The sequence below is a fragment of the Pseudomonas sp. NPDC089996 genome, assembly GCF_044748405.1.
Classification (GTDB): Bacteria; Pseudomonadota; Gammaproteobacteria; order Pseudomonadales; family Pseudomonadaceae; genus Aquipseudomonas.
Genome location: NZ_JBIVGA010000009.1, coordinates 115,344 through 170,410 on the forward strand (window position 1 = coordinate 115,344; position 55,067 = coordinate 170,410).

54 protein-coding genes and 1 pseudogene (2 of these 55 cut by a window edge) are annotated in these 55,067 nt (G+C 64.1%); 25 read left to right on the forward strand and 30 right to left on the reverse strand.

All coding sequences use genetic code 11. The annotated features are described in order from the left end of the window. Positions 1 to 267, reverse strand: partial view of a 2-hydroxyacid dehydrogenase gene (locus ACIPW4_RS17250; RefSeq protein ID WP_400659895.1) — the beginning only. Its footprint begins 684 nt before the window's first position; 267 of the gene's 951 nt are visible here — the first part of the coding sequence; the start codon lies at positions 265 to 267; its stop codon lies beyond the left edge, outside the window. Positions 268 to 366: 99 nt separating this feature from the next. On the opposite strand from ACIPW4_RS17250, the gene ACIPW4_RS17255 reads away from it, so the two are divergent. Then, positions 367 to 1,254, forward strand: coding sequence for a LysR substrate-binding domain-containing protein (locus ACIPW4_RS17255; RefSeq protein ID WP_400659897.1), 888 nt, complete (start codon positions 367 to 369; stop codon positions 1,252 to 1,254). A 159-nt stretch (positions 1,255 to 1,413) separates the two neighbouring features. Here the strand turns inward: ACIPW4_RS17255 and gudD are convergent, their stop codons facing one another. Both gudD and ACIPW4_RS17265 read right to left on the reverse strand, forming a co-directional pair. Next, the gene (gudD, locus tag ACIPW4_RS17260; protein ID WP_400659899.1) at positions 1,414 to 2,769 is read right to left on the reverse strand and encodes a glucarate dehydratase; all 1,356 of its coding nucleotides are present in this window, start codon (positions 2,767 to 2,769) and stop codon (positions 1,414 to 1,416) included. Between the two features lie 19 nt (positions 2,770 to 2,788). Further along, a complete protein-coding gene (locus ACIPW4_RS17265; protein WP_400659900.1) occupies positions 2,789 to 4,141 on the reverse strand; it encodes an MFS transporter in 1,353 nt (450 codons plus the stop codon). 260 nt (positions 4,142 to 4,401) lie between these two features. Between ACIPW4_RS17265 and ACIPW4_RS17270 the strand changes: the two genes are divergently transcribed. Then, complete coding sequence (locus ACIPW4_RS17270; protein ID WP_079226441.1) at positions 4,402 to 5,100, forward strand: FadR/GntR family transcriptional regulator; 699 nt, start codon at positions 4,402 to 4,404, stop codon at positions 5,098 to 5,100. Between the two features lie 48 nt (positions 5,101 to 5,148). Here ACIPW4_RS17270 and ACIPW4_RS17275 read toward each other — a convergent pair whose 3' ends face one another. From ACIPW4_RS17275 to ACIPW4_RS17290, 4 genes are all read right to left on the reverse strand, one after another. Beyond that, on the reverse strand, positions 5,149 to 6,159 hold the full coding sequence (locus tag ACIPW4_RS17275) for an NAD(P)-dependent alcohol dehydrogenase (protein WP_400659902.1): 1,011 nt from the start codon (positions 6,157 to 6,159) through the stop codon (positions 5,149 to 5,151). A 137-nt stretch (positions 6,160 to 6,296) separates the two neighbouring features. Further along, positions 6,297 to 6,887, reverse strand: coding sequence for an HAD family hydrolase (locus ACIPW4_RS17280; protein ID WP_400659903.1), 591 nt, complete (start codon positions 6,885 to 6,887; stop codon positions 6,297 to 6,299). Continuing rightward, complete coding sequence (gene tesB, locus ACIPW4_RS17285; RefSeq protein WP_400659904.1) at positions 6,884 to 7,753, reverse strand: acyl-CoA thioesterase II; 870 nt, start codon at positions 7,751 to 7,753, stop codon at positions 6,884 to 6,886. The genes ACIPW4_RS17280 and tesB overlap by 4 nt, the downstream gene beginning before the upstream one ends. 147 nt (positions 7,754 to 7,900) lie before the next feature. Then, positions 7,901 to 8,473 (reverse strand): GNAT family N-acetyltransferase, encoded by a 573-nt coding sequence (locus ACIPW4_RS17290; protein WP_400659907.1) that lies wholly within the window; start codon positions 8,471 to 8,473, stop codon positions 7,901 to 7,903. A 115-nt stretch (positions 8,474 to 8,588) separates the two neighbouring features. Between ACIPW4_RS17290 and ACIPW4_RS17295 the strand changes: the two genes are divergently transcribed. Further along, the gene (locus tag ACIPW4_RS17295) at positions 8,589 to 9,503 is read left to right on the forward strand and encodes a histone deacetylase (RefSeq protein WP_400659910.1); all 915 of its coding nucleotides are present in this window, start codon (positions 8,589 to 8,591) and stop codon (positions 9,501 to 9,503) included. A gap of 148 nt (positions 9,504 to 9,651) precedes the next feature. Continuing rightward, complete coding sequence (locus ACIPW4_RS17300; RefSeq protein WP_400659911.1) at positions 9,652 to 10,893, forward strand: TIGR03862 family flavoprotein; 1,242 nt, start codon at positions 9,652 to 9,654, stop codon at positions 10,891 to 10,893. Positions 10,894 to 11,040: 147 nt separating this feature from the next. On the opposite strand, the gene ACIPW4_RS17305 is transcribed toward ACIPW4_RS17300, so the two are convergent. The 5 genes from ACIPW4_RS17305 to ACIPW4_RS17325 all read right to left on the reverse strand — a co-directional run bounded on the left by ACIPW4_RS17305 (position 11,041) and on the right by ACIPW4_RS17325 (position 15,409). After that, the gene (locus ACIPW4_RS17305; protein WP_400659913.1) at positions 11,041 to 12,363 is read right to left on the reverse strand and encodes a DEAD/DEAH box helicase; all 1,323 of its coding nucleotides are present in this window, start codon (positions 12,361 to 12,363) and stop codon (positions 11,041 to 11,043) included. Positions 12,364 to 12,418: 55 nt separating this feature from the next. After that, entirely contained in the window at positions 12,419 to 13,333 is a 915-nt protein-coding gene (gene yedA / locus ACIPW4_RS17310) for a drug/metabolite exporter YedA (RefSeq protein WP_400659915.1), read from the reverse strand. Positions 13,334 to 13,442: 109 nt separating this feature from the next. After that, entirely contained in the window at positions 13,443 to 14,048 is a 606-nt protein-coding gene (locus ACIPW4_RS17315) for a PolC-type DNA polymerase III (protein WP_400659916.1), read from the reverse strand. Between the two features lie 9 nt (positions 14,049 to 14,057). Further along, positions 14,058 to 14,537, reverse strand: coding sequence for an NYN domain-containing protein (locus tag ACIPW4_RS17320; RefSeq protein WP_027917740.1), 480 nt, complete (start codon positions 14,535 to 14,537; stop codon positions 14,058 to 14,060). A 170-nt stretch (positions 14,538 to 14,707) separates the two neighbouring features. Continuing rightward, on the reverse strand, positions 14,708 to 15,409 hold the full coding sequence (locus ACIPW4_RS17325; protein WP_400659917.1) for a DUF2076 domain-containing protein: 702 nt from the start codon (positions 15,407 to 15,409) through the stop codon (positions 14,708 to 14,710). A gap of 155 nt (positions 15,410 to 15,564) precedes the next feature. On the opposite strand from ACIPW4_RS17325, the gene ACIPW4_RS17330 reads away from it, so the two are divergent. The 4 genes and pseudogenes from ACIPW4_RS17330 to ACIPW4_RS17345 all read left to right on the forward strand — a co-directional run bounded on the left by ACIPW4_RS17330 (position 15,565) and on the right by ACIPW4_RS17345 (position 17,653). Further along, positions 15,565 to 16,221: a YciC family protein gene (locus tag ACIPW4_RS17330; protein WP_400659919.1), complete on the forward strand. Its 657-nt coding sequence runs from the start codon at positions 15,565 to 15,567 to the stop codon at positions 16,219 to 16,221. Between the two features lie 72 nt (positions 16,222 to 16,293). Further along, positions 16,294 to 16,785 carry a hypothetical protein gene (locus ACIPW4_RS17335; protein WP_400659921.1) on the forward strand — a complete coding sequence of 164 codons (492 nt, stop codon included), beginning with the start codon at positions 16,294 to 16,296 and terminating at the stop codon, positions 16,783 to 16,785. A 95-nt stretch (positions 16,786 to 16,880) separates the two neighbouring features. Then, a pseudogene (locus ACIPW4_RS17340) lies at positions 16,881 to 17,066 on the forward strand (hypothetical protein); the annotation flags it as partial. 98 nt (positions 17,067 to 17,164) lie between these two features. Next, entirely contained in the window at positions 17,165 to 17,653 is a 489-nt protein-coding gene (locus tag ACIPW4_RS17345) for a hypothetical protein (RefSeq protein WP_400659923.1), read from the forward strand. Positions 17,654 to 17,664: 11 nt separating this feature from the next. Here ACIPW4_RS17345 and hrpB read toward each other — a convergent pair whose 3' ends face one another. Further along, positions 17,665 to 20,193 (reverse strand): ATP-dependent helicase HrpB, encoded by a 2,529-nt coding sequence (hrpB, locus tag ACIPW4_RS17350; RefSeq protein ID WP_400659926.1) that lies wholly within the window; start codon positions 20,191 to 20,193, stop codon positions 17,665 to 17,667. 116 nt (positions 20,194 to 20,309) lie between these two features. Between hrpB and ACIPW4_RS17355 the strand changes: the two genes are divergently transcribed. Continuing rightward, positions 20,310 to 20,729 (forward strand): polyribonucleotide nucleotidyltransferase, encoded by a 420-nt coding sequence (locus tag ACIPW4_RS17355; RefSeq protein WP_400659929.1) that lies wholly within the window; start codon positions 20,310 to 20,312, stop codon positions 20,727 to 20,729. A gap of 25 nt (positions 20,730 to 20,754) precedes the next feature. Beyond that, complete coding sequence (locus ACIPW4_RS17360; protein ID WP_400659931.1) at positions 20,755 to 21,624, forward strand: cation diffusion facilitator family transporter; 870 nt, start codon at positions 20,755 to 20,757, stop codon at positions 21,622 to 21,624. Positions 21,625 to 21,626: 2 nt separating this feature from the next. Here the strand turns inward: ACIPW4_RS17360 and ACIPW4_RS17365 are convergent, their stop codons facing one another. Beyond that, positions 21,627 to 22,445: a DUF6515 family protein gene (locus tag ACIPW4_RS17365; protein WP_400659934.1), complete on the reverse strand. Its 819-nt coding sequence runs from the start codon at positions 22,443 to 22,445 to the stop codon at positions 21,627 to 21,629. A gap of 391 nt (positions 22,446 to 22,836) precedes the next feature. Between ACIPW4_RS17365 and ACIPW4_RS17370 the strand changes: the two genes are divergently transcribed. Further along, a complete protein-coding gene (locus ACIPW4_RS17370) occupies positions 22,837 to 23,313 on the forward strand; it encodes an Lrp/AsnC family transcriptional regulator (protein WP_003249795.1) in 477 nt (158 codons plus the stop codon). A gap of 52 nt (positions 23,314 to 23,365) precedes the next feature. After that, complete coding sequence (locus tag ACIPW4_RS17375) at positions 23,366 to 23,569, forward strand: DUF2788 domain-containing protein (protein ID WP_027917747.1); 204 nt, start codon at positions 23,366 to 23,368, stop codon at positions 23,567 to 23,569. 124 nt (positions 23,570 to 23,693) lie between these two features. On the opposite strand, the gene ACIPW4_RS17380 is transcribed toward ACIPW4_RS17375, so the two are convergent. The 4 genes from ACIPW4_RS17380 to ACIPW4_RS17395 form a co-directional block, all read right to left on the reverse strand. Beyond that, complete coding sequence (locus tag ACIPW4_RS17380; RefSeq protein WP_400659935.1) at positions 23,694 to 24,329, reverse strand: pseudouridine synthase; 636 nt, start codon at positions 24,327 to 24,329, stop codon at positions 23,694 to 23,696. 6 nt (positions 24,330 to 24,335) lie between these two features. Continuing rightward, positions 24,336 to 25,799 (reverse strand): AMP nucleosidase, encoded by a 1,464-nt coding sequence (amn, locus tag ACIPW4_RS17385; protein ID WP_400659938.1) that lies wholly within the window; start codon positions 25,797 to 25,799, stop codon positions 24,336 to 24,338. Between the two features lie 84 nt (positions 25,800 to 25,883). Then, positions 25,884 to 27,536: an acyl-CoA dehydrogenase family protein gene (locus ACIPW4_RS17390; protein WP_400659940.1), complete on the reverse strand. Its 1,653-nt coding sequence runs from the start codon at positions 27,534 to 27,536 to the stop codon at positions 25,884 to 25,886. Positions 27,537 to 27,779: 243 nt separating this feature from the next. Next, on the reverse strand, positions 27,780 to 29,771 hold the full coding sequence (locus ACIPW4_RS17395; protein WP_400659943.1) for a 7TM diverse intracellular signaling domain-containing protein: 1,992 nt from the start codon (positions 29,769 to 29,771) through the stop codon (positions 27,780 to 27,782). A 265-nt stretch (positions 29,772 to 30,036) separates the two neighbouring features. On the opposite strand from ACIPW4_RS17395, the gene ACIPW4_RS17400 reads away from it, so the two are divergent. From ACIPW4_RS17400 to ACIPW4_RS17415, 4 genes are all read left to right on the forward strand, one after another. After that, entirely contained in the window at positions 30,037 to 30,834 is a 798-nt protein-coding gene (locus ACIPW4_RS17400; RefSeq protein ID WP_400660170.1) for a hydroxymethylpyrimidine/phosphomethylpyrimidine kinase, read from the forward strand. Positions 30,835 to 30,847: 13 nt separating this feature from the next. Next, positions 30,848 to 31,471, forward strand: coding sequence for a thiamine phosphate synthase (gene thiE / locus ACIPW4_RS17405; RefSeq protein WP_400659944.1), 624 nt, complete (start codon positions 30,848 to 30,850; stop codon positions 31,469 to 31,471). 17 nt (positions 31,472 to 31,488) lie between these two features. After that, positions 31,489 to 32,772 carry a glutamate-1-semialdehyde 2,1-aminomutase gene (gene hemL, locus ACIPW4_RS17410; RefSeq protein ID WP_400659946.1) on the forward strand — a complete coding sequence of 428 codons (1,284 nt, stop codon included), beginning with the start codon at positions 31,489 to 31,491 and terminating at the stop codon, positions 32,770 to 32,772. 199 nt (positions 32,773 to 32,971) lie between these two features. Continuing rightward, complete coding sequence (locus ACIPW4_RS17415) at positions 32,972 to 33,517, forward strand: tetratricopeptide repeat protein (protein WP_400659949.1); 546 nt, start codon at positions 32,972 to 32,974, stop codon at positions 33,515 to 33,517. Positions 33,518 to 33,520: 3 nt separating this feature from the next. Here ACIPW4_RS17415 and ACIPW4_RS17420 read toward each other — a convergent pair whose 3' ends face one another. Further along, entirely contained in the window at positions 33,521 to 33,847 is a 327-nt protein-coding gene (locus ACIPW4_RS17420) for a DUF1820 family protein (RefSeq protein ID WP_400659951.1), read from the reverse strand. Positions 33,848 to 34,021: 174 nt separating this feature from the next. Here ACIPW4_RS17420 and ACIPW4_RS17425 point away from each other — a divergent pair, with 174 nt between their 5' ends. From ACIPW4_RS17425 to lnt, 4 genes are read left to right on the forward strand one after another with little or no spacing between them, the layout of a single operon-like run. Next, positions 34,022 to 35,020 carry a PhoH family protein gene (locus tag ACIPW4_RS17425; RefSeq protein WP_400659953.1) on the forward strand — a complete coding sequence of 333 codons (999 nt, stop codon included), beginning with the start codon at positions 34,022 to 34,024 and terminating at the stop codon, positions 35,018 to 35,020. Next, the gene (gene ybeY / locus ACIPW4_RS17430; RefSeq protein ID WP_400659955.1) at positions 35,013 to 35,486 is read left to right on the forward strand and encodes an rRNA maturation RNase YbeY; all 474 of its coding nucleotides are present in this window, start codon (positions 35,013 to 35,015) and stop codon (positions 35,484 to 35,486) included. Before ACIPW4_RS17425 ends, ybeY begins: the two co-directional genes overlap by 8 nt. Before the next feature lie 25 nt (positions 35,487 to 35,511). Then, positions 35,512 to 36,351 carry an HlyC/CorC family transporter gene (locus ACIPW4_RS17435; RefSeq protein ID WP_400659958.1) on the forward strand — a complete coding sequence of 280 codons (840 nt, stop codon included), beginning with the start codon at positions 35,512 to 35,514 and terminating at the stop codon, positions 36,349 to 36,351. Positions 36,352 to 36,359: 8 nt separating this feature from the next. Next, positions 36,360 to 37,877 carry an apolipoprotein N-acyltransferase gene (gene lnt / locus ACIPW4_RS17440; protein ID WP_400659961.1) on the forward strand — a complete coding sequence of 506 codons (1,518 nt, stop codon included), beginning with the start codon at positions 36,360 to 36,362 and terminating at the stop codon, positions 37,875 to 37,877. Positions 37,878 to 38,023: 146 nt separating this feature from the next. Here the strand turns inward: lnt and ACIPW4_RS17445 are convergent, their stop codons facing one another. Further along, positions 38,024 to 38,785: a YdcF family protein gene (locus ACIPW4_RS17445; protein WP_400659964.1), complete on the reverse strand. Its 762-nt coding sequence runs from the start codon at positions 38,783 to 38,785 to the stop codon at positions 38,024 to 38,026. A 131-nt stretch (positions 38,786 to 38,916) separates the two neighbouring features. Then, positions 38,917 to 39,231: a hypothetical protein gene (locus ACIPW4_RS17450; RefSeq protein WP_400659966.1), complete on the reverse strand. Its 315-nt coding sequence runs from the start codon at positions 39,229 to 39,231 to the stop codon at positions 38,917 to 38,919. Positions 39,232 to 39,459: 228 nt separating this feature from the next. On the opposite strand from ACIPW4_RS17450, the gene leuS reads away from it, so the two are divergent. From leuS to ACIPW4_RS17475, 5 genes are all read left to right on the forward strand, one after another. Next, entirely contained in the window at positions 39,460 to 42,066 is a 2,607-nt protein-coding gene (gene leuS, locus ACIPW4_RS17455; RefSeq protein ID WP_400659969.1) for a leucine--tRNA ligase, read from the forward strand. A gap of 60 nt (positions 42,067 to 42,126) precedes the next feature. Continuing rightward, positions 42,127 to 42,732, forward strand: coding sequence for an LPS assembly lipoprotein LptE (gene lptE / locus ACIPW4_RS17460; protein ID WP_400659971.1), 606 nt, complete (start codon positions 42,127 to 42,129; stop codon positions 42,730 to 42,732). Between the two features lie 36 nt (positions 42,733 to 42,768). Further along, positions 42,769 to 43,806 (forward strand): DNA polymerase III subunit delta, encoded by a 1,038-nt coding sequence (holA, locus tag ACIPW4_RS17465; protein ID WP_400659973.1) that lies wholly within the window; start codon positions 42,769 to 42,771, stop codon positions 43,804 to 43,806. A 196-nt stretch (positions 43,807 to 44,002) separates the two neighbouring features. Next, entirely contained in the window at positions 44,003 to 44,167 is a 165-nt protein-coding gene (arfA, locus tag ACIPW4_RS17470; RefSeq protein ID WP_400659975.1) for an alternative ribosome rescue factor ArfA, read from the forward strand. Between the two features lie 60 nt (positions 44,168 to 44,227). Next, positions 44,228 to 45,544: a lytic murein transglycosylase gene (locus tag ACIPW4_RS17475; protein ID WP_400659978.1), complete on the forward strand. Its 1,317-nt coding sequence runs from the start codon at positions 44,228 to 44,230 to the stop codon at positions 45,542 to 45,544. 114 nt (positions 45,545 to 45,658) lie between these two features. On the opposite strand, the gene ACIPW4_RS17480 is transcribed toward ACIPW4_RS17475, so the two are convergent. From ACIPW4_RS17480 to mrdA, 9 genes are all read right to left on the reverse strand, one after another. Then, positions 45,659 to 46,597 carry an LD-carboxypeptidase gene (locus ACIPW4_RS17480; RefSeq protein ID WP_400659980.1) on the reverse strand — a complete coding sequence of 313 codons (939 nt, stop codon included), beginning with the start codon at positions 46,595 to 46,597 and terminating at the stop codon, positions 45,659 to 45,661. Positions 46,598 to 46,679: 82 nt separating this feature from the next. Next, on the reverse strand, positions 46,680 to 47,696 hold the full coding sequence (gene lipA, locus ACIPW4_RS17485; protein WP_400659982.1) for a lipoyl synthase: 1,017 nt from the start codon (positions 47,694 to 47,696) through the stop codon (positions 46,680 to 46,682). A 2-nt stretch (positions 47,697 to 47,698) separates the two neighbouring features. Further along, on the reverse strand, positions 47,699 to 48,346 hold the full coding sequence (gene lipB / locus ACIPW4_RS17490) for a lipoyl(octanoyl) transferase LipB (protein ID WP_400659985.1): 648 nt from the start codon (positions 48,344 to 48,346) through the stop codon (positions 47,699 to 47,701). Further along, positions 48,346 to 48,621: a DUF493 domain-containing protein gene (locus ACIPW4_RS17495; RefSeq protein WP_103448833.1), complete on the reverse strand. Its 276-nt coding sequence runs from the start codon at positions 48,619 to 48,621 to the stop codon at positions 48,346 to 48,348. Before ACIPW4_RS17495 ends, lipB begins: the two co-directional genes overlap by 1 nt. A gap of 73 nt (positions 48,622 to 48,694) precedes the next feature. Next, positions 48,695 to 49,855, reverse strand: a complete 1,161-nt coding sequence (locus tag ACIPW4_RS17500) for a D-alanyl-D-alanine carboxypeptidase family protein (protein ID WP_400659989.1) — start codon at positions 49,853 to 49,855, stop codon at positions 48,695 to 48,697. 208 nt (positions 49,856 to 50,063) lie between these two features. Beyond that, a complete protein-coding gene (locus tag ACIPW4_RS17505; protein WP_400659990.1) occupies positions 50,064 to 51,065 on the reverse strand; it encodes a septal ring lytic transglycosylase RlpA family protein in 1,002 nt (333 codons plus the stop codon). Then, positions 51,065 to 52,075, reverse strand: a complete 1,011-nt coding sequence (gene mltB, locus ACIPW4_RS17510; protein WP_400659992.1) for a lytic murein transglycosylase B — start codon at positions 52,073 to 52,075, stop codon at positions 51,065 to 51,067. Before mltB ends, ACIPW4_RS17505 begins: the two co-directional genes overlap by 1 nt. 17 nt (positions 52,076 to 52,092) lie before the next feature. Beyond that, positions 52,093 to 53,196: a rod shape-determining protein RodA gene (gene rodA, locus ACIPW4_RS17515; protein WP_400660173.1), complete on the reverse strand. Its 1,104-nt coding sequence runs from the start codon at positions 53,194 to 53,196 to the stop codon at positions 52,093 to 52,095. 38 nt (positions 53,197 to 53,234) lie between these two features. Next, a protein-coding gene (gene mrdA / locus ACIPW4_RS17520; RefSeq protein WP_400659993.1) for a penicillin-binding protein 2 crosses the window boundary here: on the reverse strand, positions 53,235 to 55,067 show its 3' portion. The gene runs 57 nt beyond the window's last position; the window shows 1,833 of its 1,890 coding nt (coding positions 58-1,890); the start codon falls outside the window, past its right edge — the gene reads right to left on this strand; its stop codon occupies positions 53,235 to 53,237.

A 55,067-nucleotide genomic window follows, 5' to 3' on the forward strand; every position in this document is an offset into this window, starting at 1 on the left:
GGCGGCGTGGCGCAGGTCCACGGCGTCGGTACCGATGCCGCTGATGGCGATGATCTCGAGGCTCGGCAACTGATCCATCAGCGCGTTGGACAAACCCTTGGCGCCGCCAGTGACCACTGCGCGAATGCGTGGGCCAACTTCGGCGAGCAGCTGTTGCGGGTGGTCATGTTGATACAGGCGATGCACGTGATAGGCGCTGACCAGCTGGGCATCGATGGCCTCTGGCACAGGCTGGGTCAACAGCACGTCGATGGAGTCGTTGTTCATCGTGGGCATCCGGCAGTTCGAAGACATGACTCGATGCTAGGCCCGCATTTGATACAGGTCTAATATAGATGCTGGATCGAATAAGTCAGGAATTGAATCATGGAGCTGCACCAGTTGCGCTGTTTCGTCGCCGTCGCCGAGGAGCTGCATTTTGGCCGCGCGGCCATCCGCCTGCACATGACCCAACCGCCGCTGAGCCGGCAGATCCAGCTGCTGGAGCATTCCCTCGGTGTGCTGTTGCTGGAGCGCAACAACCGCCAGGCACGACTGACCCTGGCCGGGCAAAGCTTCCTCGAAGATGCCCGGCGCATCCTGCAAGTGGCGGAGTCGGCCAGCCAGTCGGCGCGACGTATCGCCCACGGCGAAGCCGGCCGCCTGACCCTGGGTTTCACTGCCGTCGGCGCCTACAGCATGATCCCGCGCTTGCTGGTGCACGCCGGGCAGACCTTGCCGGACATCGAGCTGGTGCTCAGCGAACGGGTCTCGTCCACCCAGGTGCATGACCTGGAAGCCGGCCTGATCGATGTCGGCCTGGTGCGCCAGGTGTTGCCCAGCGCGCGCGTGGAGTACCTGCCGATCCACCGCGAACCCTTCGTCGCCGCCTTGCCCGCCGGGCATGCGCTGGCGGCACGCGAACGGCTCAGGCCGAGCGACTTCGACGGGCAACCGTTCGTGATGTACAGCGCCAGCGAAGGGCGCTATTTCCATGACCGCATCGCCAACCTGTTTGCCCGGCATGAGGTGCAGCCACGGTACCTGCACCAGCTGGGGCAGACGCACTCGATACTGGGGCTGGTCAATGTCGGGCTGGGCTGCGCGGTGGTGCCGGCTTCGGCGCAGGCGTTGCGCCTGGAGCAGGTGGTGTTCAAGCCGATGGTGGGGATGGAGCAGCAGGCGGAGATTTTTCTGGCGTTTTGCCGGGATAACCCGAACCCGGTGCTGGGGAGCTTTGTGACGATGGCGCGGGCATTCTTCGAAGCTGAATGACTTGTGCCGCACTGCTTTTGTGTGGGAGCGGCCTTGTGTCGCGAAAGGGCTGCGCAGCAGCCCCTGCAATTCGTGCACTTGCGCTGAAATACTGGGGCTGCTGCGCAGCCCTTTCGCGACACAAGGCCGCTCCCACAAAATGCTGGCAGGCCCTGTGCCTTAACGCACCAGGCAAGGCTTCTTGTTGTCGAAGCTCCAGCCCGGAATCAGGAACTGCATCGCCACGCTGTCATCGCGCGCGCCCAGCCCCATGTTGCGGTAGCACTCATGGGCCTTGGCCAGTTGGTCTTCATCCAGTTCCACCCCCAGCCCCGGCCGCGCTGGCACCCGCACGTGGCCGTCGACGATGCGCAGCGGGTCACGGGTCAGGCGCTGGCCGTCCTGCCAGATCCAGTGGGTATCGATGGCCGTGATTTCACCCGGCGCCGCCGCTGCCACCTGGGTGAACATCGCCAGCGAAATGTCGAAGTGGTTGTTCGAGTGCGAGCCCCAGGTCAGGCCCCAGTCGTTGCACATCTGCGCCACCCGCACCGAGCCCTGCAGGGTCCAGAAATGCGGGTCGGCCAAGGGGATGTCCACCGACTGCAGCTGGATCGCATGGCCCATCTGCCGCCAGTCGGTGGCGATCATGTTGGTGGCCGTCGGCAGACCGGTGGCGCGGCGGAACTCGGCCATCACTTCACGGCCCGAGTAACCGTTCTCGGCGCCGCACGGGTCTTCGGCGTAGGCCAGCACATCATGCTTGTCGCGGCACAGGGCGATGGCTTCCTTCAGCGACCAGGCGCCGTTCGGGTCGAGGGTGATGCGCGCGTCGGGGAAGCGCTCGGCCAGGGCCGTCACCGCCTCCATTTCTTCTTCGCCACGCAGCACGCCGCCCTTGAGCTTGAAGTCGCTGAAGCCATAGCGCTGCCTGGCGGCTTCGGCCAGGCGTACCACGGCTTCGGCGGTCATGGCCTTCTCATGACGCAGGCGGAACCAGTCGTCATCGGCATCGGCTTCGTTGCGGTAGGCCAGGGTGGTCTGTTGGCGGTCGCCAATGTAGAACAGGTAGCCGAGCATCTTCACCGCTTCGCGCTGCTGGCCTTCGCCGAGCAGGGCCGCCATCGGCACCTGGAGGTGCTGGCCGAGCAGGTCGAGCAACGCCGACTCGATGGCGGTCACCGCGTGCACGGTGATGCGCAGGTCGAACGTCTGCAGGCCGCGGCCGGCGGAATCGCGGTTGGCGAAGGTCTGGCGCATGGCATTGAGCACGCGCTGGTAATGGCCGATCGGCTGGCCGACCACCAGGCTGCGGGCGTCTTCCAGGGTCTGGCGGATGTTCTCGCCACCGGGCACTTCGCCAAGGCCGGTGTTGCCGGCGCTGTCGCGCAGCACCACGACGTTGCGGGTAAAGTACGGGCCATGGGCGCCACTGAGGTTGAGCAGCATGCTGTCGTGGCCGGCGACGGGGATCACGCGCAGCTCGGTGACGACCGGGGTGCTGGTGTGAACGGCTGGATTGGTCTGCATGTTCATGGTTATTGTCTCGCAGTCATCAGTGGGTCTGGCGCAAGGCCGAAGGTGCCTTGACGTCGTCAGAAGGAGCGCCCTTCGGGCGAATGCGTACGAAGAAGATGGCGATGGCCGCCAGCACCGAGGTCACGGCCAGGCCATACAGCCCGCCCTGGATCGACCCGGTCTGCTGCTCGAGCAGGCCGAAGGTGGTGGGGGCGACGAAGCCGCCGAGGTTGCCGACCGAGTTGATCAGGGCAATCACGGCCGCGGCGATACGGGCGTCCAGGTAGCCTTGCGGAATCGGCCAGAACAGCGACGAGGCCGACTTGAAGCCGATGGCGGCGAAGCACACCGCGACGAAGGCGAACACCGGGCCGCCGGTGGTGGACATGAACATGCCAATGGCCGCGACTATCAGGGCACCGGCCACCCAGGCCTGCTGAAACTTCCAGCGCGTGGAGCCGGCAGCGAAGGCATACATGGCGATGATCGAGATCAGCCACGGGATCGAGTTGAAGAAGCCGACCTGCAGGTCGCTGAGGTCGCCCATGCGCTTGATGATGCTCGGCAGCCAGAAGGTGGCGGCGTAGATGGTCAGCTGGATGCAGAAGTAGATCAGGCAGAACAGCACGATCTGGCGGTCCTTGAGCAGGCTCCAGGCCGAAGGCTTCACCGCACCCACAGCTTCACGCTCACGCTGCTCGCGGTCGATGGTCGCCACCAGCGCGTCCTGTTCGGCCTGGCTCAGCCACTTGGCATCCTGCGGTTTGGAGTCGAGCCAGAAGAACACGAAGAAGCACAGGGTCACCGAGGCCATGCCTTCGATGAACAGCATCCACTGCCAGCCGTGCAGCCCCAGGCCCTGGATCTGCATCAGCGCGCCGGCCAGCGGGCCGGAAATCAGCGACGCCAGGGCCGAACCGCTGAGGAAGATGGCAATCGCCTTGCCGCGCTCGGCGGCCGGCAGCCAGCGGGTGAAGTAGTAGATCACCCCGGGGAAGAAGCCCGCCTCGGCCACGCCCAGCAGGAAGCGCAGCACGTAGAACTGTGTTTCGTTCTGCACGAAAGCCATGGCGGTGGCCACCAGGCCCCAGGTGAACATGATGCGGGTCAGCCACAACCGCGCACCGACCTTTTGCAGCAACATGTTCGAAGGCACTTCGAACAGCGCGTAGCCGATGAAGAACAGCCCTGCGCCGAAACCATAAGCGGCGGCACTGATGCCCAGGTCGCTTTCCAGGTGAGGCCGGACGAAGCCGATGTTGACGCGGTCGAGGTAGTTGACGATGAACATGATGACGAACAGCGGCAGGACGTGGCGCTTGACCTTGGCCACGGCACTGGCCAGAGCGTCGCCTTCATTCCGGGCAGACGGAGCGAGGGTGTCGTTCACTTTGTGGATCTCCCACTAATTGTTTTTGTGCGGGGCGGAGTTGTCTGACATGACAGTGGGATGGAGCATATGCGCAGCGAGGTTGTACGACAAGATGCCGAATGTCGCCTAATTGGCAAAATACAAGCTGATAAATAGCGATATAGATCCGATCATGCCGGCAACGTTTTTGACAGTGCTGTACCGTGCAGAGAAAAACCGGGCAGAAAATATTTTTTCTGGTTAACTTGTCGTACAAGCAGACTGATCCGGAACAACCCATGAACACTTCCCCCGCCAAACGCAGCCACAGCCGCGCCCATGACCTGGTGTCGAGCCTGACCCAGCAGATTCTGTTGGGCACCTTCAAGCCGGGGGACAAGCTGCCGTCGGAAAACACCCTGGTGCGCGAGCATGGTGTCAGCCGCACCGTGGTCCGCGAAGCGCTGTCGAAGTTGCAAGCCTCAGGGCTGGTGGAGCCGCGCCACGGCATCGGCACGTTCGTGATGGAGCGCCAGGGCCAGGCGGGTTTGCGCGTGGGGGCGGAAAACGCGGCGAGCGTGCGTGACCTGCTCGAATTGCGCATCGGCCTGGAGGGTCAGGCAGCCGCCCTCGCCGCCGTACGCCGCAGTGACGAGCACCTGGCAAGAATGCGCAAGGCGCTGGATGACTATCAGGATCTGGCGGCGGCCGGGGACAGTTGCATCGAGGCGGACCGGCGCTTTCATTTGTTGATCGCCGAGGCCACCGGCAACCTGTATTTCAGCGAGATGATGGCGCAGCTGGGCAATGGCCTGATTCCGCGTAACCGCATGGCCCTGGCCGAACGCGCCGGGGCCAGGCTGGCGCGGCATGCGTACCTAGCGAACCTGGAGCATGAGGCGATCCTCAATGCCATCCGCCGGCAGGACCCGGATGCGGCGCGGGCGGCGATCTGCCTGCACCTGTCCAACAGCCGGGATCGCCTGCTGCCGGATTGATCACTGTCGGCAATTGCGCGGTCCCTTGTGGGAGCGCATAAGGGCTGGCTACCAGGTCAGGCAGATCTTGCCGAAATGCCGGTTGCTTTCCTGATGGCGGAACGCCTCGACGATCTGCTCCAGTTCGAAATGCTTGTCCACCACCGGCCGCAAGCCATTGGCATCGATCGCCCGCACCATCGCCTGCTGTTGCGCACGGCTGCCCACCAGCACACCTTGCAGGCGGATCTGCCGCACCAGCGCCTGTACCAGCGGCAACTGCCCGGCCACGCCGGTGAGAATGCCGATCAGCGACACATGCCCGCCAATACGCGCGGCGATCATCGACTGCTCCAGGGTCGCCGGCCCGCCTACCTCGATCACATGATCGACGCCGCGATTGCCAGTCAGCGCACGCGCCTTCTCGCCCCAGGCCGGGGTGGTCTTGTAGTTGATCAGGTGGTCGGCACCCAGGGCTTTGAGGCGTTCGAGCTTGGCGTCGCTGGACGAGGTGGCGATGACCGTGGCACCCGCCAGCTTGGCGAACTGCAGGGCGAAGATCGACACGCCACCGGTGCCCTGCACCAGCACCGTGTCGCCAGGCTTGAGGTGGTCATCACTCATCAGCGCGCGCCAGGCGGTAACACCCGCCGTGGTCAGTGTCGCGGCCTCGGCGTGGCTGAACCCCTGGGGCGCCAGGGTAAACGAGGTGGCCGACGCCGTTACCTGCTCGCGGGCATAACCATCGATGCCATCGCCGGGCACCCGGCCAAAGCCTTCGACATTGGCCTGGCCGTCGAGCCAGTCGGGGAAGAAGGTGCTGACGACGTTGTCGCCGACCTTGAACTCGCTTACGCCCGTGCCGACAGCGATCACTTCGCCAGCGCCGTCGGCCATGGGGATAAGCCGCTCGCTCGGGCCCCACATGCCGCTGACCACGGCAAAATCGTGGTAGTTGAGGGAGCTGGCGTGCAACTGCACGGTAATCTCACCGGCCTCGGGCGCCGGGGCCTCGCAGGTACCGACTTCGACCTTGTCGTAGCCGCCGCCGGGTTGCACATAGATGGCCTTGCTGGTCATGACTGAGGCTCCATTCCGGGAAAGACTGCGGTTCAGCATAGCCAGTGCCGGCCCTTTCGCGGGTAAACCCGCTCCCACAGGGAGGTCCAGTGGGAGCGGGTTTACCCGCGAAGAGGCACGCACAGGCAACAGTCAACTCAGCCTAGAAGCACCCGCAATGCCCGGCAATCCGCCGCATGCCAGTCCACCAACTCGGGCCAGGGGTTGTCCGGCAGGTTCACCAGTACCGTGCGCGCGCCGGCGGCCCGCCCACAATCCAGGTCAAAACGGTAATCCCCGACCATCACCAGCTCGCTGGGCGCCACGCCCCAGGCGCTGGCAATCTTCAGCAAACCATCCGGGCTCGGCTTGGGGTCGGCCTCATCGCGCCCGAGGATGTGCGCGACCTGGAAGCAGTCCGCCAGGCCGATCGCCTCCAGCGTCACATGTGCCAGCTCCCGCGCATTGCGGGTCAGAATGCCCAGGCGGCAACCGCGCCCGGCCAGCTCACGCACCAGCTCCACCGCCCCGGTGGCCGCTGTCGAGGCAATCGCCAGGTCGCGCTCATGCTCCAGCAGCCAGGCATGCTTGGCTGCCGCTTCGGCCGTCGGCAGCGCTGCCAGGTGGGTGAGGATGTCGTGCTCGGCCGGGATGTCCAGGGCGACGCGGATCGCGGCGAAGTCGTGCACCGCCACGGTCAGGGTGCCGTCCATGTCGAACACCCAGTTGCGGATTTCGTCCAGCCTCATGCCCAGTCCTTGCGGTGGCGAATCAGGCCTTCCTGGCTCGACGAGGCCACCAGCTGGCCTGCGCGGTTGAAGATGCTGCCGCGGCAGAAGCCACGGGCATTGCCGGCCCACGGGCTGTCGGTGGCGTACAGCAGCCACTCGTCCGCGCGCAGGTTGCCGTGGAACCATAGCGAATGGTCGAGGCTGGCGATCTGCATGTCGCGCTGCCACACCGACTTGCCATGGGGCAGCAGCGACGTGGTCAGCAGGCCGAAGTCGGAGGCGTAGGCCAGCAGGTACTTGTGCAGTGCCGGTACGTCCGGGAGTGTGCCGTCGGCGCGGAACCAGGCGTACTTCACCGGGTCGCCGGGCTGTGGGTTGAACGGGTCGCGCTCGGTGACCGGGCGGATCTCGATCGGCTTGGCGCACAGCACCTTGTCGCGGATGCGCTCGGGCAGCTTGTCGGCGTGGGCACTGGCCAACTCGACTTCGGTCGGCAGGTTCTCCGGGCCGACCACATCGGGCATCTGCACCTGGTGTTCGAAACCTTGCTCGTCATACTGGAACGATGCACTGCAGGTGAAGATCGGCTGGCCCTTCTGGATCGCCGTCACCCGCCGGGTGCTGAAGCTGCCGCCGTCGCGCACGCGGTCCACCGAATAGACGACCGGCAGGCTGGCATCGCCCGGGCGCAGGAAGTAACCGTGCAGCGAATGCACGTGGCGCGCATCCTCGACCGTCTGGCTCGCGGCCGACAGCGACTGGCCCAGCACCTGGCCACCGTACAGCTGGCGGAAGCCCAGGTCCTGGCTGCGGCCACGGAACAGGTTTTCCTCGATCGACTCGAGGCTCAACAGGTCGACCAGGTCGTCCAACACATGACTCATCGGGGGTTCTCCTTGTAGGAGCGAGCTTGCTCGCGATGCGCCGCCTGAGCGGCGCTCGGTAGTACAGGCGCTGAACATCTTTCGGCGAGCACCTTGCAGGGGTAGGCAAATGATACAGACTTTGTCATCGACGCCGTGCATGACCGCTCATTCAGTCCGCAGGGTCTGCTCCCAATGCGCGCGGTCGATGCGGTACAGCACATGGGGGCGCAGCGGGTGGCCGATGGGCAGGCGGGGGTGGTCGAAGCTGCCATTGACGTCCTGGACCATGCCAATGGCCTGCATGACTTTCTGCGACGGCAAGTTGCTCTCGCTAGTGAACGACACCACCTCCTCCACACGCAATTGGGCGAAAGCACAACGCAGGCAGGTCCATGCCGCCTCGCTGGCAAAGCCCTGACCCCAATGGCGCCGGGCCAGGCGCCAGCCGATCTCCACGGCCGGGGCGAACGGCGCGTCGAAATTGACATTGAGCAGCCCCGTCATGCCAATGAACGCCCCGCTGTCCTGGCGCTCCAGGGCCCACAGGCCATAGCCGTACTCGTTGAAATGCCCGCGAATCCTGCCGATCAGCGCCGCCGCTTCCAGCCGCGTCATCGGCGCCGGGAAATAGCGCATCACCTGCGGGTCGGCACACATCGCAGCGAACTCGCCCAGGTCGTCGTCGTGCCATTGGCGCAACACCAGCCGTGCGCTTTCCAGGTGGAGGATGGGGGTCATGTGAGTGATCTCCGGTTTTGCGGTGTGCCACTTTACAGCGTAGGCGCGGCCACGCGTTTCACCCAACCGGCCCAGCCATGGCAAGATCAGCGCTGGCCCCGATTGCGAACTCCCCATGCCGTTGCCGCTGATCTACCACGAAGACTACAGCCCGGAATTCCCTGCCGAGCACCGCTTTCCCATGGACAAGTTCCGCCTGCTGCGCGACCACCTGGTGGACAGCGGGCTGACCACCGACCAGGCCCTGCTGCGCCCGGACATCTGCCCCAACGACATCCTCGCCCTGGCCCATGACCGCAGCTACATCGAGCGCTACATGAACGGCGACCTGTCCCGCGAGGACCAGCGCCGCCTCGGCCTGCCCTGGAGCGAAGCCCTGGCCCGGCGTACCGTGCGCGCGGTGGGCGGCTCGCTGCTGACCGCCGAGATGGCGTTGCAGCATGGCATCGCCTGCCACCTGGCCGGCGGCACTCACCACGCCCACTACGACCACCCGGCCGGCTTCTGCATCTTCAATGACCTGGCAGTGATCAGCCGCTACCTGCTGGAAGCCGGCCGGGTGCACCGGGTGCTGATCTTCGACTGCGATGTGCACCAGGGCGACGGCACTGCGCGCATTCTCCATGACACATCGGACGCCATTACCGTATCTCTGCACTGCGAGCAGAACTTCCCGGCGCGCAAGGCCCACAGTGACTGGGACATTCCCTTGCCACGAGGCATGGGCGACACGGCCTACCTCAGGGTGGTGGACGATGCGCTGAACTACCTGCTGCCGCTGTACCAACCCGACCTGGTGCTGTACGACGCCGGCGTCGATGTGCACAAGGACGATGCCCTGGGTTACCTGCAACTCACCGATCAGGGCCTGGCGGCGCGTGACGAGCGGGTGATGCGCCACTGCCTGGGCCGCGATATTCCGGTGGTCGGCGTGATCGGTGGCGGCTACAGCAAGGACCGCGAAGCCTTGGCCAGGCGCCACGGCATTCTTCACCACAGTGCAGCGCGCGTCATCGGTTGTTCACAATGACTGTGGAACCGCTTGTGGATAACCTGCGGGAAAGACGCTGCAGCCCTTTACCAGCCTGGGCTGCAGAAAGCTGATCATTTTTTGACCAGTACTTCTGTCGCCTTTGCTGGGCTAGAATAGGCGGTCTTTTCCACAGCCCGCCGCCACCATGCCAGAAAAATCTCCTGTATCCCCTCCCCTGGCCGTCGTCATCGGCGGCGGCCCAGCCGGCTTGATGGCTGCAGAAGCCATGGCCCAGGCGGGCCTGGCGGTGGAAGTGTTCGACGCCATGCCCTCGGTGGGCCGCAAGTTCCTGCTGGCCGGCGTCGGTGGCATGAACATCACCCATTCGGAAGCTTATCCACAGTTCGTTTCACGCTACTTCGAACGCGAGGGCCACATCGACGGGTTGTTGCGCGACTTCGATGCCGATGCCCTGCGCCAGTGGATTCACGGGCTTGGGATTGAAACCTTTGTCGGTACCTCGGGTCGGGTTTTCCCCACGGACATGAAAGCCGCCCCGCTGCTGCGCGCCTGGCTGAAGCGCCTGCGCGACAACGGCGTAGTTATCCACACCCGCCATCGCTGGCTGGGCTGGAATGCCGACGGTAGCTTGCGAATCGCTTATCCACAGGGAGAATTGCAGGTCAAGGCCGATGCAGTGGTGCTCGCCCTCGGTGGCGCCAGTTGGGCAAGGCTGGGTTCCGACGGGGCCTGGCAGCCATTGCTGGCCGAGCGCTCTGTGGATATCTCGCCCCTGCGGCCGAGCAACTGCGGTTTCGAGGTGGAAGGCTGGAGTCCGCTGCTTGTGGACAAGTTCGCCGGAGCGCCGCTGAAGAACATTGCCTTGAGCGTGCCGGGCATGGCGGCGCGCAAGGGCGAATTCATTTTGACCGCGCAAGGTGTCGAAGGCAGCCTGGTGTATGCATGGTCGGCGCAGCTGCGCCAGGCCATCGAGCATGAGGGGCACGCCAGGCTGTTGCTCGATCTGCTCCCGGACAAGCCTGTGGACAAGATTGCCCAGGCACTGGCCAAACCGCGCGGGTCGCGGTCGATGGCCAAGCATCTGCACAGCCAGTTGGGCATCGATGGGGTCAAGGCGGGGTTGCTGCGGGAGCTGACGGATCAGGCAACGTTTGCCGATCCTCAGGCGCTGGCGCGGGCGATCAAGGCCTTGCCGATCACGCTGGTGCGCACGCGTCCGCTCGACGAAGCGATCAGCAGTGCCGGTGGCGTGCGGTTCGAAGGGCTGGATGAAGGGCTGATGGTTCGCCGGATGCCGGGGGTGTTCTGTGCTGGCGAGATGCTGGACTGGGAGGCGCCGACCGGAGGGTATTTGCTGACGGCGTGCTTTGCCAGCGGGTTGCGCGCGGGACGTGCAGCGGTGGGTTGGCTGGCGCGTTCTGCCTGAGTGATTGCCGGGGCTGCTCTGCAGCCCTTTCGCGACACAAGGCCGCTCCCACAGAAGATCGCGTTCCCTTCTGGGGCAAATGTCCTTTTTTTTGGAAGCTGGCGCGATCTTGTGTCGCGAAAGGGCCGCAGAGCGGCCCCAGGGTTCTCAAGGCTTACGCTTGCGCGGTCCGCCATTGAAGCTCGGCACCTTGCGCACGGCCTTGACCGGCGGCTCTTCCCCGGCACTGTCCATCCAGCGCCCCAGCCCACGCTTGGCGCTGTTCTCTTTCGGCTTCTTGGGCTTCTTCGGCTTCTTGATCACCTGGCCACTGGCATCGGTCATGGGCACCCGGTGCTCAGGGATAAAATCCGGTTCCTCATGGCGCGGCAAGGTCTGCCGGGTCAGCACTTCGATCGCCGACAGCATCTGCACTTCATCGGCACACACCAGCGAAATCGCCTCGCCCTTGTTACCGGCCCGGCCGGTACGGCCAATGCGGTGCACGTAGTCCTCGGCCACGATCGGCAGGTCGAGGTTGACCACCAGTGGCAGGTCGTCGATATCCAACCCACGGGCCGCGACATCGGTTGCCACCAGCACCTGGATCTCCCGCGCCTTGAAGCTGTCCAGCGCGCGCTGGCGGGTGGCCTGCGGACGGTCGCCGTGAATGCCGTCGGCATTCACCCCTTCGGCCAGCAAGCGCTCGACCAGCTGATCGACGCCATTGCGGGTCTTGGCGAACACCAGCACCTGCTTCCAGCGCTGCTTGCGCAGCAGGTGCATGAACAGGTCGGCCTTGCGCTTTTTGTCCACCGGCACCAGCCACTGCTTGACCGTGGTCGCCGCAGCGTTGCGCGGGCTGACTTCGATGCTCAGCGGGTCGTTCAAGGCCAGGCCCGCGAGCATGCGGATCTGCTCGGAGAAGGTGGCGGAGAACAGCAGCGTCTGGCGCTTGCGCGGCAACGCGGCGTACACCGACTGCAGCTCTTCGGCAAAGCCCAGGTCGAGCATGCGGTCGGCTTCGTCGAGCACCAGGGTCTGCACCTGGTTGAACTTCACCGCGTTCTGACGGAACAGGTCGAGCAAACGACCGGGCGTGGCAACCAGCAGGTCGACGCCACGGCGCAGGCGCATCATCTGCGGGTTGATGCTGACCCCGCCGTACACCGCGTAGGTGCTCAGCGGCAGGTTCTCGGCGTACTCGCGCACGTTGTTGTGCACCTGCTCGGCCAGCTCGCGGGTCGGCACCAGCACCAGCGCGCGGATCGAGTTGCTGGCGACCTTCTCACCTTCCAGGGCCAGGCGCTGCAGCACCGGCAGAGCGAAGCCGGCAGTCTTGCCAGTACCGGTCTGGGCGGCGGCCATCAGGTCGCGGCCGGCCAGCACAGCGGGAATGGCCTTGGCCTGGACCGGGGTCGGGGTGGTGTAGGCCAGCTGCTGCAAGGTACGCAGCAGGGGTTCGATCAGGCCGAGTTGGGCGAAATTCATGGCAATACCGTCAGGGGGTTCAGCGAAGGCGGCAAGTTTACCGCATCGCCCCTGGCTACTTGCAGATTTCGCCCTTCAACGGCTGCTGGGGCGCCTTGCGCCACTGCGGCAGGCCGATCAGCACCACGGCGCCGATGATCACCGCCATGGCCAGGCATTCTTCCGCGCCAATCGTTTCGCCAGCGAAGAGGATGCCCAGCAGCACCGCCACCGCCGGGTTGACGTAGGCATAGCTGGTGGCAGCGGCCGGGCGCACGTTCTTGAGCAGGTACATGTAGGCACTGAAGGCAAGGATCGAACCGAACAGCACCAGGTAGGCCAGTGCGCCCCAGCCAGCAGCGGTCGGCATCTGCGTCATGCGTTCACCCGACAGCACGCTGCCCAGCAGCAATACCGCACCGCCTACCAGCATCTCGGCGGCACTGGCCATCGGCCCTTGGGGCAGCGGCAGGCTCTTGCTCCATACCGACCCGAACGCCCACGAAGCTGCTGCGAACAGGATCAGCGCCGCGCCGATGGGGCTGGCCTGCAGGTTCGAGCCGAGGTTGAGCAAAGCGATACCGAGCAGGCCGAGGGCGATCCCGGCCCATTCCAGGCGCGAGTTGCGGTGGCCGAACAGCAAACCGAACAACAACGTGAACAACGGCACCGTGGCCACCGCCAACGCCGCCACGCCCGATGCCACGCCAGCATGCTCGGCCACGGTCACACCGCCGTTGCCACAGCTGAGCAGCAGAAAGCCGATGGCACCTGCCGCACGCCATTGCGGCCAGGTCGGTGCAGGCACCCCGCGCCAGCGCAGGAAGCCGTACAGCAGGCCGCCGGCGATCAGAAAGCGCACACCCGCCATCAGCATGGGCGGCCATGATTCGACGCCGATGCGGATGAACAGGTAGGTGGAACCCCAGACCAGGTACAAGGCCAGAAAGGCGCCGATGAGCAACAGCGGAAAGCGACGGGAGGCAGGCATGGCAGGCAACTCAGAAATCCGTTTTCGGGTGACCGAGTTTAAGACCCTGCACAAGTAAAGATAAGTTACAAAACCGTGCGAATCGAGCGGCACACTATCGGTGCACGCGTCAGATGAACCTGGCCAGGGTTTCGCGGACTTTCGCCGCAGGCGTTTTCTGCAGGCGGCAGAGCAGTTCGTGGGAGAGTTGCTGGACGCCGTGGGTCTGGCGCAGCACGCCGGCCAGGTGCTGCAGCAGGTTGGCGGCCATCTCGGCATCGGCCATGGCCCGGTGCGCGGTACCGGTATCCGGCAGCCCGGCCCAACGGGTCAGGGTACCCAGCTTGTGGTTGGGCGCCGCCGGCAGCAGGCGCCGCGACAACAGCAGGGAGCAGGCGAAGGACTGGCGGCGGCTGCGGCCGATGCGGCTCAGCTCGTAGTCCCAGAATTTCTGGTCGAAGGCGGCGTTGTGCGCCAGCAGCGGGGTGTCACCGACGAACTCGGCCACCTCGTTCATCACCTGGTCGACCGCTGGCGCGCTGCGCACCATGGCCGTGGTGATGCCGGTCAGCCCGGCGACGAAGGCGGGTACTGGCACGCCGGCATTCATCAGGCTCTGGTAGCGCTCGACAATGCGCCCGCGTTCCAGCATCACCACCGCCACCTCGGTGGCGCGGCAGCCGGCACCGGGAGAGATGCCGGTGGTTTCAAAGTCGATGACAGCGATACGTTCCATGAAAAGACCTTAGTGCTTGAGTAGCAGCGCGCCCTCGATGGGCACATAGCGGGTGGCGGCGCGAATCAGCGACAACGCCGTCAGCCCGGGAACGCCATAGACCACGGCCTCGGTGCCGTGGCGCTGGATGACCCGCTCCAGCAGCAGGTCGAAGTCGCCATCACCGGAGGCCAGCACCACCTGGTCGACCCGGCTGGCTGCATCGATCACATCGAGGGTGATGCCCACGTCCCAGTCGCCCTTGGCCGAACCGTCGCTGCGCTGGATGAAGGGTTTGAGGCGCACGTCGAAACCCAGGTTGCGCAGGATCTGCTGAAACTGCTGCTGCTTGCTGTCGCCGCGGTCGATGGCATAGGCCACGGCCTCGACGATCTCGCCCTCACGGCTGACGTCCTTCCACAGGGCGGTGTAGTTGAAGTGGCAACCATGGGCCTGGCGCACGGTGTAATAGAGGTTCTGCACATCGGCGAACAGCGCGATCTTTTTCACCTGGGAACCTCCCCTGTCTGCTGGGGCTGCTGTGCAGCCCTTTCGCGACACAAGGCCGCTTTCACAAGGACTGCGCCAGTTTCGGACACTGAGCAATCTCTGTGGGAGCGGCCTTGCGTTGCGAAAGGGGCGCACTGCGCCCCCAAAATTCCAGCAGTATGCCAGAGCTGTCAGACGTATGAATCATCGTCCGAGAAGAAGCTGCCATCATCACTGCCGTAGTCGGTGTCGGCAAAACTACCCTGGTCATTCCAGCCACCCGTATCGCTGGCCGATGCCGGTTCTTCCCTGATCACCTCGACCACTTCTTCAGGCTGCGAGTGGTGATTGAACAGGCTGCTGATGCCTTGCGCCAGCAACACGCCACCGGCGACACCCGCAGCGGTCTGCATTGCACCACCAAGGAAGCTGCTGGCACCGCTGCGCGCCGGCGCGGCGCCAAAGCCGGCCTGTTGCGATTGTGCCTGCTGCTGGGAGAAGCCCGGTGCGTTCGGCTCACGCCACCCGCCCCCCGATGCCACCGGCGCACTCGGGCGCTGCGGCTGAACCGGCTCCGGATTGCGCGCACCGGCACCGAAAATGCTGGAGAGGAACCCACCCCCGCCATTGCCGCTGCCGGCACGGGTTGCCTCGAGCTGGGCCCGGGCCTGTTTCAGTTCGGCCTCCAGCTGCTTGTTCTGCTCGTCCAGGCGCTTGATCGCGGCTTCCTGAACCAGGATCGCCTGGGCCATGTAGTAAGGTGCCGCCGGCTGCTGGCGGACATGCTCCTCGATCCGCGCCTGCGCCTGCGCATCGCGCGGCTGGCTCGGGTCCTCGGCTTGCTTGATGCGGCCGAACAGGCCATCGATCAGGGTTTGTTCATCAGTGTTCATTGGGCTACCTCATGGGCTAGCAGGACATCGGACATGGCAAAGATGGGGCGCTGGGGCGGCGGATTCAATCACCGCACGGGTGAAACTTTTTTCAGCAAGTGACAGCTCTGGGCTAAAGTTAGGCCCCCGCTTTTATTGCCTTGCGATGTTGACTGATGAATCCGCTGAGCGTTCTGCGCGACTCCCTGTACTTCTTCCGCTCCCACCTGGCCAGCATCGTCCCGCTGTGCCTGCCGCTGGTGGTGCTCGAAGCCCTCACGACCCAGTTGCTGTACCGCCAGCTGGGCGAGCAGGCCTCTCCCGTCTACGGGATGCTGATCAGCCTGCTGATCTACCCGCTGTACAGCGCTGCACTGATCCTTTACCTGGACACCCGCAGCAATGGCCAGGACATCCCCAGGCGCGACCTGTTCGCCCGTGCCGTGCAGCTGTGGCCGCAACTGGCCCTGCTGATCCTGATCAGCTCGCTGCTGATCATGGCCGGCCTTGCGCTGCTGGTCTTCCCGGGCGTGTGGATCATGATCAACCTGGTGTTCGCCGAGTACTTGCTGGTGCTGCGTGGCCTGCCAGTGGTGCAGGCGATGCGCGAAAGTGCGCGCATGACCACCGGGCACTTCATGCGCATCATGGTCTGCGTGCTGGGTGTACTGGCGCCGATCTGGCTGATCGACGGGCTGCTGTCCATGGCCATTCCGGAGCCCTCACCCGCAGCCGAGCTGGCCATGGACAGCCTCAGTGGCTTCCTGCAACTGTTCAGCACCGTGGTGTTGTACCGCCTGTTCATGCTGCTGGAAGGCGAAGCCGACGCCTGAAGAACTGTTTCAAGCTGACGTAACGCCTGGGCCTCTGCCAGGGTGCCTGCTCCATCATCAAGGAGACGCACCATGAGCCAGCCATCTGATACGGCAGCCTGGGCAGACGGCCATTCCTTTCTCGGCCAGATTTACCTGCGCAAGGACCACGCCTGGGTCCCGGTACACACCCAGGCCATCCACTACGACCTCAGCTTCGGCGTGGACGTGGAGAGCGAAAGCGGCTGGTTGCAGACCGGCGGGTCGGCTCCCGCAGCGGTGTTCCAGTTCCGCTTCCACTCCAGAGCCTCGGAACGCCTGCACTATCGGGTATCCCTGGCCGCCGACAGCACGCGGCGCCTTGGCGCCGTCAAAAACGGTTACCTCGGGCTCTACAGCCCGGATGAGGCAGCCAACTTCTGGAAACTGCAACCTTTGGAATGGGCACCCAACCAGTTACGCTGCCTGTTCCGTGATCACCTCGGGCATCAAGTCAAAACCGAGCCGATAAAAGGCAAGCGTGGCGCCTACCTGACGATTGGCGCTGGCGAGATGCACGAGTACCTGATCAAGCGTGCCCACTGAGGGCACGGGCATTCGCCACTGGGTCATACGCCCCATCGAAGCCATCACTCAGGTACCCCGCGGCTTGGCCCGCGCCGTGGCCTCGGCCACCAGCCCTGATCTGCGTGCTGGGTGTACAGGCGCCGATATGGCTGATCGATGGGCTGTTGCTGATGGCCTTTCCCGAGCCGGCAGCGGGCGTCAAACTGGCCCTGGACAGCCTGAGTGGCTTCCTGCAGCTGTTCAGTACGGCGGTACTTTATCGCCTGTTCATGCTGCTGGAAGGTGAGACGGCTGCCTGACGGCACCATGACACCGAAGCGCTAGAGGAAGGAATTCGGGCTCCAGCGCAGCGTGACCAGTGCATAAGGTGGAATCTCGTCAACCTCGGAGATTCCACATGGACCACGACATTGAAAGCCGCTTCGCCAAATCTTTCACAGGCCAGCTCTACGCAGTCGCCACAGAAAAGTGTGTGCCCTTGCGACTGAGCAGCAAAAAAGACAAATGGGGTTGGGGCTTCACGCCCGAAGACGACTGGCTCATGGCAGGTGGCGACCGAGAATCCATACCGCTGAGCTTCACCTTCGACTCGCAGACGCAGGACCGGCTGCATTATCACATCAACCTCGCGCAGCAGCCCCACAAGAAGCTTGGCCGCAGCATCGGTAGGTACCTTGGTTTCTATGTACGTGCGCAAGTAACCGACTACTGGAAGATCGAACCGCTGGAACTGACAGCGGGTGGCCTTCTGTGCCACATGCGTGATCATGAAGGCAACCTGGTACGGGCCCTCAAGGACACCCCCCATTTCAGCGGTCAAACCATGTACCTGCTCAATGCAAGTGAAGGCGATGTTCTTGTCTTCCTTCTCCAGCAGAGCGGCTGATCGACTGACGTTCAGGTTCCGCGTGGCTTGGCCCGCGCGGTAGCCTCGGCCACCAGGGGGTCATCCGGCCAGTAATGCTTGGGATAGCGCCCCTTCAAGTCTTTCTTCACTTCGGCATAGGTTGTGCGCCAGAAGTTGGCCAAGTCCTGGGTTACCTGTACAGGCCGCCGTGCTGGCGACAACAGATGCAGTTTCACCTGCTGCCGGCCTTGGGCGATGCGCGGGGTGTCCGCAAGGCCGAACAGCTCCTGCAGACGCACAGCCAGAATCGGCGGGTTTTCGCTGTAGTCCAGGCGGATGTTCGAGCCGGATGGCACCATAAGATGCGCTGGCGCCCATTCCTCCAGGCGCTGTGGCAATGGCCAGGGCAGCAGATTGCGCAAGATCGATGGCAGGTCCAGGGCGGCGAAGTGGCTCAGGCGCGACACCTTGCCCAGGTAAGGTTGCAACCATTCTTCCAGACTCGCCAGCAACGCCTCGTCACCCAGGTCGGGCCATTCGCTCTGCCCGTCCTTGTGTAAATCCAGCTGGCGCAACAGTGCGACCCGCGCTTGCCATTGGCGCAGCTCTGGGGTCCAGGTCAGCAGGTTCAGGCCCTTGCGCCGCACCAGACCAATCAATGCCCGGGCGCGGGCTTCGTCGTCTAGGCCGGGTAGCGCCTCGCGGCTGAGCACCAGCTCGCCGACCTTGATCTGGCGCTCGGCACGCAGCACCTGTTCGCGTTCGTCCCAGTCGAGAATGTCGACGCGCTCGACCTGTTCGGCCAGCACGCTATCGAGCAGCGCCGGGTCGAACTCGGCAGCCAGATAGATGCGTTCTTCGCGCTGGCCCTGGCGGCTGCCCAGATCGGCGATTACCAACCACGGGCACTTCATCAACGCGTCGACCTCGGCGAACAGGGCTGCACGGCCGTTGGCCAGGCGATACTCGGCACCGCCCTCACGACGCTGTTGGGCGACCCGATCTGGGTAGGCCAGCGCCAGCAGGGCACCGAGCCAACGTGGATGATCAGGATCGGCCACTGCGGCGCCAGGCTGGCCGCGCAATAGCCCCCGGTATTGCCGAGCCAGCTGGCGGGCGCGCTGCACGCCGCCCTGGCCGCCTCGGGAGATCTTGCTCTCGCCACTGACCAACGCCAACCGGCTGTGCAGGTCGGCACCACCGCCGCGCTGGATATCGCGTTCGCCAAGCAAGGCGGCGACATCGCAGGCCATTGTTGCCAGGCCCAGGTCATGGCCGCGTAGCAGCAGATGGGCGATTCGCGGGTGAGCCGGCAACTCGGCCATGGCCTGGCCGTGGTCGCTGAGGTTGTCGCGGCTACCCGGCTTGAATGCGCCCAGGCGCGCCAGCAGGTCCTTGGCCTGGGCAAACGCTGCGCCGGGCGGCTGGTCAAGCCACTGCAACTGGTCTGGTGCAACCCCCCAGCGGGCCAGCTGCAGAGCCAGGCCGGCGAGGTCGGCCTGGAGAATCTCGGCGCTGCCGTGGGCGGCCAGTTGATCATGCTGGGCCTCGGACCACAGGCGGTAGCACACTCCGGGCTCCAGGCGCCCGGCACGGCCGGCGCGCTGGGTGGCACTGGCGCGGGAAATACGCTGGGTATCCAGGCGGGTCATGCCACTGCCCGGGTCGAAACGCGGCACCCGCGTCAGGCCGGCATCGATAACCACCCGCACACCCTCGATGGTCAGGCTGGTCTCGGCGATGTTGGTGGCCAGCACCACCTTGCGCAGGCCCTTGGCCGGCGGGTCGATGGCCGCGCGCTGCGCATTGAGGTCGAGTTCGCCATGCAACGGGCAGAGCAGAACCTCTGACCGTTCACCCAAGGCGTCCTGCAGGCTTTGATGCACACGGCGGATCTCGGCCTGGCCTGGCAAGAACACCAGTACGCTGCCAGGTTGCTCGGCCAACGCCAGCAGCACGTTATCCACAACCCGTGGCTCGACGAATTCGCCCGGCTGGAACGGCCGGCCCCAGCGAATATCCACCGGGTGCATGCGCCCTTCGCTGCTGACCACCGGCGCGTCGTCGAGCAGCCGCGACAGGCGCTTGCCTTCCAGGGTGGCGGACATCAGCAGGATCTTCAGCGCCGGGTCGTCACGCAACAGTTCGCGGCCATTGAGGCTCAGCGCCAGGGCCAGGTCGGCATCCAGGCTGCGCTCGTGAAACTCGTCGAAGATCAGCAGGCCCACGCCTTCGAGCGCCGGGTCGGATTGCAGCCGGCGGGTGAGGATGCCTTCGGTGACCACCTCGATGCGCGTGCCGGGCCCAACCTTGCTGTCCAGGCGAATGCGGTAGCCCACGGTTTCGCCGACCTTTTCACCCAGCTCGCTGGCCAGGCGCTCGGCCGCCGCCCGCGCCGCCAGACGGCGCGGTTCGAGCATGAGAATGGTCTGCCCGGCCAGCCATGGCTCGTTCAGCAGTGCCAGCGGCACACGGGTGGTCTTGCCCGCACCGGGTGGTGCTTCGAGCACTGCCTGGTCATGGTTTGCCAGGGCTTCGCGCAGGGCGGGCAAGACAGCATCGATCGGTAAAGAAATCATGGTGGTCCTCGAACAGTCTGGCGAGTATAACGGCGAACCTGGCCTGCTCTATCATGGTCTTAGCTTCAGGTGCCGGCGCTTCGCTTGCCCTGCTGAACACCTTTCCGGAGATTTACATGCGCATCCCATCCCGCGTCATTGGTGGCGCCCTGATCGTCACCCTGCTGACCCAGCTGACGGCCTGCGGCACTATTTTCTACCCCGACCGCCGCGGCCAGATCGGCGGCAAGATCGACCCCGTGGTTGCCGCGATGGACGCGATCGGCATCCTGTTCTACGTGATTCCGGGGCTGATCGCCTTCGGCATCGACTTCGCCACCGGCGCCATCTACTACCCGGGCGGGCACACCGCCCAGGTCGACCCGGCAAAATTGCAGGAAGCGGTCAGCCCGGATGGCAAGGTCGACAACCTCAAGCTGCAGGCCATCCTGGAAAGTGAACTGGGCCAGCGGCTGCCGCTGGACGACCCACGGCTGATCCAGCACCGCGGCAGCGTCGAGCAGCTGGCGACCCTGGGCCTGATCCCTGCGGCCTGATACTCACAAGGACATCACCCTGGGCATGATTACCCCGGCCGAACACCAGCGCCTGCTGCGCCTGGCCACCCGCGCCTCACTGGCGGTGGCCAGCATCCTGGTCGTGAGCAAGGCCGTGGCCTGGTGGCTGAGCGGCTCGGTCAGCCTGCTGGCCGGGCTGACCGACTCGGCACTGGATGCCGTTGCCTCGTTCCTCAACCTGCTCGCCGTGCATTACGCCCTGCGCCCGGCCGACGACGACCACCGCTTTGGCCACGGCAAGGCCGAGGCCCTGGCCGGCATGGCCCAGGCGCTGTTCATCGGGGTGAGTGCGGTGCTGATCGGGGTACAGGCTGTCGAGCGCCTGCAAGCGCCGGCGCCGCTGGGTGATACGGCCATCGGCATCGCCGTGATGCTGCTGTCGCTGGCGCTGACCGTCGCCTTGCTGGCGCTGCAGCGCAAGGTCATTCGCCTGACCGGCTCGACCGCGGTGCGTGCCGACTCGCTGCACTACCGCTCCGACCTGCTGCTCAACGGCAGCATCCTGCTCGCCCTGCTGCTGGCACGCTTCGGCTGGCCGCAACTGGATGCGCTGTTCGGCCTGGGCATCGCCTTCTACATCCTCTGGAGTGCACTGCAGATCGCCCGCGAAAGTACGGCGATACTCATGGACAAGGAATTGCCCGGCGACATTGGCGAAGGGATGGTCGAACTGGTGCTGGGCATTTCCGGTGTCAAAGGCGTGCATGACCTGCGCACGCGGGTGTCGGGCAACCAGTGGTTTGTGCAGTTGCACCTGGAGCTTCCGGGGCAGCTGCCGCTGAACGAGGCCCATGACCTGTGCGTGCGGGCCTCGGAGGTCATCCGCCAGCGTTATCCACAGGCGGATGTGATGGTGCATGCCGACCCTGTCTGAAATCAGTTGATGCTGTAGCCCCGACCACTGAAGCAGGCGCCCAGGGCCCGCCGGTAGTTGCTCGCCACTTCCACGGGCGGCGCATAAGGCGCCGTTGCCGGGTCGAAGCCTGACTGGCTCACGGCCCAGCGGTGGCACTGGTAGCGGTCCTGGTCCTGTTGCTCCTGCCCTTGGCCATACATCGGGTAGGCAATCACATCGTAACCATTGCCGGCCGGGGCTGCCGCTGGCAAGGGTGCAGGTGCCGTGGCGGGTGGGTTGACCACGACGTACTCCTGGCTGTCGGCCAGGTACTGGTAGTAGGTATCGGCCACCAGGAAGAACAGCACGCCACCCAGCCAGACTTCCCGCGCGTAGGAAGGCAGGTAGTTGACCCGCACGCCGTAAGGCGGTGTCACCACCACGTAGCTGCCGCCATGCGGGCGATACCAGTAACCACCGGAATAGAAGTAGTCATTGCCGCGGTACGGCACCTTCCAGTAACGGTCCGGGAAATGATCGATGCTATGCCCTGGGCGATACTGTGGCCCAGGCCCCCAGCCATTGCCGTGGCCGTCCGGGCGCCCCTGCCAGTCGCCACCGGGACGTTGGCCCGGGCCACCGGCCTGCCAGTGACGGTTGTCGCCGTTGTGCCGGGGGACATCCTGGTAGTAGCCCTGCCGCGCAGGCTGGGTCTGCTGCACTTCATCACGCGAATTGAGTGAGCGGCCGGGGCCACCTTCGTTGCCATGCCCCTCGCCCGGCCCTTCGGCCAACACCCCGAGGCTGATGCCCAAGCCCAGCAAACCAACACCTGCCAACTGCCAGATGCGCGACTTCATGTTGTTCCTCACGGTAAAGAAAACGGCATGCTGCCAGTCTACCGCGCGGGTGCCATGGGCAGATGAAATCGCGGCCATTAAAAAAGGGAGGCCATTGGCCTCCCTTTGAGAATTGTCGTCCGTGCTCGGCACTTGTGGCGCCGGCTCACCTCACAGCGTCTTCTGGAAGCTGTGTAGCCCGGGGGCCTGCAGATCCTGTTGGATGGCTGGCCGCGACCGCCCGCCTAGGGCGCGTCGCCGTGGACTGATGTCCGGGCAGTGATTCTGTTGATAAAGATACGGGACAAGGCGCGGCAGAGGATTGCGAAGATTGCTTAGATAAATAGCACTTGCGCAATTTTTAACCCTGGATTGATAATTCACCGCAATCCGAACAGAAAAGGCCTTTCCCATGAGCAAACTTGACCGCTACGACTTGAGCATCCTGGCCGAATTGCAGCGCGATGCGCGCATCTCCAACCAGGAGCTGGCCGAACGCATCGGCCTGTCGCCATCGCCATGCTCGCGTCGGGTCAAGCAACTGGAAGACGACGGTTATATCTCGCGCCAGGTTGCCCTGCTCGACCGCAAAAAGCTCGGCCTGAGCCTGACTGCCTATGTGCTGATCGGCATGGACCGGCACACCCCGGAACGCTTCGAGACATTCGAAGCCGCCATTCGCAACCTGCCGCAGGTGCTCGAGTGCAGCCTGGTCACCGGGATGGATGCCGACTACCAACTCAAGGTGGTGGTGCCGGACATGGATCACTACCAGAAACTGCTGCTAGGTAGCCTGACCCGGATCGAAGGCGTCACCAGCGTGCGCTCGAGCTTCGTGCTCAACCAGGTGCTGGCGAGCACCGAGCTGCCCTTGACTCACCTGCGCTGAACACCCGCTCGCCTGCGTACAATCGCAAGCTCAGCCTGCCTGGAGAACACCGATGGATCCCGCCGTATTCGAAGAGTGGATGATGATCGTACTGGTCACCGTACTGATTGGTTTCATGGGCTTCATCGTCTGGGACCTGGCGAAAAAGTCCAAGGCCGGGCGCTTTGGCACGATGATCCTGTTTTTTGTGCTCGGGCTGGGGGTGCTGGCCTTCATCATCAAGAGCGTGGTGGTGGCGTTTCTCGAAGGGGTTTAAGGCTCAGGATCGCCGGGAGCGCTTTGCGCTCCTTTCGCGACACGAGGCCGCTCCCACATTGACCGGCGTACACTGGCCCATGTGTGTGGCCTTGTGTCGCGATAGGGCCGCAAAGCGGCCCCCGCTAGCGCTGCAATTTCGGCGCGACTTCTCGCCAGCAGCCCTGCTCCAGCCCATCCAGCGCCCAGTCGCCGATCCGCACCCGGACCAGGCGCAAAGTCGGCAGGCCCACTGCTGCAGTCATCCGCCGCACCTGGCGATTACGCCCCTCGCGAATCACCAGCTCCAGCCAGCTGGTCGGCACGCTCTTGCGAAAACGTACCGGCGGATTGCGAGGCCACAGCTCAGGCTCATCGAGGCGCCGGGCTTCAGCAGGCAAGGTAGGCCCGTCATTGAGCGCCACGCCATCGCGCAACCGCTGGATCTGTTCGTCGCTCGCCTCGCCCTCCACCTGCACCCAGTAAGTCTTGGGCAACTTGTGCTTCGGGTCGGCAATGCGGGCCTGCAGCCCGCCATCGTTGGTCAGCAGCAATAAGCCTTCACTGTCACGGTCCAGCCGCCCAGCGGGGTAGATACCCGGGATGTCGATGAAATCCTTGAGGGTCGCGCGCCCTTCACCGTCGCTGAACTGGGTCAGCACATCGAATGGCTTGTTGAACAAAATCAAGCGCGGTTCGGCCGGTGGCGCCTTGGCCTGGCGACGGGGGCCGGCAGGCCGCGCCTGGGGGCGGCGCGGCTTGGAACGGGGTGGCAGTGGCATGGATCCTCAGCGGAACGGCGGCTCATCGAAGCTGCGCAGTTTACGCGAGTGCAACGAATTGAGCTCGGTGCGCAGCAGGTCGAGGGCGGCGATGCCGATTTTCAGGTGCTGGCTGACCGCACGGTTGTAGAAGGCGTTGGCCGAACCCGGCAACTTGATTTCGCTGTGCAGCGGCTTGTCGGAAACGCACAGCAACGTGCCATACGGTACCCGCAGGCGATAGCCCTGGGCTGCGATGGTGCCGCTTTCCATGTCCACCGCCACGGCGCGCGACAGGTTGATCAAGGGTCGCTCCTGGGCCCAGCGCAGCTCCCAGTTGCGGTCGTCGTAGGTCAGCACGGTGCCGGTGCGCAGGCGCTTCTTGAGCTCTTCGCCACGCTCGCCGGTGACTTGCGCGGCAGCTTCCTGCAGCGCCAGCTGCACTTCGGCCAGCGCCGGGATCGGGATGTTCGGCGGCACCACGCGATCGAGTATGCCGTCGCGGCGCATGTAGGCGTGGGCCAGCACGTAGTCGCCAATGGTCTGCGACTGGCGCAGGCCGCCGCAGTGGCCGATCATCAGCCAGCAGTGCGGGCGCAGCACCGCCAGGTGGTCGGTGATGTTCTTGGCGTTGGACGGGCCGACGCCGATGTTGACCAGGGTAACGCCATCACCGTCGCCAGCGATCAGGTGGTAGGCCGGCATCTGGTAGCGGTGCCAGACAACGCTGGCCACCAGGGCCTGGGCTTCGCCGTGGTCCATGCCCTTCTCGATCACCACGTTGCCCGGCAGCACCATACGCACGAAGCGCGGGTCTTCACGCAACTGCTCGAGGCCGTGGCTGATGAACTGGTCGACATAACGGTGGTAGTTGGTCAGCAGGATCCACGGCTGCACGTGGCGCCAGTCGCTGCCGGTGTAGTGCACCAGGCGGCGCAGGGAGAAGTCCACGCGGGCGGCATCGAACAGCGCCAGCGGCAGGGTTGCGGCATTGCCCCAGTCGCACAGGCCATCGGCGATGTCGTCAGTGGCCGCCGACAGGTCGGTGCTGGGGAACACCCGCGCCAGCTCCGCGGCGGTGATGCCGCTGCCGGCCAGCTCGTCGCCCTGGTCAACCACGTAGGGGTACGGGATGTTCTGCTCGCTGACGCCGACTTCCACGGTCACCGTGTAGTCATGCATCAACGGTCGCAGCTGCTCCAGCAGATAACCGCGAAATGCTGCGGGCTGGGTGACGGTGACGCTGTAAGTGCCGGCCACCTGGACCTTGGCATAGGCACGAACTGTGGCGGCGACTTCACCATGGCTGTAGTAGGTCAGGCGCAGTGCCGGGTAACGGTACACGGCGCGCTCATCGGCACCCGGCTCGGTACGGTCCTTCAGGTAACGCTTGAGGGCCTGGCTCAAAGCCCCCGTGGCCTGTTCATGCAGGGCCGCCAGACGGTCGACGGCCTGTTCGGGGGTATCAACGACTACAAAAGCTTGGCTCACACTGGGCTTCCTGTCTGGACATGCATGTCAGCCATCTTGCCTGCCTTTGTGGCTAAATACATCCCCAGTGGTCAGCCGCCATGTTCAACCTGGCCAGGCCGGTGTCGCCCGCGCCACCAGCGCCTCGACATCGATACCACGCGGCAACGCGCCATACACCCGCCCGCCACCGGTCAACCGGCTACCGATGAACGCGTCGCTGACCACGGCATTCCCTGCTTCAAGCAGCAGCTTGGCCTGCAGTGCCAGGGCAATGTCCTCGGTCAACTGCCGTGCCCGGTACTGGATATTGCTGGTATCGGCGAACGCCCCCTTGAGGTTGCCGATATGCGCGGCCAGTCGTGGGTCACCATGCCCGTCGCCGAGTTCGGCGAACAGGGCATCGAGCACGCCGGGCTCCTTGGACAACGCACGCAACACGTCCAGGCATTGCACGTTGCCAGAGCCCTCCCAGGTCGAGTTGACCGGCGCTTCGCGATACAGCCGTGGCAGGATGCTGTCTTCGACATAACCGGCCCCACCCAGGCACTCCGCGGCTTCGTTGATCATTGCCGGTGCGCGCTTGCAGATCCAGTACTTGCCCACCGCCGTGACCAGCCGCGCGAAGTGCGCCTGCTGGGGGTCGTCAAGCTGTTCCAGTGCCTGCCCCATGCGCAGGCTGAGGGCCAACGCCGCTTCGCTTTCAAGGGCCAGGTCGGCCAGCACGTTCTGCATCAGTGGCTGTTCGCTCAGCACCCGGCCACCGACCTTGCGGTGGGCGCAGTGGTGCGCTGCCTGGGTCAGCGCCTGGCGCATCAGCGCGCTGGAGCCGACCATGCAGTCGAAGCGGGTCATGGCGACCATCTCGATGATCGTCGGTACCCCGCGCCCCTCCTCGCCCACCATCCATGCCAGGGCGCCGCGAAACTCCACTTCGCTGGAGGCATTGGAGCTGTTGCCCAGCTTGTTCTTCAGGCGCTGGATGTAGAACTGGTTGCGGCTGTCGTCGGGCCGATGGCGTGGCAGCAGGAAGCAGCTCAGGCCTTTGTCGGTCTGGGCCAGGGTCAGGAAGGCGTCGCACATGGGCGCCGAGCAGAACCACTTGTGCCCGACCAGTTCGTAAGGCTGCCCCGGGCCGGGGCTGCCAACCGGGTAAGCGCGGGTGGTGTTGGCCCGTACGTCGGTGCCCCCCTGCTTTTCGGTCATGGCCATGCCGATGGTCACGCCGACCTTGTGGCGGTCACCGACATTGCGCGGGTCGTAGTCGCGGGCGAGGATCTTCGGCAGCCAGTACTCGGCCAGTTCGGGCTGCAGCCTGAGCGCCGGCACGGCAGCGAAGGTCATGGTCAGCGGGCAGCCGGTACCGGCTTCGGCCTGGCTGTGCAGGTAGGTCATCGATGCCCGCGCCACATGGGCGCCTGGGCGAGGTTCGGCCCAGGGTAATGATGGCAGGCCGTGTTCGACGGCGGTGCGCATCAGCTCGTGGTAGGCGGGGTGGAATTCGACCAAGTCGATGCGATGGCCGTAGCGGTCGTGGCTGCTGAATTCCGGTTTGTGCGCATTGGCGAGGAAGCCTGCAGCCATCAGCGGCCCGCCGGCCAGGGCACCGTAGGCGTCGATCCGAGTTTCGGCCCAACCGGCCCCGAAGCGTCGCGACCATTCCTGCAGCGGCAGGTCGAGGCGGTACAGGTTGGCACCGTCGAGGGGCGGCGGTTGGTTGGTGACTTCGTGGGTTTCAGCGTACTGGTGCAGGTTCATCGGGAGCTCCTGGGGCCGGGTATGCGTGAAAGGGCCAGTGAAGCACTCAATGCGAGGGAGTCAAAGTGGCATTAATGACTAAACATGTGGCGGGGGGGATCTCGGGGATTGGGCGAGGGCTGACAGGTGCCCGCCGGCAGGTTTGCAGCGCCCATGAGATCGAGCGCCGCGCGGGCGGCGCTCGATCTCATGGGCGCTGAACAAAGTGTAAGCACCCGGCTGCCCTGATGCGGCAGATAGCGATCAGAACCGCGTAGCCCCCGACACAGCCCGCCCCGGCGGCACCTGCACCTGTGCAATCGCCACATTCAACGTCAACTCGAACCTGCTCCCCAACCCCCGCGTCGACTCATGGGACAACTTGCCGCCCAACAGATCGGCCAACTGCCGGCAGATCGACAAGCCAATCCCCAACCCGCCATAGCGCCGAGTCATCGAGCCGTCGACCTGGAAGAAACGCTGGTAGAGAATCGCCTGGTCCAGATCATCGAAGCCGATACCGCTGTCGCTGACGGTGAAGCTCAACGCCAGGCAATCGGGGCCAAGGCGGCGGCCACGTACCTGCACCATCACCCCGCCCTGGTGGGTGAACTTCAGGCCGTTGTCCACCAGGCAGCCCAGGCAACGGGCCACTTTCTGCGAATCGCCGAGCAACTCGTCCGGCAACTCGGCCGGGATGTCCAGGCTCAGGTACAGCCCCTTGCCCAGGGCCCTTCCGGCATAGCCGGCGCGCAGGTCCTGCAGCGTGCGCCGCAGGCTGAACGGCAGCGCCTGGGGGCGCATGCGGCCAGCCTGCAGTTCGGTCAAGGTGAGAATGTCGTCAACCATGTCCATCATGCCCTGCGCCGAACCGACCGCCGTGCGGTGGTACTGGGCCATTTCGGCACTCATGGGCAAGGTGTGCATCAGTTCGAGCGAGCCGATCACACCATTCATCGGCGTACGCAGTTCGTGGGTGACGGTGGCGAGGAATTCATCCTTCAGGTGGTTGCTCCTGGCCAGTTGCTGGTTTAGCTGCTCCAACGCCTGGCCGGTGTCACGCAAGGTCTGCGCCTGCTGATCGCGCATGCTGTTGATACGGTCGGCCAGGGCCAGCGACAGCAAGGCCACTTCCAGTGCCGACCCCAGCTGGCTGGCATACATGGTGATGAACAGGTTGGGCAGGTAACCCAGCACCATCAGGGTATTGACCAGCCCACCCAGCAGAAACGCCGTCCAGGCGATGATGAACCAGCGCGCCACCCGCAGGCCACGCACCCAGGCACACAGCCCGGCGGCAAAGATACTGACGGTGAACAGCAAGGCCAGCACCGTGGCCATGCGCAAGGCGATGCCGTAGCGCATGCTGACCGACAACACCATCACCAGCACCCCGCCGAGCATCAATAGCTGCAGCAGCCGGTCGAAGCCACGGCTGATCTTGCCCAATTGCAGGAAATGACGCGCGAACTGGCAACCGAACAGGCCCGCGGCGCCGATGAACAACGGCGTCGCGGCATTGGCCCACCACGGGCTGTCCGGCCAGAAATAGGCGACCCCCGCCCCGTTGACCGACACCTGGTACAAGCCGAACGAGGCAATGTAGAGGATGTAGTAGAGGTAGCTGACATCGCGCACGCTGAGGTAGATGAACAGGTTGTACACCGCCATCACCAGCAGCACGCCGTAGATCATGCCCAACACATAGAGGCGGGTCGGCTGATCTTCCATGTAGGCTTCGGCGGACCACAGCGCCAGCGGGGCCTGCAGCGAACCCTGGCTGTGCAGGCGCAGGTAGACGGTGGTCGATTGGCCGGGCTGCAGGGGCAGTTCGAACAGGTAATTGTTCTGGCGTATCTGACGGCTGTCGTAGGGCAAGGCGTCGCCGGTGCGCTGGGCCAGGCGGAACTCGCCATCGCTGCCCTTCAGGTACAGCTCGATATGGTCCATGGGCGGGTAGGCCAGTTCGAGCAACCACTGGCGCGGCAGCGCGCCGGTAGAGGCGACGTAGTGCAGGTCGATCTTGAGCCAGAACACCGAAGTCGAATAACCGGCGTTCAGCACGTCCTGGTGGTGCGTGCGAAAACGGCTGGCAAAAATGGGCGCACTGACCTGGGCAATGCTGGCGCTGCCATCACGGTCTTCGTAGACCTGCATGACTTTGCCCAATGGAAGGTGCCGGGTCGCCTCGTCGAATTCGACGGCTCCGGCCAGCACGGGCAGCAAGCCCAGAAGCACAATCAGCAAATAGCGCATACAGCCCCAGCATGGCCTGTCCGGTAACGTCGCGATGGCCTCCAATCCTTTTGAGACGACGAAATCCGGCAGCGCCCGTTTGTCGAGTTATCCGAGCACTCTAGCATAGCTTTCAACACCAGCAATGGGCCATTCTGATTTTCAAAGAAAAGGCTCTATTTCAATGCTTTCAGAGATAACACCCAATAAATTTTGACCGATCGATCAACAAATCTGGTTTGTAGGACGATCCGCACAAATGGGTTTGGTGGTAAGCTCGCCGACCATGAATACCTACAGCTCCCGCCCCGTTGTCCTCTGTCTCTCCGGCCACGACCCAAGTGGCGGCGCCGGCTTGCAGGCAGATATCGAAGCCCTGCTCGCCCAAGGCTGTCACGCCGCACCTGCCGTGACCGCCCTGACCGTGCAGGATACCGTGAACGTTTCCGACTTCCGCGTGCTCGACCGCGAGTGGGTATTGGCCCAGGCCAACGCCGTGCTGGCCGACTCCACGGTTGCCGCCGTCAAGCTGGGCATGCTCGGCTCTATCGGCATGGTCGATACCGTCGCCGAACTGCTCGCTGCCCACCCGCACCTGCCGCTGGTCTGCGACCCGGTGTTGCGTGCCGGTGGCGGTGGCCGCCTGGGCAAGGACGAAGTCGGCTATGCCCTGCGCGAACGCCTGCTGCCGCTGGCGACCATCGCCACACCGAACCTGCCAGAAGCGCGCATCCTGGCCGAACTGCCCGAAGGCACTGCCGACGAGTGTGCCGAAAAACTGTTGCCGTTTTGTAAACACCTGCTGATTACCGGTGGCCACGGCGACGAGGATGAAATCCATAACCGCCTGTACAGCCGCGATGGCCAGAGCCACACCTGGACCTGCCAGCGCCTGCCGGGCAGCTACCACGGCTCGGGCTGCACCCTGGCCAGCGCCCTGGCTGGCCGCCTGGCCCTTGGCGAGCAACTGGAAAGCGCGGTGAAAAGCGCCCTGGATTACACCTGGCGCACCCTGCGCGATGCCGAACAGCTGGGCAAGGGCCAGTTCGTCCCACGCCGGCTGCCCCTGGATTTCTGCTCCTGATACGAGGCTTTAAATGAAGCTACGCGGTCTGTACGCGATCACCGACAGCCAGCTGCTCGCCGGCCGTTTCCTGCCCCACGTCGAAGCCGCACTGGAAGGCGGCGTGTGCCTGCTGCAGTACCGCGACAAGAGCGACGATGCCGCCCGCCGCCTGCGCGAGGCCGAAGCGTTGATGCTACTTTGCGAGCGCTACGGCACCCAGCTGGTCATCAACGACGACGCCGAACTGGCTGCGCGCCTGGGCGTCGGCGTGCACCTGGGCCAGACCGACGGCCCGCTGACACCGGCTCGCGCCCTGCTCGGCCGCCAGGCGATCATCGGCTCCACCTGCCACGCCAGCCTCGAACTGGCCGCCCAGGCTGCCAGCGAAGGCGCCAGCTACGTGGCCTTCGGCCGCTTCTTCAATTCCGTCACCAAGCCCGGTGCGCCGGCTGCCAACGTCGATCTGCTGGCGCAGGCCCGTGCCCAGGTGAAACTGCCGATCGCCGTGATCGGTGGCATCACCCTCGACAACGCCGCCCCGCTGATCGACCATGGTGCCGATCTGCTGGCGGTGATCCACGGCCTGTTCGGCGCCGACAGCGCGCAGGAAGTCACCCGCCGCGCCCGCGCCTTCAACGCCCTGTTCGCTTCCTGATTTCGAGAGAAGACCCCATGTCCCGTTCCGAAGCCCTGTTTGCCCAAGCCCAGAAGCACATCCCTGGCGGCGTCAACTCGCCGGTCCGCGCTTTCAAGAGCGTCGGCGGCACCCCACTGTTCTTCAAGCATGCCGAAGGCGCCTATGTCGTCGACGAAGATGACAAGCGCTACGTCGACTATGTCGGCTCGTGGGGCCCGATGATCCTGGGCCACGGCCATCCGGACGTGCTCGGCGCGGTACGCCGCCAGCTGGAGCACGGCCTGTCCTACGGCGCGCCGACCGCGATGGAAACCGAGATGGCCGACCTGGTCTGCTCGCTGGTGCCATCGATGGAAATGGTACGCATGGTCAGCTCCGGCACGGAAGCGACCATGAGCGCTATCCGCCTGGCCCGTGGCTACACCGGCCGTGACGCCATCATCAAGTTCGAGGGCTGCTACCACGGCCACTCCGACAGCCTGCTGGTCAAGGCCGGTTCCGGCCTGCTGACTCAAGGCGTGCCGAGCTCGGCCGGCGTGCCGGCGGACTTCGCCAAGCACACCCTGACCCTGCCATTCAACGACATCGCCGCCGTCGAGAAGACCCTGGCCGACGTGGGCCAGACTGTGGCCTGCATCATCGTCGAACCGGTGGCCGGCAACATGAACTGCGTGCCACCGGCACCTGGCTTCCTCGAAGGCCTGCGCGAGCAGTGCGACAAGCATGGCGTAGTGCTGATCTTCGACGAAGTGATGACCGGTTTCCGCGTGTCGCTCGGCGGCGCCCAGGGCCATTACGGGATCAAGCCGGACTTGTCGACCTTCGGCAAGATCGTTGGCGGCGGCATGCCGGTGGGCTGCTTCGGTGGCAAACGCGAAATCATGGGCTGCATCGCCCCGCTGGGCCCGGTCTACCAGGCCGGTACGCTGTCTGGCAACCCGCTGGCCATGGCCGCAGGCCTGACCACCCTGAAGCTGATCAGCCGCCCAGGCTTCCATGACGAACTGACCGTCTTCACCAGCCGCATGCTCGATGGCCTGCAACAACGCGCCGATGCCGCTGGCGTACCGTTCGTCACCACCCAGGCGGGTGCCATGTTCGGCCTGTACTTCAGCGGCGCCGACGACATCGTCACCTTCGACGACGTGATGGCCAGCGATGCCGAACGCTTCAAGCGCTTCTTCCATCTGATGCTCGACGGTGGCGTGTACCTGGCACCAAGCGCGTTCGAAGCGGGCTTCACGTCGATCGCCCATGGTGATAAAGAGCTGCAGATTACCCTGGACGCAGCTGAAAAGGCCTTTGCAGCGCTGAAGTGATTGCGAGACTGTGCCGGCCTCTGTGGGAGCGGGCTTGCCCGCGAAGAGGCCGGCACAGGCAAAAAATCCCACTGCACAAGCAGTAATCTTCCCCGCCCAGACAGAAATTCGCGTAAAACTTTGTAAGGTTGGCGCTGCTTATCCCATAATGTGCCACCAGAGACATTGGCCGCAGCTTTGCAGAGGTAAGTCGATCCCCATGAACCGCACCGGCCGCGCCCTGACCTTGGGCTGCCTGTTGCTTCTTCAGCCCCTGCTGGCCCTGGCGGAGGGCGGTAACTCGTTGCTGATTCCGGCAACGGGGCGCTGCACGCTCAATGTTCAGCCACAAGACCTGCAGAACGCGCTGAAAGCCTGCGAGGAAACAGCGGCGACCGGGGACGCCCAGGCACAGTTCGAGCTTGGCGAGTACTACTACACGCTGACGCCCAAAGACCTGAAAAAGGCCCTGGACTGGTTCGAAAAGGCCTCGCTGCAAGGCCACGCCGAAGCCCAGTACCGCCTTGGCGCCATGTTCTTCCATGGCGAAGGGGTCAAGGCCAACAACGTGCAGGCCTATATCCTGCTGAAGATGGCCGCGGTGAACGGCGCCGAAGATGCGCTGGACATGGCTGACGAAGTGACCGAGCAGATGCCGCGTGACGAGCTGGAGCACGCCACTCAGGTGCTTGGCCAGATCTTCCGCAAATACCTGCTGGAGCTGCAGAACGCCGAAGGGCGTACGCCGTTCTCGCCACTCCCCTGAACCTTACTTCTCCGGCATCGGCATGGGGAACGGCATCACGTTTCCGCTGGCCCTGGCCTCGCTGATCTTGGCTGTGCCCAGGCGCTCCACTTCATCGATACGTACGATCGAATGCACCGGCACGAAGCTGCGGATCACCCCTTCGAACTGGTTTTTGAGTTTTTCTTCGCTCGGGTCGACCACCACCTGGGTGCGCTCGCCGAAGACGAACTCTTCGATTTCCAGAAAGCCCCACAGGTCGCTCTGGTAGATCTGCTTGGCATACATCTCGAAGACCTGCCCCTGGTTGAGGAAGATCACTTTATAGATGGCGGGTTCGCGTTTGCTCATGTTCGGAGGGATAACACATGCGTAAGAAAAGGCGTGCATCATAGCAGAGCAGGCCCTGGCCCGCGCAGGTACACAGCCTGTACCAACCCTTGATCGTTTCAGTGCTTTCGCCACTGCCGTTCAAGGGTTATTCTTGAGTTCACATCCATTGCCGTCGAGCGGCTAAAAACGACCTTGAACGCACCCATACAACCCCATCGTTTCATCCTCGAACCTTTCGAGGCCCACCGTTTCGCCAACTTGTGCGGCCAGTTCGACGAGCACCTGCGCCTGATCGAACAGCGCCTGGCCATTGAAATCCGCAACCGCGGCAATCAATTCGAGCTGATCGGCGAACCCAAGACCACTTCCGCTGCCGAGCAACTGCTGCGCCGTCTCTATCGCGAGACCAAGGCGAGTGACCTTTCGCCGGAAACCGTGCACCTGTATCTGCAGGAGTCGACGGTGGAGAACATCGACAACCCGGCGGTCAATGAGGTCAGCGTCTCGCTGCGCACGCGCAAGGGCAATATCCGCCCGCGCGGGGTCAACCAGCAGCGCTACGTCAAGGAAATCCTGGCCAACGACATCAATTTCGGCATCGGCCCGGCCGGTACCGGCAAGACCTACCTGGCCGTGGCCTGCGCCGTCGACGCCCTGGAGCGTGAGCAGGTGCGCCGCATCCTGCTGGTGCGCCCGGCGGTCGAGGCGGGCGAGAAGCTCGGCTTCCTGCCTGGCGACCTGGCCCAGAAGATCGACCCGTACCTGCGCCCGCTGTACGACGCACTGTACGAAATGCTCGGCTTCGAGCACGTGGCCAAGCTGATCGAGCGCCAGGTGATCGAGATCGCCCCACTGGCCTACATGCGCGGCCGCACCCTGAACAACAGCTTCATCATCCTCGACGAGAGCCAGAACACCACGCTCGAGCAGATGAAGATGTTCCTCACCCGCATCGGCTTCGGTTCGACCGCGGTGATCACCGGTGACATCACCCAGGTCGACCTGCCGCGTGGCACCAAGTCGGGCCTGGCCCATGTGATCGAAGTACTCAGGGACGTACCGGGGATCAGTTTCACCCACTTCCAACCCAAAGATGTGGTTCGTCACCCACTGGTGCAGCGTATCGTCGAGGCCTATGACCGCTTCGAAGGCCGCCAGGCCAAGCCCGAGGCGCCCGGCAAAGATGCTTGAACTTGACCTGCAACGGGCCACGGATGCTGCCGCCCCGGATGACGCTGCTTTCCTCCGCTGGTGCGAACTGGCCTTGCGCCAGCGCACGGCTGATTCGGAAATGACCATTCGCCTGGTCGACGAAGCAGAGGGCCGCGAACTCAACCACACCTACCGGCACAAAGACTACGCGACCAACGTGCTGTCGTTCCCGGCCGACGTGCCCGATGAACTGCTCGATATCCCGCTGCTGGGCGACCTGGTGATCTGCGTGCCGGTGGTCGAGCGCGAAGCGGCCGAACAGGGCAAGTCGCTGGAAGCGCACTGGGCACACCTGGTCATCCACGGCTGCCTGCACCTGCTCGGCTACGACCACATCGAAGACGATGAGGCCGAAGAGATGGAAGCACTGGAACGGGAATTGCTGGCAGAACTGGGTCACCCCGACCCGTACGCCGACGATGAAAACGAACCTCTCACACACTGATACACCAAGGATCACGAGAACCGCCATGAGCGAAGATCGATCGAGCAACGGGCAGAAGTCCTGGCTGGGTAAACTGACCCAGGCTTTTGCCCATGAGCCGAAAAACCGTCAGGAGCTCCTCGAGCTGCTGCGCGAAGCCCATCAGAACAAGCTGCTCGACAGCGAAGCGCTGACCATCGTCGAGGGTGCCATCCAGGTTGCTGACCTGCAGGTTCGCGACATCATGGTCCCGCGTTCGCAGATGATCAGCATCAAGGCGACCCAATCGCCGCGCGAGTTCCTCCCGGCGGTCATCGAAGCCGCCCACTCGCGCTACCCGGTGATCGGCGAAAGCCATGACGATGTGCTCGGGATCCTGCTGGCCAAGGACCTGCTGCCGCTGATCCTCAAGGAGAACGGCGACAGCTTCAACATCAAGGACCTGCTGCGCCCGGCCACCTTCGTGCCGGAGTCCAAGCGCCTGAACGTGCTGCTGCGCGAGTTCCGCGCCAACCACAACCACATGGCCATCGTCATCGACGAATACGGCGGCGTGGCGGGCCTGGTGACCATCGAGGACGTGCTGGAGCAGATCGTCGGTGACATCGAGGACGAGCATGACGTCGAAGAAGACAGCTACATCAAGCCGCTGCCCAGCGGTGACTTCCTGGTCAAGGCGCTGACCCCGATCGACAACTTCAACGAGTTCTTCGACAGCGAATTCTCGGATGACGAGTTCGACACCGTTGGCGGCCTGGTGATGAGCGCCTTCGGCCACCTGCCCAAGCGCAACGAGACCACCGAGATCGGCGCCTACAAGTTTCGTATTCTCAATGCCGACAGCCGGCGGATACACTTGCTGCGCCTGACCCCGATCACCCGCTAAGGACAAACATGCGTTGGCTCACCCGCCCCGGCTGGCCCGGTAACCTGCTGGCCCTGGCGGCCGGCGCATCCACCCTCCTGGCCCTGGCGCCATTCGACATCTGGCCGCTGGCCTTGCTGTCGATCGCCCTGCTCTACCTTGGCCTGCGCGAGCTCAGCCCGCGCCAGGCCATGTGGCGGGGCTGGTGGTTCGGCTTCGGCCTCTACGGCGCTGGCACCTGGTGGATCTACGTCAGCATGACCACCTACGGCGGGGCCTCGCCGCTGTTGGCGATCGCCTTGCTGCTGGCGTTCTTCGCCGCCCTCGCCTGGTTCTTTGCCTTGCCCACCTGGCTGTGGGCGCGCTGGCTCAGGCGTAATGAGGCGCCCCTGGCCGACGCCCTGTGCTTCGCCGCGCTGTGGCTGGTGCAGGAGGCCTTCCGAGGCTGGTTCCTCACTGGCTTCCCTTGGCTGTATGCCGGTTACAGCCAGCTGGATGGGCCGCTCGCAGGCCTGGCACCGCTGGGCGGTGTGTGGCTGATCTCCTTCACCCTGGCGCTGAGCGCCGCGTTGCTGTGCAACTTGCAGCGCCTGCGCGTGCGCCCGTCGTTCCTGGCCGTGGCCGCGGTACTGCTGCTCGCACCGTGGGTGATCGGCATGGCCCTCAAGGGCCACGCCTGGACCAAGCCTGCCGGCGACCCACTCAAGGTCGCGGCCTTGCAAGGCAACGTCGAGCAGGACCTGAAATGGGACCCGGCCCACATCGATGCGCAACTGGCGCTGTACCGCGACATGAGTTTCAGCTCCCGGCCAGTAGACCTGCTGGTGTGGCCGGAAACCGCCGTGCCGGTGCTCAAGGACCAGGCCCAGGGCTACATCGACGTGATGGGGCGCTTTGCCGCCGACCGCCATTCGGCACTGATCACCGGCGTGCCGGTACGTGAAGTGGTGCATAAGCAGCGCCGCTTCTACAACGGCGTCACTGTGACCGGCGAAGGCGACGGGACCTACCTCAAGCAGAAACTGGTGCCATTCGGCGAGTATGTGCCCTTGCAGGACATGCTCCGCGGCGCGATCGAGTTCTTTAACCTGCCTATGTCGGACTTTGCCCGCGGCCCTGCGGACCAGCCGCTGCTGCAGGCCAAGGGCTACCAGATTGCGCCGTTCATCTGCTACGAAGTGGTCTACCCCGAGTTCGCTGCAGGCCTGGCGGCACGCAGCGACCTGCTGCTGACCATCAGCAACGACACCTGGTTCGGCACCTCGATCGGCCCGCTGCAGCACCTGCAGATGGCGCAGATGCGGGCCCTGGAGGCAGGCCGCTGGATGATCCGCGCCACCAACAACGGCGTGACCGCGCTGATCGACCCGTTTGGCAAGATCACCGCAGAAGTACCGCAGTTCCAGAAGGCAGTGCTGTATGGCGAAGTGGTGCCGATGCAGCAGCTGACGCCTTACCTGCAGTGGCGGTCGTGGCCGTTGGCCATTCTCTGTGTGCTGCTGCTGGGTTGGGCGTTGCTGGCCGGCCGTATCGCCAAGACGGTCTGACAGACCCTGTGGGAGCGGCCTTGTGTCGCGAAAGGGCCGCAACGCGGCCCCAGTGAGCCATGCACCAATGCTGAAATCCTGGGGCTGCTTCGCAGCCCTTTCGCGACACAAGGCCGCTCCCACATCGGATTGCCTGAGCCTGAAACTTAGTAGAACACCCGGTACCCCAACAACCCCGCCGCTTCATTCAACAACTGCCCGCTCTGCCACATGGCCCGGCTCTCCGGCAGCAACCCGGCAAACGGCCGGGCATGATCGCGCCCAAGGAACCCCACCGGCGCCGGCACCACCTCGAACCCGGCCTGCTCGAAGCTCCAGCGCGAACGCTGCATGTGCCACGCCTGGGTCACGACCACCACGCGACGGATGCCCAACGGCAGCAATACCTTGGCGCTCAACTGGGCATTCTCCCACGTAGTGCGGCTGGCCTCTTCCTTCCATTTCACCTCGACAGCGAAATCCTCACGCAAGCGGTCCGCCATCAACTGCGCCTCGCTAGGCGGCGTCCCATAGTGCAAGCCACCGCTGGTCAGCACCGGCAACCCCGAGGCTTTGGATAGCCGCGCGGCATAACGCATGCGCTCGAGGGCAGTGGCGGTGGGCTGGTCGGCACCGCCCCAAGCCGGGTCGCCGCGCTCGCGCCCGGCGCCAAGCACGACGATGGCATCCGCCCTGCCCGCCAGGCCAGCCCAGTCACCTGTCGGTATAGGCGGTTCGGTCTCCAGCAGACGGGCTGCCTCCTGCACCACCAGCGGCAAGCTCATCAGGCACAAACCTCCCAGCCCCACGGCAAAACACAGTGCCGCCAGCCGCGGCCGCCGCCTGCGCAACCACCACGCAGCGAGCAGCAGCAGAAACAGGACGCCAGGCGGCATCAGCCATTGCTTGATGAAAAACCGGATCGGCATCGACACACCTCTATGGAAGGTGTGCAGCCTATAGAGGATCGACGCCGGTCAACAAGTCCGGGCCGGCGTCGATCATGGGAAGTGTGTTGTAGAACCGGCGCGCGATAGCCCGCGCCTGGCGTCCTGAACGGCTAGCGATGCGGCAGCGTCCTGGATCTCGCCGAGTTGGCGGGGCGTTTCTTGTCCTTGAGCCAGATAATCTTGGCCGTTGCCGGTTCCGCTTGTGGGAAAGTACCGGCGCAGGCATTGCGGCGTTCCGGGAGGGTATCCAGGTAGGCCTTGATCACTTCGAACTCTGCATGGCTCAAGCCACGCAACTCCAGCTCGGCTGGCATCTCGTCGCGTAATCTCACCGACGTTCTGGCGACTTCCAGTGCCAGGCCAAGACGGTCGATCAGGCGTTCGTAAAGCTCCGGTTTGATTGCGGGTAGCTGCGTCTCTCCCATCCGTTCACCTCATTGAAGATAAAGAATATCTCCCCCCACACCTGAGCTTAGCGTTGCTGCAAAAAGCAGCCGGATGCCGCGACCAGCGGGCATTCGCAATCAAGGTTTCCCACGATGTGCGGCGCTGCTGTATGCTACGGCGTTCACTCTAAACGACACCGGAGTGCCGGACGCAGCGAGGTTCCGCTGCCTGGAACAAGGTCTCTTCTCTCTCAGCAAAAAGTAGCCATGCACGAACAATACACGCCCCGTGATATCGAAGCCGCCGCCCAGAACTTCTGGGACGAGCAACAATCGTTCGCTGTTACCGAACAGCCAGGCAAGGACACCTACTACTGCCTGTCGATGTTCCCGTACCCGAGCGGCAAGCTACACATGGGCCACGTGCGCAACTACACCATCGGTGACGTGATTGCCCGCTACCAGCGCATGCTGGGCAAGAATGTCCTGCAGCCGATGGGCTGGGACGCCTTTGGCATGCCCGCAGAAAACGCGGCGATGAAAAACAACGTCGCCCCGGCCAAGTGGACGTACGAAAACATCGACTACATGAAGACCCAGCTCAAGAGCCTGGGCCTGGCCATCGACTGGGCACGTGAAGTCACCACCTGCAAGCCGGACTACTACCGCTGGGAACAGTGGCTGTTCACCCGCCTGTTCGAGAAAGGCATCATCTACCGCAAGAACGGGACCGTGAACTGGGACCCGGCCGACCAGACCGTACTGGCCAACGAGCAGGTCATCGACGGCCGCGGCTGGCGTTCGGGCGCGCTGATCGAGAAGCGCGAAATCCCGATGTACTACTTCCGCATCACCGACTACGCCGACGAGCTGCTGGAGAGCCTCGACGAGCTGCCGGGCTGGCCTGAGCAGGTCAAGACCATGCAGCGCAACTGGATCGGCAAGTCGCGCGGCATGGAAGTGCAGTTCCCGTTCGACCAGGCCAGCATCGGCCACGAAGGCACCCTGAAAGTCTTCACCACCCGTCCGGACACCCTGATGGGCGCCACTTACGTCGCCGTTGCCGCCGAACACCCGCTGGCCACCCAGGCCGCCCAGGGCAACCCGGCACTGCAGGCGTTCATCGACGAATGCAAGGGCGGCAGCGTCGCCGAGGCCGACATGGCCACCCAGGAGAAGAAGGGCATGCCCACTTCCCTGTTCGTCGAGCACCCGCTGACCGGCGAGAAGCTGCCGGTATGGGTCGCCAACTACGTGCTGATGCACTACGGCGATGGCGCCGTGATGGCTGTGCCGGCTCACGACGAACGCGACTTCGAGTTCGCCCACAAGTACAACCTGCCGGTCAAGGCCGTGGTACGCACCAGCGCGGGCGATGACGTGGGCAACGAATGGCTGGCCGCCTATGGCGAGCATGGCCAGCTGATCAATTCCGCCGAGTTCGACGGCCTGGACTTCGCCGGCGCCTTCGACGCCATCGAAGCGGCCCTGATCCGCAAGGAACTGGGCAAGTCGCGCACCCAGTTCCGCCTGCGCGACTGGGGCATCAGCCGCCAGCGCTACTGGGGCTGCCCGATCCCGATCATCCACTGCCCATCGTGCGGCGACGTACCCGTACCGGAAGACCAGCTGCCGGTCACCCTGCCGGAAAACGTGGTGCCGGACGGCGCGGGTTCGCCACTGGCACGCATGCCGGAATTCTATGAGTGCGCTTGCCCGAAATGCGGCAGCGCGGCCAAGCGCGAAACCGACACCATGGACACCTTCGTCGAGTCGTCCTGGTACTTCGCCCGCTACGCGTCGCCGAACTACGAAGGTGGCATGGTCGACCCGAAAGCGGCCAACCACTGGCTGCCGGTCGACCAGTACATCGGGGGTATCGAGCACGCGATCCTGCACCTGCTGTATGCGCGCTTCTTCCACAAGCTGATGCGGGACGAGGGCCTGGTCACCTCCAACGAGCCGTTCAAGAACCTGCTGACCCAGGGCATGGTGGTTGCCGAGACTTACTACCGCGTGGCCAGCAACGGCGGCAAGGACTGGTTCAACCCGGCCGACGTCGAAATCGAGCGCGACGCCAAGGCCAAGGTCATCGGCGCACGCCTGAAGACCGACGGCCTGCCGGTTGAAATCGGCGGCACCGAGAAGATGTCGAAGTCGAAGAACAACGGCGTCGACCCGCAGTCGATGATCGACCAGTACGGCGCCGACACCTGCCGCCTGTTCATGATGTTCGCCTCGCCGCCTGACGCCAGCCTGGAGTGGTCCGACTCCGGCGTCGAGGGCGCCAGCCGCTTCCTGCGCCGCGTCTGGCGCCTGGCCCAGGCTCACGTTGCCCAAGGCCTGCCGGGCAAGCTGGACGTTGCCGCCCTGGATGACGCGCAGAAGGTCGTCCGCCGCGCCATTCACGCTGCAATCAAGCAAGCCAGCACCGACGTGGGCCAGTTCCACAAGTTCAACACCGCCATCGCCCAGGTGATGACCGTGATGAACGTGCTGGAAAAAGCCCCGCAGGCCACCGAACAGGATCGCGCCTTGCTGCAGGAAGGCCTGGAAGCCGTGACCCTGCTGCTGGCACCGATCACCCCGCACATCTCCCACGAGCTGTGGAAGCAACTGGGCCACGACCAGGCGGTAATCGACGCTGGCTGGCCGGCAGTCGACGAGAGCGCCTTGGTGCAGGACAGCATCACCTTGGTGGTGCAGGTCAATGGCAAGCTGCGCGGCCAGGTGGAAATGCCTGCTGCCGCCAGCCGCGAGGAAGTCGAAGCCGCTGCCCGCAGCAACGAAAACGTCCTGCGCTTCATCGATGGCCTGACCATCCGCAAGGTCATCGTGGTACCGGGCAAACTGGTCAACATCGTCGCCAACTGATGGCAACGCCCACCTGCAGCCATGCGGGTGGGCGGTATCGGCCCACAAGGGAGCAACAACATGATCAAACGCAATCTGCTGGTAATGGGCCTGGCTGTCCTGCTCAGCGCCTGCGGTTTCCAGCTGCGCGGCACCGGCACCAACGAGCTGAGCGTCAAGGAGATGGACGTCAGTGCACGCAACGCCTATGGCCCGACCCTGGTGCAACTGCGCCAGACACTCGAGCGCAGCGGCGTCAACGTGCACACCGGCGCACCGTATCGCCTGGTGCTGACCAACGAGCAGGAAAACTCGCGCTCGGCGAGCTACGCCGGTGGCAACAGCACCGCCGAGTACGAGCTCACCACCACGCTCAACTACAGCATCCTGGGCCTGAACAACCTCGAGCTGCTGAGCGACAAGGTCGAAGTCCGCAAGATCTATGTGCGTGACGGTGGTAACATCACCGGCTCCGATCAGGAAGCCCTGCGGGCACGTGAAGAAATGCGCCGTGACCTGGTGCAGTCGATGGTCGCCCGCCTGCAGATGCTGACCCCTTCGCGCCTCGACGAGCTGCAAAGCAAGGCCGACGCTCGCGCCAAGGCCGAAGCCGACGCGCTGGAGGCCGCGCGCCGCCAGCAGGCGGATACACCGCAGCAGTCGCCTCTGGAGATCCCGGGCAACTAAGCCCGAGCGGGGCACCACGGTGCCCCTCCTGCCCCCATGAAGCTCGCTCCCGCCCAACTCAACAAGCACTTGCAAGGCAGCCTGGCTCCGGTCTACGTCGTCAGTGGCGATGACCCGCTGCTGTGCCAGGAAGCCGCCGACGCCATCCGCAATGCGGCGCGCCAGCAAGGCTTCGACGAGCGCCAGGTGTTCAGCGCCGACGCCAATTTCGACTGGGGTACCCTGCTGCAGGCAGGTGCCAGCCTGTCGCTGTTCGCCCAGCGGCGCCTGCTGGAACTGCGCCTGCCATCGGGCAAGCCTGGCGACAAGGGCGCTGCGGCGCTCATGGAGTACTGTGCCAGGCCCGCCGAAGACACCTTGCTGCTGATCAGCCTGCCCAAGCTCGATGGCAGCGCGCAGAAGACCAAATGGGGCAAGGCACTGATTGACGGTGCCCACTGCCAATTCATCCAGATCTGGCCGGTGGATGCCCAGCAACTGCCCCAGTGGATCAACCAGCGCCTGTCCCAGGCCGGGCTGTCGGCCCAACGCGATGCGGTCGACCTGATTGCCGCGCGGGTCGAAGGCAACTTGCTGGCCGCTGCCCAAGAGATCGAAAAACTCAAGCTGCTGGCGGAAGGCAACCAGATTACCGTCGAGACGGTGCAGGCTGCAGTTGCCGACAGCGCGCGCTTCGATGTCTTCGGGCTGGTCGACGCCATTCTCAAAGGTGAAGCCGCGCATGCGCTGCGCATGCTCGAAGGCTTGCGCGGCGAAGGTGTGGAACCGCCGGTGATTCTCTGGGCGCTGGCACGTGAACTGCGCCTGCTGGCTGGGCTGGCCCAGCAGTTCAGCCAGGGCGTGCCGCTGGACAAGGCTTTCAGCCAGGCGCGCCCGCCCGTGTGGGACAAACGCCGACCACTGGTCAGCAAAGCCCTTCAGCGCCTTTCGGCACAGCGTTGGGCACAGTTGCTGCAGGATGCCCAGCGTATTGATGCGCAGATCAAGGGGCAGGCCGAGGGCTCGCCCTGGATGGGCTTGTCGCGCTTGGCGCTGTTGATGGCTGGCCAGCGACTGGTGCTACCTTCGCAATAGCCGGGGCCGCTTCGCAGCCCTTTCGCGACACAAGGCCGCTCCTACAGGAATCGCGTTCCCCTGTAGGAGCGGCCTTGTGTCGCGAAAGGGGCGCGAAGCACCCCCAGGATCTCAGCCATAAAAACAATCAATTGGCCCCGCCCTACCCCAAGCCCTAGAGTGCGCCCCGAAACCCACTTTTGCCGGGAACCCCGCCATGACCAAAAAGCCGAAAAAACACGGCCCCAACAAGGCCAAGTCGATCATCGCCCAACCCCTGTTCCGCTGCCGCCAGGAACAACCGGAAAAAGGCAAAGGCAGCTACCGCCGCGAAGCCTTCCAATCGAGAGATTGGGAGGCTTCCTACTTTTTGGCCGCATGAAAGCATCGCAAGCGCAGGCATGGTATGGTCGGCACCTGACCTGCAATTCTGGATCTGTGCATGCTCTTGAGTCTTCTCCCCCGTTGGAATTCCCGCCAGTTGCTCGCGGCCTCCAGCTTCATTCTGCTCGTCGCCTGCGCGGAAAAGCCCACCGCCGCCGACGCCCTGCCGCTGGCGCCCGCCCAGCCCGCGCCTGTGGTAACACTGCCCAGCGCCACGCCTGACGTCAGCACTGAAATCCAGCCGCTGCAGACCTTCGCCGAATGGCAGGCGAACTTCCGCCAGCAGGCGCTCCAGGCCGGCATCGCGCCAGGCACCTTCGACCGCGCGTTCCTTGGTGTCACGCCCGACATGGACGTGATCAAGGCCGATCGCAGCCAGCCCGAATTCACCCGCCCGGTGTGGGAATACCTTGAAGGCGCACTCTCCCCTCTGCGCGTGCGCAACGGCAAGAAGCTGCTGGAGCAGAATGCAGAACTGCTGACCCGCATCGAGCAGCGTTATGGCGTCGACCGCCAGGTGCTGGTCGCGGTGTGGGGCATGGAGAGCAATTTCGGCCAGTTCCAGGGCAGCAAGTCGGTGATCCGCTCGCTGGCCACCCTGGCCTATGAAGGGCGGCGCCCGCAGTTCGCCCATGACCAGTTGATCGCTGCGCTGCAGATCATCCAGCACGGCGATATCCAACCTGAGGCCATGCGTGGTTCCTGGGCCGGCGCCATGGGCCAGACACAGTTCATCCCGACCACCTACAACACCCACGCGGTGGATTTCGACGGTGATGGCCGCCGGGACATCTGGAACAGCACGCCTGACGCCTTGGCATCGACCGCACATTACCTTCAGAGCTCGGGCTGGAAGCGTGGCCAGCCGTGGGGCTTCGAGGTACAGGTGCCAGCAGGTTTCGACTATTGGCAGGCCGACGGCGCGCTGCGCAAGCCGGTTTACGAGTGGCTGCAGATGGGCGTGAAGCTGCCGGCCGGCACTGAGCTTCCAGCGGGCAGCAACCAGCTCTCTGCTGCCCTGCTGCTACCGGCTGGCGCTCGTGGGCCGGCGTTCCTGGTACTGGACAACTTCCGCGCGATCCTCAAATACAACAACTCCTCGTCCTATGCGCTGGCGGTGAGCCTGTTGGGAGATCGCTTCTCGGGTTGGGGCTTCATCAGCGGCAGCTGGCCGAAGGAAGACCTGCCGCTGAGTCGCAGCGAGCGGATGGAGTTGCAGAACCTGCTGAATGCCAGCGGGCATGAGGCAGGCAACCCGGATGGCATCATCGGCGCCAATACCCGCAAGGCCATTCGTAATGCCCAGCAGGGGCTGGGGTGGCCGGCGGATGGCTATCCGACCCACAAGCTGCTTGATAGCCTGCGTCAACGCTGAAGTCATTGGGGCCGCTTTGCGGCCCATCGCAGGCAAGCCAGCTCCTACAGGAAGACGCGATCCCCTGTAGGAGCTGGCTTGCCTGCGATGGGCTGCGTAGCAGCCCCGGCTACTTCAAGCCGTAAACAAATCCTGACCCAGCACCAGTGCCCCTCGCTCACTGTCCAGCCTCACCCAGGCCCCCAGCGGCAAACACACATTCGGATCACAATGCCCGCTGCGCCACCCGGCCAGCACCGGCACGCCCAACGGCCCGAAAGTTTCTTCCAGCAGCGGTGTCATGGCCGCCACGGTGATCCCGGCAAAGTCCCCCACCAGGACCCCCTTGATGCCCTCCAGCTTGCCGGCGAGGCGCAGCTGGGTCAGCAACCGGTCCACCCGATACAACGGCTCGTTGACGTCCTCGATGAACAGGATACAACCCCGAGTATCGATCTCTGCCACCGTTCCCAGGGTCGCGCCCAGCATCGACAAGTTGCCACCGATCAATCGCCCACTGGCGACCCCAGGCACCACGCAGCTCAATGGGAGATCGGCCGGATGAACAATTTCATCCCCCTCCCCCAACAGCCCACCCAATTGCGCCAGCAGCGACGACTCGGTCGGTTGCAACTTGGCGCCCAACAAGTCGGCATTGAGCATCGCACCATGGAAGGTGATCAGCCCCGTCTTCTGGTAGATGGCCGTGTGCAGCGCAGTGATGTCGCTGTAGCCAACCAGCGGTTTGGGGTTGCGGCGGATCAGGTCGAAGTCCAGCCGATCGAGCAGGCGCATGCTGCCGTATCCACCGCGCATGCACAGAATCGCGTCGACCTCCGGGTCGGCAAAGGCGCCATGCAGGTCCTGCAGGCGCTGTTCATCGCTGCCGGCCAGGTAACCCTCGGCCTGGTGAACACCCGGATAGACCCGGCAACGGTAGCCACGCTCGGCGAACCACTGGGCAGCCTTCTGTGCATCCAGCCGAGCGGGCCCGGCCGGCGCAACGATGGCGAAGCAGGCGTTACCCGCCAGCGCCCTGGGCAAACGGGATTCGGTGGTTTCAGCGCAATTCATCGCAGCTCCTTTCCAGACATCAAAAACAAAAATGCCGATGCCGCCTCTCAGCGTGCATCGGCATGTTCAGCTCAAAACCGGATCAGAGCTTGATCTTGGCTTCGTGAGCCTGCTGGTCGGCGTGGTACGACGAACGCACCAGCGGGCCGGAAGCCACGTTCTTGAAGCCCATCTTGTAGCCTTCCTCGGCGAACCAGGCGAAGGTGTCCGGGTGAACGAAACGCTGCACCGGCAGGTGGCTGCGCGACGGCTGCAGGTACTGGCCGAGGGTCAGCATGTCGATGTCGTGCTCGCGCATGCGATGCATCACTTCGATCACTTCCTCATCGGTCTCGCCCAGGCCAAGCATCAGGCCCGACTTGGTCGGCACGTGCGGGACCATCTGCTTGAACTTCTGCAGCAGGTCCAGCGACCAGTCGTAGTCCGAACCGGGACGCGCGGCCTTGTACAGGCGCGGGACGGTTTCCAGGTTGTGGTTGAACACATCTGGCGGCTCTTGAGCAGTGATTTCCAAGGCAACGTCCATACGACCACGGTAGTCCGGCACCAGGGTTTCCAGCTGCACGCCCGGCGACAATGCACGGATTTCGCGAATGCAGTCGGCGAAGTGCTGGGCACCGCCGTCACGCAGGTCGTCGCGGTCCACCGAGGTGATCACCACATACTTCAGGCGCAGGTCGGCGATGGCCACGGCCAGGTTCTTCGGCTCGTCCAGGTCCAGCGGCTTCGGCCGACCGTGGCCGACGTCGCAGAACGGGCAGCGACGGGTGCAGATGTCACCCATGATCATGAAGGTCGCGGTACCGCCGGAGAAGCACTCACCCAGGTTCGGGCAGGACGCTTCTTCGCACACGCTGTGCAGCTTGTGCTTGCGCAGCAGTTGCTTGATGCGGTCGACTTCCGGCGATACCGGAATGCGTACGCGGATCCAGTCAGGCTTTTTCGGCAGCTCTTCGGTGGGGATGATCTTTACCGGGATGCGCGCGACCTTTTCGGCGCCACGCAATTTTACCCCGGCTTCCACCCTCTTCGGCGCTGGGCGCGGGGTGACATCCTGGGTCGGTATCAGGTTCGGCACGGCTTCTTGCACAGTTGTCATATTCAGTCGATTCCGCCCGTGAGGGTCGTCTGCTCAGCATAGTCGAGGTGCTTGACCAGCTGTCCGCGCAGCCTTGTCCTGACCTCGTCGAGTTCGATCGGGCCTGCCAGGTCGCGCAGCTGGGTCATGGCCAGCCCCGCATACCCGCAGGGGTTGATTCGGCGGAATGGCGCAAGGTCCATGTCCACGTTCAGAGCAAGGCCGTGGAAGGAACGGCCGTTGCGGATTCGCAGGCCGAGGGATGCGATTTTCGCTCCATCGACATAGACACCCGGCGCATCGGGCTTGGCCACGGCGTTGACGCCGTAGCTGGCGAGCAGGTCGATCAGCGTCTGCTCGATACGGCTGACCAGCTCGCGCACACCAAAACCCAGGCGACGCACGTCCAGCAGCAGGTAGGCCACCAGCTGCCCGGGGCCATGGTAGGTCACCTGGCCGCCGCGGTCGGTCTGCACCACCGGGATCTCGCCCGGTATCAGCAGGTGTTCGGCCTTGCCAGCCTGGCCCTGGGTAAAGACCGCAGGGTGCTCGACCAGCCAGATTTCGTCCTGGCTGTCCGGGCTGCGCTGCTCGGTGAAGCGACGCATGGCCTCCAGCACCGGTTCATAGGGCTGCAGGCCAAGCTCGCGGACACCGAGACACACGGACATCACAGCACCATTTTCACGATGCCGGTGGCACGCAGGGCACTGTTGATGTCGTGCAGCTGGTCTTCACTCGTGGCCACGATATGCAGTTGCACCGTGGTGTACTTGCCTTCCTTGCTTTGGCGCTCGGCCAAGGTAGTCATGTCGACTTCGGCGTACTTCTTGAGGATCTCGATGACCGTGTCCTTGAAATGGACAACGGTATCGCCGATGACCTTGATCGGGTAATCGGCGCAGGGGAATTCGATCTTGTGCGACTTTACGTCAGGTTCGCTCATGGCGGAAACGGCCTCGTAAGCCGTGGCAACAACAACGCCCCCGCAGGATGCGCGGGGGCTTGCAGGTCACGTATCAGTTGAACAACCCGTAGAAGAATAGACGGATGCTATCCCACATACGACGGAAGAAACCACCTTCCTCCACGCCATCGAGGGCGATCAGGTCGGCGCTGTGAACCACGTTCTCGTCCAGTTTGACTTCCACTTTGCCGATCACGTCACCTTTGGCGATCGGTGCGGTGAGCTGCGGGTTCATGGTCATCGAAGCCTGCAGGCGCTTCAATTGGCCTTTAGGCATAGTCATGGTCAGGTCGTTGGCCAGGCCAGCCTTGACTTCGCTGGTGGCGCCTTTCCAGACCGGAGCCTTGGTCAGCTCGGTGCCCTTCTGGTAGAAGGTCTGGGTTTCGAAGAAGCGGAAACCGTAGGTCAGCAGCTTCTGGGTCTCGGCGGCACGGGATTGCTCGCTGTTGGTGCCGAACACCACGGCGATCAGACGCTGGCCATCACGAACGGCCGAAGCCACCATGCAGTAGCCGGCTTCCTCGGTGTGGCCGGTTTTCAGACCGTCGACGGTCTTGTCACGCCACAGCAGCAGGTTGCGGTTCGGCTGCTTGATGTTGTTCCAGAAGAACTCTTTCTGCGAGTAGATGGCGTAGTGGGCCGGGTCGATGTCGATGATCGCGCGGGCCAGCAGGGCCATGTCGTGGGCCGAGGAGTAGTGCTCCGGGTTCGGCAGGCCGGTCGGGTTCATGAAGTGGCTGTTGGACATGCCCAGGTCGGCAGCGGTCTTGTTCATCATGTCGGCGAAGGCGTCTTCGCTACCGGCGATGTGCTCGGACAAGGCGACCGAGGCGTCGTTGCCCGACTGGATGATGATGCCGTGCAGCAGGTCGCTGACAGTGACCTGGCTGCCGACCTTGATGAACATGCGCGAACCGCCGGTGCGCCAGGCGTTTTCGCTGACAGTGACCGGGTCGTTCTCGCCGATCTGGCCACGACGGATGTCGACGGTGGCGATGTAGGCGGTCATCAGCTTGGTCAGGCTGGCTGGCGGCAGGCGCTCGTCACCGTTGTTCTCGACCAGCACGTTGCCGCTGGACGCGTCCATGAGTACGTAGGACTTGGCGGCCAGCTGCGGTGGTGCAGGCATCATCTGTTCTGCTGCGAAGGCAGCAGGCGTGAGCATCAGCAGTACGGGCAGGCAAAGTCGTTTGGCAAGGTTGGTGATGTTCATCCGTCTCTCGAAAATCGCTAATGGTCTGATGTTCCCTGGGCCACATCGTGTGCCCAGCGCCAGTCAGTCTAGTTTTGTGGCCGTCGGCCTGGCCTGCAAAGTGCGACCTGATGTCGCTGCGGGCAAAAGCCGACATTGTACATGGCCGGGGCCGGCAATTCATGACAAAACAGACAGTTTGTGGGGGCCAAGGCCCCCCACAAACCTGTCAGTCAGCTGTGACCAGCTTGGCTTGCCCAAGGTTCGCCAGGCGAATGCTGTCCTGCGCCTGCTGGATCTCGCCCTGGCTGCTGAACGGCCCCAGGCGCACGCGATGCAGGGTTTGCTGGTTACGCACGATGGAGCTGATGAACACCGGCGCGCTGACCATGGTGCTCAGCTTGGAGCGCAGCAGTTCGGCGGCATCCGGGTTGGCGAAGGCGCCCACCTGAAGGACATTGCCCGCTCCGCTGGCTGCCACGCTGTTGCCACCCACCTGCACCGGCACCACCGGCGCCGCGTGCTGCTGCGGCGGCGGGGTCCATTGCTCGACCCGCCCGGTGCTGGCGCCAATCGCCTGGGTCTGCGCGACCTGCGGCTCTTTCAGCATCAGCGGCGGCTGCTGGCCCTTCTGTGCCCACCATTGCTGAGGGTCGATACCTTCGACCCGTACGTGCGCGGTGCCGATCTCGGCGTAGCCGAGCTTCTTCGCCGCAGCGTAGGACAGGTCGATGATGCGGTCGGAATAGAACGGCCCCCGGTCGTTGACCCGCAGGATCACACTACGGCCGTTGGCCAGGTTGGTCACCTTGACGTAGGCCGGCAGTGGCAGGGTCTTGTGCGCCGCGCTCATGCCGTACAGGTCGTAGAGCTCGCCATTGGCGGTGTTCTGGCCGTGGAACTTGGTGCCATACCACGACGCGGTGCCTTCGGCGCGGTAGCTGCGCGAGTCCTGCATCGGGTAATAGGTCTTGCCCAGTACCGTGTACGGGTTGGCCTTGTAGGCACCGGTATGCACGGTCGGCGTGGCGTCGGGGATCTTGTTCACGTCCACATCCCACCACGGCGCACCGTCCTTGTGGGCTCGGTTGATGTCCAGGCCGGGCTGCGAACGGACGACGTTGCCGCTGCTCTGGGTGGGCGGGCGGCTGGACGAACAGCTGACCAGCAGCATGCCGACGGTCATGCAGGTCAGCAGCTTGAAGGTGTTGGCAGAGATGATTGCGCGCATTACTTGACGCCCCGTACTTGGACCAGCTGTTCCGCAAGCTGATGCACCGCCATGGCATACATCACGCTGCGGTTGTAGCGAGTGATCGCGTAGAAGTTCTTCAGGCCCATCCAGTACTCAGGGCCGTTGGCGCCTTCCAGACGGAAAGCGGTAACCGGCAGATCATCGCGCAACGCATCATGGCTCGACCAGCCCAGCGCCCGCAACTCTCCGAAGGTTTTCGCAGGCTCGATACCAGTGGTCAGGCCAAGATCTGCCTGCGCGCCACTGACCTGGGCCCGGCTGACCACGCCCTCGCCGGCCACCCAGCCATGGCGCTTGAAGTAGCTGGCCACGCTGCCGATGGCATCGTCCGGGTTGTTCCAGATGTTAATGTGGCCATCGCCGTCGAAGTCCACCGCGTAGTGGCGGAAGCTGCTCGGCATGAACTGCGGCAGGCCCATGGCCCCGGCGTAGGAGCCTTTGAGCGTCAACGGGTCAAGCTGTTCATCGCGGGCCAGCAGCAGGTACTCGCGCAGTTCCTTGCGGAAGAATTCGGCACGCGGCGGGTAGTCGAAGGCCAGGGTCGACAAGGCATCGATGACACGGTAGTTGCCGGTATTGCGGCCAAAGAAGGTCTCGACCCCAATGATCGCGACGATGTATTGCGCGGGCACGCCGTATGCCTGCTCGGCGCGGGCCAGTACCGCCTCGTGCTGGCGCCAGAAGTCCACCCCGCGGGCAATGCGCGCGTCGGTAATGAACATCGGACGGTATTCCTTCCACGGCTTGACCCGTTCGGCCGGGCGCGAGATGGCGTCGAGGATCGACTGCTTGCGCTGCACCTCGCGAAACACGCCGTTCAATTGTTCGGGGGCAAAGCCTTGGTCGCGGCTCATCTGGAGAACGAACTCGGTCACTTGCGGCGAGCCGTCGTAATCGCCGGCATGGGCCAGCTGTACAGCGCCGAACAGGCCCACCGCGCCGATCCACGGCGCACAACGGGCAGCCCAGTTACGCACTGCTTGCATGAAATTCTTCACCTTTTTCAAACCTGTGCAATCCATTTGCGGTGCGTATGGATCGACATCAGAACGCCAAACGCTGACAGCAGCGTCACCAACGAAGTTCCGCCATAGCTGATGAAGGGCAGCGGCACGCCCACCACGGGCAACAGGCCGCTGACCATACCGATATTGACGAACACGTATACAAAGAAGGTCATGGTCAGGCTGCCCGCCAGCAGCTTGCCGAACAGGGTCTGCGCCTGCGCGGTGATCATCAGGCCGCGGCCGATCAGCAGCAGGTAGACGATCAGCAGCAGGCAGATGCCGACCAGACCGAACTCCTCGCCAAGCACCGCGATGATGAAGTCGGTGTGGCTTTCAGGGAGGAAGTCCAGGTGCGACTGGGTACCCAGCAGCCAACCCTTGCCGAACACGCCACCGGAACCGATCGCCGCCTTGGACTGGATGATGTTCCAGCCGGTGCCCAGCGGGTCGCTCTCCGGGTCCAGGAAGGTCAGTACGCGCTGCTTCTGGTAGTCGTGCATCACGAAGAACCACATCGCCACCGCTACGGGTACCGTTGCCGCAAGCACGCTGAGAATCCAGCGCCAGCGCAGGCCACCCATGAACAGCACGAATGCGCCGGAGGCGAGAATCAGCAGCGCCGTGCCCAGGTCAGGTTGGCGGACGATAAGAATGAACGGCACGCCGATCAACACCAGGCTTATTGCCACGTGTTTCAGGTGCGGCGGCAAGGTACGCTTGGACAGGTACCAGGCGATGGTCGCCGGCATGATGATCTTGAGGAATTCCGAAGGCTGGAAGCGGATCACCCCGGGGATGTTGATCCAGCGCGTGGCGCCCATGGCGTTGTGGCCCATGACATCCACCACCACCAGCAGCAATACCCCCACCAGGTACGCCAGCGGCACCCAGCGCGCCATGAAGCGTGGCTCCAGCTGGGCGATGACGAACATCGAGACCAGGCCAATGCCGAACGAAGTGGCCTGCTTGAGCAGCAGGTCCCAGTTCTTGCCGCTGGCCGAATAAAGGACGAACAGGCTGCCGGCCGCGAGGGTCAGCAGAATGATCAGCAAGGGGCCGTCGATGTGGATGCGCTGCAGGAAGCTGGCGCGTCGACGCATCACGTCCTCGCTGGAGAGCATGCGATCGAAATTGTTCTTCACTGGGCCGTTTCCTGGGCGACGGTGGCAGGCGCGAATTCAGTCTTGAGGTGGCCACTCTCGTCGAGCAGCCAGGCGTCCATGATCTGACGCACGACAGGTGCGGCAACGCCAGAGCCGGACTCACCGTTCTCGACCATCACCGAGACCACGATCTTCGGATCGTCGGCCGGGGCGAAGGCGACGAACAGCGCGTGGTCGCGGTGGCGCTCCTGGAGTTTGTTGCGGTCGTACTTCTCGCCCTGCTTGATCGCCACCACCTGGGCGGTACCGCTCTTGCCGGCGATGCGGTACTGGGCGCCGGCCGCGGCCTTGCGCGCGGTACCGCGGGCGTTGTGCATCACCTGCTCCATGCCGTGGGTGACCTTGGCCCAGTCGGATTTGTCGCGCAGGACGATGTCTTCCATCGGGTTGGGGTCCACCGGCGGCTCGCCTTCGATGGTCTTGGCCAGGTGCGGGCGGTTCCACACGCCCTTGTTGGCGATCAGCGCAGTGGCCTGGGCCAGCTGCAACGGCGTGGTCTGCATGTAACCCTGGCCAATGCCGAGGATCAGCGTTTCACCCGGGAACCAGGCCTGACGGCGGGTGGCGCGCTTCCATTCGCGGGACGGCATCAGCCCGGGCGATTCCTCGAACATGTCGAGGGCGACCTTCTGGCCGATGCCGAACTTGTTCATGTAGCTGGACAGTCGATCGATTCCCATCTTGTGGGCAAGGTCGTAGAAGTAGGTGTCATTGGAGCGCATGATCGCGGTATCCAGGTCGACCCAGCCGTCACCGGTGCGGTTCCAGTTACGGTATTTGTGATCGTAGTTGGGCAACTGGTAGTAGCCAGGGTCGAATACCCGGCTGCTGGCGTTGACCACCCCGCTGTCGAGGCCGGCAATGGCTACCGCCGGCTTGATGGTCGAGCCGGGCGGGTACAGGCCGCGCAGTACGCGGTTGAACAGCGGCCGGTCGATCGAGTCGCGCAGCTCGGCATAGGCCTTGAAACTGATGCCGGTGACGAACAGGTTAGGGTCGAAGCTTGGCTGGCTGACCATCGCCAGCACCTCACCGGTACGCGGGTCGAGTGCCACCACCGCCCCCCGCCGGCCGGCCAGGGCGGCCTCGGCGGCCTCCTGCAACTTGATGTCGAGGCTCAGCACGATGTCCTTGCCCGGCTTCGGGTCGGTGCGCTTGAGCACCCGCAAGACACGGCCTCGGGCGTTGGTTTCGACTTCCTCGTAACCCACCTGGCCGTGCAACTCAGGCTCGTAGAAGCGCTCGATGCCGGTCTTGCCGATATGGTGGGTGCCGCTGTAATTGACCGGGTCGAGGGTTTTCAGCTCTTTTTCGTTGATACGCCCGACATAACCGACCGAATGGGCGAAATGCGCGCCCTGTGGGTAGTGGCGCACCAGCTGGGCGACCACTTCAACGCCAGGCAGGCGGAACTGGTTGACCGCCACACGGGCTATCTGCTCCTCGTTCAGCTCGAACAGGATCGGCACCGGCTCGAACGGCCGACGCCCCTGCTTCATGCGTTTTTCGAAAAGTAACCGGTCATCTGCCGTCAGATCCAGCACTTCGACGATGGTATCCAGTACTTCCTGCCAGTTGCCGGCACGTTCGCGGGTCATCGACAAGCTGAAACTAGGCCTGTTGTCAGCGATGATGACTCCGTTGCGGTCGAAAATCAGGCCACGCGTAGGGGGAATCGGCTGAACATGCACCCGGTTGTTTTCCGAGAGCGTCGAGTGATAGTCGTACTGGATGATCTGCAGGTAGTACAGCCGCGCGACGAGCACGCAGATGAGCAGCATGACCGCCACCGCGCCGACAACGACGCG

Excerpts from the sequence above, each read along its gene's own strand:
- ACIPW4_RS17255 (WP_400659897.1), top strand. The coding sequence starts at position 367 with ATGGAGCTGCACCAGTTGCGCTGTTTCGTCGCCGTCGCCGAGGAGCTG.
- gudD (WP_400659899.1), bottom strand. The coding sequence starts at position 2,769 with ATGAACATGCAGACCAATCCAGCCGTTCACACCAGCACCCCGGTCGTC.
- ACIPW4_RS17270 (WP_079226441.1), top strand. The coding sequence starts at position 4,402 with ATGAACACTTCCCCCGCCAAACGCAGCCACAGCCGCGCCCATGACCTG.
- ACIPW4_RS17275 (WP_400659902.1), bottom strand. The coding sequence starts at position 6,159 with ATGACCAGCAAGGCCATCTATGTGCAACCCGGCGGCGGCTACGACAAG.
- ACIPW4_RS17280 (WP_400659903.1), bottom strand. The coding sequence starts at position 6,887 with ATGAGGCTGGACGAAATCCGCAACTGGGTGTTCGACATGGACGGCACC.
- tesB (WP_400659904.1), bottom strand. The coding sequence starts at position 7,753 with ATGAGTCATGTGTTGGACGACCTGGTCGACCTGTTGAGCCTCGAGTCG.
- ACIPW4_RS17290 (WP_400659907.1), bottom strand. The coding sequence starts at position 8,473 with ATGACCCCCATCCTCCACCTGGAAAGCGCACGGCTGGTGTTGCGCCAA.
- ACIPW4_RS17295 (WP_400659910.1), top strand. The coding sequence starts at position 8,589 with ATGCCGTTGCCGCTGATCTACCACGAAGACTACAGCCCGGAATTCCCT.
- ACIPW4_RS17300 (WP_400659911.1), top strand. The coding sequence starts at position 9,652 with ATGCCAGAAAAATCTCCTGTATCCCCTCCCCTGGCCGTCGTCATCGGC.
- ACIPW4_RS17305 (WP_400659913.1), bottom strand. The coding sequence starts at position 12,363 with ATGAATTTCGCCCAACTCGGCCTGATCGAACCCCTGCTGCGTACCTTG.
- yedA (WP_400659915.1), bottom strand. The coding sequence starts at position 13,333 with ATGCCTGCCTCCCGTCGCTTTCCGCTGTTGCTCATCGGCGCCTTTCTG.
- ACIPW4_RS17315 (WP_400659916.1), bottom strand. The coding sequence starts at position 14,048 with ATGGAACGTATCGCTGTCATCGACTTTGAAACCACCGGCATCTCTCCC.
- ACIPW4_RS17325 (WP_400659917.1), bottom strand. The coding sequence starts at position 15,409 with ATGAACACTGATGAACAAACCCTGATCGATGGCCTGTTCGGCCGCATC.
- ACIPW4_RS17330 (WP_400659919.1), top strand. The coding sequence starts at position 15,565 with ATGAATCCGCTGAGCGTTCTGCGCGACTCCCTGTACTTCTTCCGCTCC.
- ACIPW4_RS17335 (WP_400659921.1), top strand. The coding sequence starts at position 16,294 with ATGAGCCAGCCATCTGATACGGCAGCCTGGGCAGACGGCCATTCCTTT.
- ACIPW4_RS17345 (WP_400659923.1), top strand. The coding sequence starts at position 17,165 with ATGGACCACGACATTGAAAGCCGCTTCGCCAAATCTTTCACAGGCCAG.
- hrpB (WP_400659926.1), bottom strand. The coding sequence starts at position 20,193 with ATGATTTCTTTACCGATCGATGCTGTCTTGCCCGCCCTGCGCGAAGCC.
- ACIPW4_RS17355 (WP_400659929.1), top strand. The coding sequence starts at position 20,310 with ATGCGCATCCCATCCCGCGTCATTGGTGGCGCCCTGATCGTCACCCTG.
- ACIPW4_RS17360 (WP_400659931.1), top strand. The coding sequence starts at position 20,755 with ATGATTACCCCGGCCGAACACCAGCGCCTGCTGCGCCTGGCCACCCGC.
- ACIPW4_RS17365 (WP_400659934.1), bottom strand. The coding sequence starts at position 22,445 with ATGAAGTCGCGCATCTGGCAGTTGGCAGGTGTTGGTTTGCTGGGCTTG.
- ACIPW4_RS17370 (WP_003249795.1), top strand. The coding sequence starts at position 22,837 with ATGAGCAAACTTGACCGCTACGACTTGAGCATCCTGGCCGAATTGCAG.
- ACIPW4_RS17375 (WP_027917747.1), top strand. The coding sequence starts at position 23,366 with ATGGATCCCGCCGTATTCGAAGAGTGGATGATGATCGTACTGGTCACC.
- ACIPW4_RS17380 (WP_400659935.1), bottom strand. The coding sequence starts at position 24,329 with ATGCCACTGCCACCCCGTTCCAAGCCGCGCCGCCCCCAGGCGCGGCCT.
- ACIPW4_RS17390 (WP_400659940.1), bottom strand. The coding sequence starts at position 27,536 with ATGAACCTGCACCAGTACGCTGAAACCCACGAAGTCACCAACCAACCG.
- ACIPW4_RS17395 (WP_400659943.1), bottom strand. The coding sequence starts at position 29,771 with ATGCGCTATTTGCTGATTGTGCTTCTGGGCTTGCTGCCCGTGCTGGCC.
- ACIPW4_RS17400 (WP_400660170.1), top strand. The coding sequence starts at position 30,037 with ATGAATACCTACAGCTCCCGCCCCGTTGTCCTCTGTCTCTCCGGCCAC.
- thiE (WP_400659944.1), top strand. The coding sequence starts at position 30,848 with ATGAAGCTACGCGGTCTGTACGCGATCACCGACAGCCAGCTGCTCGCC.
- hemL (WP_400659946.1), top strand. The coding sequence starts at position 31,489 with ATGTCCCGTTCCGAAGCCCTGTTTGCCCAAGCCCAGAAGCACATCCCT.
- ACIPW4_RS17415 (WP_400659949.1), top strand. The coding sequence starts at position 32,972 with ATGAACCGCACCGGCCGCGCCCTGACCTTGGGCTGCCTGTTGCTTCTT.
- ACIPW4_RS17420 (WP_400659951.1), bottom strand. The coding sequence starts at position 33,847 with ATGAGCAAACGCGAACCCGCCATCTATAAAGTGATCTTCCTCAACCAG.
- ybeY (WP_400659955.1), top strand. The coding sequence starts at position 35,013 with ATGCTTGAACTTGACCTGCAACGGGCCACGGATGCTGCCGCCCCGGAT.
- ACIPW4_RS17435 (WP_400659958.1), top strand. The coding sequence starts at position 35,512 with ATGAGCGAAGATCGATCGAGCAACGGGCAGAAGTCCTGGCTGGGTAAA.
- lnt (WP_400659961.1), top strand. The coding sequence starts at position 36,360 with ATGCGTTGGCTCACCCGCCCCGGCTGGCCCGGTAACCTGCTGGCCCTG.
- ACIPW4_RS17445 (WP_400659964.1), bottom strand. The coding sequence starts at position 38,785 with ATGCCGATCCGGTTTTTCATCAAGCAATGGCTGATGCCGCCTGGCGTC.
- ACIPW4_RS17450 (WP_400659966.1), bottom strand. The coding sequence starts at position 39,231 with ATGGGAGAGACGCAGCTACCCGCAATCAAACCGGAGCTTTACGAACGC.
- leuS (WP_400659969.1), top strand. The coding sequence starts at position 39,460 with ATGCACGAACAATACACGCCCCGTGATATCGAAGCCGCCGCCCAGAAC.
- lptE (WP_400659971.1), top strand. The coding sequence starts at position 42,127 with ATGATCAAACGCAATCTGCTGGTAATGGGCCTGGCTGTCCTGCTCAGC.
- holA (WP_400659973.1), top strand. The coding sequence starts at position 42,769 with ATGAAGCTCGCTCCCGCCCAACTCAACAAGCACTTGCAAGGCAGCCTG.
- arfA (WP_400659975.1), top strand. The coding sequence starts at position 44,003 with ATGACCAAAAAGCCGAAAAAACACGGCCCCAACAAGGCCAAGTCGATC.
- ACIPW4_RS17475 (WP_400659978.1), top strand. The coding sequence starts at position 44,228 with ATGCTCTTGAGTCTTCTCCCCCGTTGGAATTCCCGCCAGTTGCTCGCG.
- ACIPW4_RS17480 (WP_400659980.1), bottom strand. The coding sequence starts at position 46,597 with ATGAATTGCGCTGAAACCACCGAATCCCGTTTGCCCAGGGCGCTGGCG.
- lipA (WP_400659982.1), bottom strand. The coding sequence starts at position 47,696 with ATGACAACTGTGCAAGAAGCCGTGCCGAACCTGATACCGACCCAGGAT.
- lipB (WP_400659985.1), bottom strand. The coding sequence starts at position 48,346 with ATGTCCGTGTGTCTCGGTGTCCGCGAGCTTGGCCTGCAGCCCTATGAA.
- ACIPW4_RS17495 (WP_103448833.1), bottom strand. The coding sequence starts at position 48,621 with ATGAGCGAACCTGACGTAAAGTCGCACAAGATCGAATTCCCCTGCGCC.
- ACIPW4_RS17500 (WP_400659989.1), bottom strand. The coding sequence starts at position 49,855 with ATGAACATCACCAACCTTGCCAAACGACTTTGCCTGCCCGTACTGCTG.
- ACIPW4_RS17505 (WP_400659990.1), bottom strand. The coding sequence starts at position 51,065 with ATGCGCGCAATCATCTCTGCCAACACCTTCAAGCTGCTGACCTGCATG.
- mltB (WP_400659992.1), bottom strand. The coding sequence starts at position 52,075 with ATGCAAGCAGTGCGTAACTGGGCTGCCCGTTGTGCGCCGTGGATCGGC.
- rodA (WP_400660173.1), bottom strand. The coding sequence starts at position 53,196 with ATGCGTCGACGCGCCAGCTTCCTGCAGCGCATCCACATCGACGGCCCC.